Origin of the sequence: Streptomyces sp. NPDC051172, from assembly GCF_040682555.1 — a bacterium.
Taxonomy (GTDB): domain Bacteria; phylum Actinomycetota; class Actinomycetes; order Streptomycetales; family Streptomycetaceae; genus Streptomyces.
In genome coordinates this window covers 1-56197 of the sequence record NZ_JBFBBE010000012.1, presented here as the reverse complement: position 1 = coordinate 56197, position 56197 = coordinate 1, and the positions used below count along the sequence as shown (strand labels likewise).

At 69.9% G+C, this 56197-nt stretch carries 54 protein-coding genes and 4 pseudogenes (1 of these 58 cut by a window edge); 23 read left to right on the top strand and 35 right to left on the bottom strand.

All coding sequences use genetic code 11. From position 1 onward, the window contains the following. The 5 genes from AB0N07_RS09755 to hemL all read right to left on the bottom strand — a co-directional run. On the bottom strand, positions 1–533 hold the 5' portion of the coding sequence (locus AB0N07_RS09755) for a cytochrome c biogenesis protein CcdA (protein ID WP_344403542.1). It extends 238 nt beyond the left edge of the window; the window shows 533 of its 771 coding nt (coding positions 1–533); it begins with the start codon at positions 531–533; the stop codon falls past the left edge of the window. Position 534: 1 nt separating this feature from the next. Beyond that, the gene (locus AB0N07_RS09750) at positions 535–1158 is read right to left on the bottom strand and encodes a TlpA disulfide reductase family protein (protein ID WP_365833699.1); all 624 of its coding nucleotides are present in this window, start codon (positions 1156–1158) and stop codon (positions 535–537) included. A 68-nt stretch (positions 1159–1226) separates the two neighbouring features. After that, on the bottom strand, positions 1227–2510 hold the full coding sequence (locus tag AB0N07_RS09745; protein ID WP_365833698.1) for a hypothetical protein: 1284 nt from the start codon (positions 2508–2510) through the stop codon (positions 1227–1229). 172 nt (positions 2511–2682) lie between these two features. After that, positions 2683–3330 carry a histidine phosphatase family protein gene (locus AB0N07_RS09740; protein WP_365833781.1) on the bottom strand — a complete coding sequence of 216 codons (648 nt, stop codon included), beginning with the start codon at positions 3328–3330 and terminating at the stop codon, positions 2683–2685. Positions 3331–3368: 38 nt separating this feature from the next. Next, on the bottom strand, positions 3369–4697 hold the full coding sequence (gene hemL / locus AB0N07_RS09735) for a glutamate-1-semialdehyde 2,1-aminomutase (protein WP_365833697.1): 1329 nt from the start codon (positions 4695–4697) through the stop codon (positions 3369–3371). A 383-nt stretch (positions 4698–5080) separates the two neighbouring features. Between hemL and AB0N07_RS09730 the strand changes: the two genes are divergently transcribed. Beyond that, entirely contained in the window at positions 5081–5719 is a 639-nt protein-coding gene (locus tag AB0N07_RS09730; RefSeq protein WP_365833696.1) for a hypothetical protein, read from the top strand. Positions 5720–5828: 109 nt separating this feature from the next. Here AB0N07_RS09730 and AB0N07_RS09725 read toward each other — a convergent pair. From AB0N07_RS09725 to AB0N07_RS09705, 5 genes and pseudogenes are all read right to left on the bottom strand, one after another. Continuing rightward, positions 5829–6328: pseudogene (locus AB0N07_RS09725) on the bottom strand (flavoprotein); the annotation flags it as partial. Positions 6329–6335: 7 nt separating this feature from the next. Then, positions 6336–7775, bottom strand: coding sequence for an ATP-binding protein (locus AB0N07_RS09720; protein WP_365833695.1), 1440 nt, complete (start codon positions 7773–7775; stop codon positions 6336–6338). Then, entirely contained in the window at positions 7775–8482 is a 708-nt protein-coding gene (locus tag AB0N07_RS09715; RefSeq protein ID WP_099930649.1) for a response regulator transcription factor, read from the bottom strand. Before AB0N07_RS09715 ends, AB0N07_RS09720 begins: the two co-directional genes overlap by 1 nt. A gap of 118 nt (positions 8483–8600) precedes the next feature. Next, positions 8601–9208: pseudogene (locus AB0N07_RS09710) on the bottom strand (FMN reductase). Further along, positions 9205–10296 carry an LLM class flavin-dependent oxidoreductase gene (locus AB0N07_RS09705; RefSeq protein WP_365833694.1) on the bottom strand — a complete coding sequence of 364 codons (1092 nt, stop codon included), beginning with the start codon at positions 10294–10296 and terminating at the stop codon, positions 9205–9207. Before AB0N07_RS09705 ends, AB0N07_RS09710 begins: the two are co-directional and overlap by 4 nt. Before the next feature lie 105 nt (positions 10297–10401). On the opposite strand from AB0N07_RS09705, the pseudogene AB0N07_RS09700 reads away from it, so the two are divergent. Next, positions 10402–11207: pseudogene (locus AB0N07_RS09700) on the top strand (helix-turn-helix domain-containing protein). 134 nt (positions 11208–11341) lie between these two features. Further along, complete coding sequence (locus AB0N07_RS09695; protein ID WP_365833693.1) at positions 11342–11734, top strand: hypothetical protein; 393 nt, start codon at positions 11342–11344, stop codon at positions 11732–11734. 367 nt (positions 11735–12101) lie between these two features. On the opposite strand, the gene AB0N07_RS09690 is transcribed toward AB0N07_RS09695, so the two are convergent. After that, positions 12102–12992: an NADP-dependent oxidoreductase gene (locus tag AB0N07_RS09690; RefSeq protein WP_365833692.1), complete on the bottom strand. Its 891-nt coding sequence runs from the start codon at positions 12990–12992 to the stop codon at positions 12102–12104. Positions 12993–13115: 123 nt separating this feature from the next. Between AB0N07_RS09690 and AB0N07_RS09685 the strand changes: the two genes are divergently transcribed. Beyond that, positions 13116–13517, top strand: a complete 402-nt coding sequence (locus tag AB0N07_RS09685; protein ID WP_365833691.1) for a helix-turn-helix domain-containing protein — start codon at positions 13116–13118, stop codon at positions 13515–13517. Here the strand turns inward: AB0N07_RS09685 and AB0N07_RS09680 are convergent. Together AB0N07_RS09680 and AB0N07_RS09675 are read right to left on the bottom strand one after the other, a co-directional pair. Then, complete coding sequence (locus tag AB0N07_RS09680; protein ID WP_365833690.1) at positions 13514–13987, bottom strand: MarR family winged helix-turn-helix transcriptional regulator; 474 nt, start codon at positions 13985–13987, stop codon at positions 13514–13516. The two genes, AB0N07_RS09685 and AB0N07_RS09680, sit on opposite strands and share 4 nt — an antisense overlap. Positions 13988–14065: 78 nt before the next feature. Next, positions 14066–14530 carry a hypothetical protein gene (locus AB0N07_RS09675; protein ID WP_365833689.1) on the bottom strand — a complete coding sequence of 155 codons (465 nt, stop codon included), beginning with the start codon at positions 14528–14530 and terminating at the stop codon, positions 14066–14068. A 119-nt stretch (positions 14531–14649) separates the two neighbouring features. Here AB0N07_RS09675 and AB0N07_RS09670 point away from each other — a divergent pair, with 119 nt between their 5' ends. From AB0N07_RS09670 to AB0N07_RS09645, 6 genes are all read left to right on the top strand, one after another. Then, entirely contained in the window at positions 14650–14988 is a 339-nt protein-coding gene (locus tag AB0N07_RS09670) for a YnfA family protein (protein WP_365833688.1), read from the top strand. A 53-nt stretch (positions 14989–15041) separates the two neighbouring features. After that, positions 15042–15815: an SDR family NAD(P)-dependent oxidoreductase gene (locus tag AB0N07_RS09665; protein WP_365833687.1), complete on the top strand. Its 774-nt coding sequence runs from the start codon at positions 15042–15044 to the stop codon at positions 15813–15815. Then, the gene (locus AB0N07_RS09660) at positions 15815–15967 is read left to right on the top strand and encodes a hypothetical protein (protein ID WP_365833686.1); all 153 of its coding nucleotides are present in this window, start codon (positions 15815–15817) and stop codon (positions 15965–15967) included. The genes AB0N07_RS09665 and AB0N07_RS09660 overlap by 1 nt, the downstream gene beginning before the upstream one ends. Positions 15968–15984: 17 nt before the next feature. After that, positions 15985–17253, top strand: coding sequence for a GNAT family N-acetyltransferase (locus tag AB0N07_RS09655; protein ID WP_365833685.1), 1269 nt, complete (start codon positions 15985–15987; stop codon positions 17251–17253). 178 nt (positions 17254–17431) lie between these two features. Continuing rightward, positions 17432–17632: a hypothetical protein gene (locus AB0N07_RS09650; protein ID WP_365833684.1), complete on the top strand. Its 201-nt coding sequence runs from the start codon at positions 17432–17434 to the stop codon at positions 17630–17632. A 261-nt stretch (positions 17633–17893) separates the two neighbouring features. Continuing rightward, positions 17894–18232, top strand: a complete 339-nt coding sequence (locus tag AB0N07_RS09645) for a hypothetical protein (RefSeq protein WP_365833683.1) — start codon at positions 17894–17896, stop codon at positions 18230–18232. 40 nt (positions 18233–18272) lie between these two features. On the opposite strand, the gene AB0N07_RS09640 is transcribed toward AB0N07_RS09645, so the two are convergent. Then, the gene (locus AB0N07_RS09640) at positions 18273–19466 is read right to left on the bottom strand and encodes an RtcB family protein (RefSeq protein WP_365833682.1); all 1194 of its coding nucleotides are present in this window, start codon (positions 19464–19466) and stop codon (positions 18273–18275) included. A gap of 204 nt (positions 19467–19670) precedes the next feature. Here AB0N07_RS09640 and AB0N07_RS09635 point away from each other — a divergent pair, with 204 nt between their 5' ends. The 3 genes from AB0N07_RS09635 (at position 19671) to AB0N07_RS09625 (ending at position 22921) form a co-directional block, all read left to right on the top strand. Further along, a complete protein-coding gene (locus AB0N07_RS09635) occupies positions 19671–20516 on the top strand; it encodes a DUF3558 domain-containing protein (protein WP_365833681.1) in 846 nt (281 codons plus the stop codon). A gap of 135 nt (positions 20517–20651) precedes the next feature. Next, positions 20652–21542 (top strand): DUF3558 family protein, encoded by an 891-nt coding sequence (locus tag AB0N07_RS09630; RefSeq protein WP_365833679.1) that lies wholly within the window; start codon positions 20652–20654, stop codon positions 21540–21542. Positions 21543–21709: 167 nt separating this feature from the next. Beyond that, positions 21710–22921, top strand: coding sequence for a DUF2637 domain-containing protein (locus AB0N07_RS09625; RefSeq protein ID WP_365833678.1), 1212 nt, complete (start codon positions 21710–21712; stop codon positions 22919–22921). A 45-nt stretch (positions 22922–22966) separates the two neighbouring features. Here AB0N07_RS09625 and lysS read toward each other — a convergent pair whose 3' ends face one another. Continuing rightward, positions 22967–24712, bottom strand: coding sequence for a lysine--tRNA ligase (lysS, locus tag AB0N07_RS09620; protein ID WP_365833677.1), 1746 nt, complete (start codon positions 24710–24712; stop codon positions 22967–22969). Positions 24713–24965: 253 nt separating this feature from the next. Between lysS and argS the strand changes: the two genes are divergently transcribed. Continuing rightward, positions 24966–26726: an arginine--tRNA ligase gene (argS, locus tag AB0N07_RS09615; RefSeq protein WP_365833676.1), complete on the top strand. Its 1761-nt coding sequence runs from the start codon at positions 24966–24968 to the stop codon at positions 26724–26726. A 75-nt stretch (positions 26727–26801) separates the two neighbouring features. Here the strand turns inward: argS and AB0N07_RS09610 are convergent, their stop codons facing one another. Then, a complete protein-coding gene (locus tag AB0N07_RS09610; RefSeq protein ID WP_365833675.1) occupies positions 26802–27242 on the bottom strand; it encodes a peptidoglycan-binding protein in 441 nt (146 codons plus the stop codon). A gap of 300 nt (positions 27243–27542) precedes the next feature. Between AB0N07_RS09610 and AB0N07_RS09605 the strand changes: the two genes are divergently transcribed. Both AB0N07_RS09605 and AB0N07_RS09600 read left to right on the top strand, forming a co-directional pair. Continuing rightward, positions 27543–28331, top strand: a complete 789-nt coding sequence (locus AB0N07_RS09605) for a peptidoglycan-binding protein (protein WP_365833674.1) — start codon at positions 27543–27545, stop codon at positions 28329–28331. After that, positions 28328–29158 (top strand): DUF2690 domain-containing protein, encoded by an 831-nt coding sequence (locus AB0N07_RS09600; RefSeq protein ID WP_365833673.1) that lies wholly within the window; start codon positions 28328–28330, stop codon positions 29156–29158. The genes AB0N07_RS09605 and AB0N07_RS09600 overlap by 4 nt, the downstream gene beginning before the upstream one ends. Here AB0N07_RS09600 and AB0N07_RS09595 read toward each other — a convergent pair. Continuing rightward, positions 29139–30017 carry a class I SAM-dependent methyltransferase gene (locus AB0N07_RS09595; protein WP_365833672.1) on the bottom strand — a complete coding sequence of 293 codons (879 nt, stop codon included), beginning with the start codon at positions 30015–30017 and terminating at the stop codon, positions 29139–29141. The genes AB0N07_RS09600 and AB0N07_RS09595 overlap by 20 nt on opposite strands. A 73-nt stretch (positions 30018–30090) precedes the next feature. Between AB0N07_RS09595 and AB0N07_RS09590 the strand changes: the two genes are divergently transcribed. Then, positions 30091–30678 carry a TetR family transcriptional regulator gene (locus tag AB0N07_RS09590; RefSeq protein WP_365833671.1) on the top strand — a complete coding sequence of 196 codons (588 nt, stop codon included), beginning with the start codon at positions 30091–30093 and terminating at the stop codon, positions 30676–30678. A gap of 45 nt (positions 30679–30723) precedes the next feature. Further along, on the top strand, positions 30724–31500 hold the full coding sequence (locus AB0N07_RS09585) for a DUF4253 domain-containing protein (RefSeq protein ID WP_365833670.1): 777 nt from the start codon (positions 30724–30726) through the stop codon (positions 31498–31500). Positions 31501–31692: 192 nt separating this feature from the next. Here AB0N07_RS09585 and AB0N07_RS09580 read toward each other — a convergent pair whose 3' ends face one another. From AB0N07_RS09580 to hemB, 4 genes and pseudogenes are all read right to left on the bottom strand, one after another. After that, positions 31693–32919, bottom strand: coding sequence for a PLP-dependent aminotransferase family protein (locus AB0N07_RS09580; protein ID WP_365833669.1), 1227 nt, complete (start codon positions 32917–32919; stop codon positions 31693–31695). Positions 32920–33062: 143 nt separating this feature from the next. Then, positions 33063–33477: pseudogene (locus AB0N07_RS09575) on the bottom strand (SAM-dependent methyltransferase); the annotation flags it as partial. Positions 33478–33969: 492 nt separating this feature from the next. Next, the gene (locus AB0N07_RS09570; protein ID WP_365833667.1) at positions 33970–34338 is read right to left on the bottom strand and encodes a DUF805 domain-containing protein; all 369 of its coding nucleotides are present in this window, start codon (positions 34336–34338) and stop codon (positions 33970–33972) included. Between the two features lie 300 nt (positions 34339–34638). Beyond that, a complete protein-coding gene (gene hemB, locus AB0N07_RS09565) occupies positions 34639–35631 on the bottom strand; it encodes a porphobilinogen synthase (RefSeq protein ID WP_030945597.1) in 993 nt (330 codons plus the stop codon). 44 nt (positions 35632–35675) lie between these two features. On the opposite strand from hemB, the gene AB0N07_RS09560 reads away from it, so the two are divergent. Next, complete coding sequence (locus AB0N07_RS09560; protein ID WP_365833665.1) at positions 35676–37220, top strand: FAD-binding oxidoreductase; 1545 nt, start codon at positions 35676–35678, stop codon at positions 37218–37220. 69 nt (positions 37221–37289) lie between these two features. On the opposite strand, the gene AB0N07_RS09555 is transcribed toward AB0N07_RS09560, so the two are convergent. From AB0N07_RS09555 to AB0N07_RS09535, 5 genes are all read right to left on the bottom strand, one after another. After that, positions 37290–38993, bottom strand: coding sequence for a bifunctional uroporphyrinogen-III C-methyltransferase/uroporphyrinogen-III synthase (locus AB0N07_RS09555; protein WP_351462783.1), 1704 nt, complete (start codon positions 38991–38993; stop codon positions 37290–37292). After that, positions 38990–39949: a hydroxymethylbilane synthase gene (gene hemC, locus AB0N07_RS09550; RefSeq protein WP_365833664.1), complete on the bottom strand. Its 960-nt coding sequence runs from the start codon at positions 39947–39949 to the stop codon at positions 38990–38992. The genes AB0N07_RS09555 and hemC overlap by 4 nt, the downstream gene beginning before the upstream one ends. Beyond that, a complete protein-coding gene (locus tag AB0N07_RS09545) occupies positions 39946–41703 on the bottom strand; it encodes a glutamyl-tRNA reductase (RefSeq protein WP_365833663.1) in 1758 nt (585 codons plus the stop codon). The genes hemC and AB0N07_RS09545 overlap by 4 nt, the downstream gene beginning before the upstream one ends. Further along, a complete protein-coding gene (locus AB0N07_RS09540; protein ID WP_365833662.1) occupies positions 41700–42470 on the bottom strand; it encodes a redox-sensing transcriptional repressor Rex in 771 nt (256 codons plus the stop codon). The genes AB0N07_RS09545 and AB0N07_RS09540 overlap by 4 nt, the downstream gene beginning before the upstream one ends. A 281-nt stretch (positions 42471–42751) precedes the next feature. Next, a complete protein-coding gene (locus AB0N07_RS09535) occupies positions 42752–43027 on the bottom strand; it encodes a glutaredoxin family protein (protein WP_365833661.1) in 276 nt (91 codons plus the stop codon). 162 nt (positions 43028–43189) lie between these two features. Here AB0N07_RS09535 and AB0N07_RS09530 point away from each other — a divergent pair, with 162 nt between their 5' ends. The 3 genes from AB0N07_RS09530 (at position 43190) to AB0N07_RS09520 (ending at position 47616) form a co-directional block, all read left to right on the top strand. Continuing rightward, complete coding sequence (locus tag AB0N07_RS09530) at positions 43190–44101, top strand: HAD-IB family hydrolase (protein WP_123966748.1); 912 nt, start codon at positions 43190–43192, stop codon at positions 44099–44101. 1248 nt (positions 44102–45349) lie between these two features. Then, on the top strand, positions 45350–46126 hold the full coding sequence (locus AB0N07_RS09525; protein WP_365833660.1) for an ECF subfamily RNA polymerase sigma factor, BldN family: 777 nt from the start codon (positions 45350–45352) through the stop codon (positions 46124–46126). A gap of 266 nt (positions 46127–46392) precedes the next feature. After that, on the top strand, positions 46393–47616 hold the full coding sequence (locus tag AB0N07_RS09520; protein WP_365833659.1) for a DUF5667 domain-containing protein: 1224 nt from the start codon (positions 46393–46395) through the stop codon (positions 47614–47616). Between the two features lie 79 nt (positions 47617–47695). Here the strand turns inward: AB0N07_RS09520 and AB0N07_RS09515 are convergent, their stop codons facing one another. The 5 genes from AB0N07_RS09515 to AB0N07_RS09495 form a co-directional block, all read right to left on the bottom strand. Then, entirely contained in the window at positions 47696–48748 is a 1053-nt protein-coding gene (locus AB0N07_RS09515; protein ID WP_365833658.1) for a lysophospholipid acyltransferase family protein, read from the bottom strand. Between the two features lie 14 nt (positions 48749–48762). Next, the gene (locus tag AB0N07_RS09510) at positions 48763–49824 is read right to left on the bottom strand and encodes an NAD-dependent epimerase/dehydratase family protein (RefSeq protein ID WP_115906640.1); all 1062 of its coding nucleotides are present in this window, start codon (positions 49822–49824) and stop codon (positions 48763–48765) included. Between the two features lie 280 nt (positions 49825–50104). After that, positions 50105–50203 (bottom strand): AURKAIP1/COX24 domain-containing protein, encoded by a 99-nt coding sequence (locus tag AB0N07_RS09505; protein ID WP_003948845.1) that lies wholly within the window; start codon positions 50201–50203, stop codon positions 50105–50107. 154 nt (positions 50204–50357) lie between these two features. Further along, positions 50358–50567, bottom strand: a complete 210-nt coding sequence (locus AB0N07_RS09500; protein ID WP_016437488.1) for a helix-turn-helix domain-containing protein — start codon at positions 50565–50567, stop codon at positions 50358–50360. Between the two features lie 140 nt (positions 50568–50707). Beyond that, positions 50708–51523 (bottom strand): phosphatase, encoded by an 816-nt coding sequence (locus AB0N07_RS09495; protein ID WP_365833657.1) that lies wholly within the window; start codon positions 51521–51523, stop codon positions 50708–50710. A 207-nt stretch (positions 51524–51730) separates the two neighbouring features. Here AB0N07_RS09495 and AB0N07_RS09490 point away from each other — a divergent pair, with 207 nt between their 5' ends. Further along, positions 51731–52159, top strand: coding sequence for a spore-associated protein A (locus AB0N07_RS09490; protein WP_365833656.1), 429 nt, complete (start codon positions 51731–51733; stop codon positions 52157–52159). Positions 52160–52200: 41 nt separating this feature from the next. Here AB0N07_RS09490 and AB0N07_RS09485 read toward each other — a convergent pair whose 3' ends face one another. The 4 genes from AB0N07_RS09485 to AB0N07_RS09470 form a co-directional block, all read right to left on the bottom strand. Then, positions 52201–53373 (bottom strand): acetoin utilization protein AcuC, encoded by a 1173-nt coding sequence (locus AB0N07_RS09485; RefSeq protein WP_365833655.1) that lies wholly within the window; start codon positions 53371–53373, stop codon positions 52201–52203. Beyond that, a complete protein-coding gene (locus AB0N07_RS09480; RefSeq protein ID WP_365833654.1) occupies positions 53324–54547 on the bottom strand; it encodes an MFS transporter in 1224 nt (407 codons plus the stop codon). Before AB0N07_RS09480 ends, AB0N07_RS09485 begins: the two co-directional genes overlap by 50 nt. A gap of 78 nt (positions 54548–54625) precedes the next feature. After that, positions 54626–55354 carry a VC0807 family protein gene (locus tag AB0N07_RS09475; protein ID WP_365833653.1) on the bottom strand — a complete coding sequence of 243 codons (729 nt, stop codon included), beginning with the start codon at positions 55352–55354 and terminating at the stop codon, positions 54626–54628. Positions 55355–55446: 92 nt separating this feature from the next. Further along, positions 55447–56091: an HAD family hydrolase gene (locus AB0N07_RS09470; protein WP_365833652.1), complete on the bottom strand. Its 645-nt coding sequence runs from the start codon at positions 56089–56091 to the stop codon at positions 55447–55449. Between the last annotated feature and the right edge of the window lie 106 nt (positions 56092–56197).

Sequence of the window (56197 nt, the reverse complement as noted above, 5' to 3'; positions counted from 1 at the left end):
CGGCCCGCGCTCGACTGCTGCGCGGACAGGGTCAGCACGGAGCCGAGGGTCGGGCCGATGCACGGGGTCCAGCCGATGCCGAACAGCGCACCCAGCAGCGGGGCACCGGCGAGACCTGCCACCGGCCGCTTGTGGAAGCGGAACTCCCGCTGGGTCATCCAGGGCATCAGCCCCATGAAGAAGACACCCATGAGGATCATGAGCGCGCCCAGCACCTTGGACAGGATGCCCTTGTTGTCCTGGAGCGTGTCGCCGAAGTAGCCGAACAGGGCGCCGCTGGAGACGAACACGGCGGTGAAGCCGAGGACGAAGAGGGAGGCGCCCGCGACCATCCGCCCGCGCCGGGCCTCGGCCAGGTCGGTGCCGGCGACCCCGGTGACGTAGGACAGATAGCCGGGGACGAGCGGCAGGACGCACGGGGAGAAGAAGGAGACCAGTCCGCCGAGGAGCGCGATGGGCAACGCGAGCAGCAGGGCGCCGTTGAGCACCGTGTCGTTGTAGCCCGTCGCGGCGAGCGTGGTGACTGAGGTCACGTCACTTCTCCGCGAGGACCGGGGCGATCATCTTGCGCAGCTTGTCCTCGCTGAGCGCGGCCAGCGAGCGGGCGGCGATCCTGCCCTCCCGGTCGAGGACGAGCGTGGAGGGGACCGCCTGCGGGTTGAGCGTGCCCCTCTTGAAGCGGAGCATCAGCTTGCCCGTGGGGTCGTAGAGGCTCTGGTAGGTGATGCCCTGCTGCTTCTCGAAGGCGACCGCGTTCTGGGTGCTGGTGTCGCGGGTGTTGATACCGACGAACTGGACGCCCTTGGTCTTGAGGTCCTGGTAGACCTTCTCGAAGTTGGGCGCCTCGGCACGGCAGGGGGCACACCAGGAACCCCACACGTTCAGGACGACGACCTTGCCCTTGAAGGAGGCGACGTCGAGCTGTCCCCCGTTGACGGTCCTGCCGGAGAGGTCGGGCGCCGCGGCCCGCTCCCCCTTCTTCGCGGTGGAGATGCCGTCCTTGCCCATGACGAAGTTGGTGTCACCGCCCCCGCCGGAGGTCCCTCCGGACGAGCAGGCGGACATCAGCAGCGCGGCGACCGCGGCACCGGCGGTGGTCAGGGCGGCTCGGCGACGTGCGCGGTTCGGGCGCACGGGGGCGCGGCTGGCGGCACTCATGTGAAAAGTTTCGCATGCCCGTTCCCGGGGTCGTGCGCACCCCCCTTGCGGGGGGGGAGAACCGCATTTCAGGCAGCCTGTCCGTTGGTCGAGGACGAGGAGGAGGCGGTCCCCTTGAGGAAGGTCTTCCAGCCGCCCACCGGCTGCTGACCGACGCCGAGGGTGCGCAGCTTGGCGAGGACCTCCGGCTTCTGTACGTCGATCCAGTCGGTGAACTGCCGGAAGGAGACGAGCCGGACGTCGGCGCCCTTCTCCTTCGCCAGCGCGATGTGCTTGAACGCCTGCTCCACGGCGTCCATGTATATGCCGCCGTTCCAGTGCTCGAAGTGGTTGCCTATGAAGAAGGGCGCGCGGTTGGTGAAGTACGCCCGCCTGAAGCCGGCGATGTAGGCCCCGGCCGCCTGCTCGCGCCAGGCCGGGTAGTTGTAGGCCGGCGCCTTGGTCGAGTTCTGCGACTGGTTGAACATCATGTTGTAGTCCATCGAGAGGACCTGGAACCTCTTGCCGGGGAACGGGATCGACTGCAGCGGGAAGTCCCACAGCCCGTGCTTCTTCGACGGCCACACCTGCAGGCCGCCGGGCGAGGAGGCGTCGTAGCGCCAGCCCAGCTCACGGGCGGTGGGCAGCAGGTTCTCCTGGTTGAGCAGGCAGGGCGTCCGGCCGCCGACGAGCTCCTTGTCGTAGTCGAAGGGCAGGGCCGGCAGGTCGGTGAAGCCGGTGTTGGTCTTCCAGTTCTTCACGAAGGACTTGGCCTGGTCGATCTCGCTGCGCCACTGCTGGGGCGTCCACCACTTGACGGAGGTGTGGGTCTCGCCACAGAAGTGACCGTTGAAGTGCGTGCCTATCTCGTGGCCTTCGAGCCAGGCCCGGCGCACACTGGTCAGCGTCGCCTTGACGTGCTCGTCGTTGAGGTAGCCGATGTCGGAGGCGCCGATCCTGTTGTTCGGCGGGTTGTACAGACGCTTCTTCGACTCGGGCAGCAGATACAGCCCGGAGAGGAAGAAGGTCATGGACGCCTGGTGCTGCTTGGCGAGGTCGAGGAAGCGCGGGAAGAGCCCGTTGCCGACCTCGCCGGCGCCGTCCCAGGAGAAGACCACGAACTGCGGCGGGGCCTGCCCCGGCTGCAACGGCTCGGGCTTGGCCGGCTGGTAGGGCTGCTTGCCCGTGAAGGAGGTCGAGCCGTCTCCGATGGGGCGGCCGGAAGGAGAAGGCTTGCCGGATCCGCCGCTGTTGGAACCCGAACCATGGGTCGACCCATCTGACTGCGTGAGGGTGCCGCAGCCGGAGAGTCCGACGGCGGCCGCAGCGCCCGCGCCGAGCCCGAGCATTCCCCTTCGAGTGAGAGCACTCATTCCAACCCCGATCGTCATGTCCTGTGGTGGTCACCCATTCAGAGGACATGACGAAGGGAGTGGTTCCTGACGATCACGTTGATCTGGCAACAAATGTCACGAACGTGTCATGGGATCCCAAAGGGGATTTCTCATCTCCCAACGGGGTCCCATGACTTCCCCAAAGGAGACCTCAGGCGCCGAAGGCCTTGCTCTTTCCCTTCACCGGCTTGGCGCCCGCGAGGAGATGGGCCGGGACGAGATCGCGGGCCGGCTCGCTGTAGCCGACGGACACGAGCTTGTCGCCCTGGTAGGTGAAGGACGTCAGCGAGGCCAGCGTGCACTGCCGCTTGCGCGGGTCGTGCCACAGCCGCCGCTTCTCGACGTACGACCGCACGATCCAGATCGGCAGCTGATGGCTGACGAGGACGGCCTCGTGCCCCCGCGCCCGGTCCTTGGCCGAGTCCAGCGCCTGCATCATCCGGACGACGATGTCGACGTACGGCTCGCCCCACGACGGCCTGAACGGGTTGACGAGGTGCTTCCAGTTGCCCGGCTTGCGCAGCGCGCCGTCCCCGACCCCGAAGGTCTTGCCCTGGAAGACGTTGTCGGCCTCGATGAGCCGCTCGTCGGCGGCCAGGTCCAGCCCGTGCGCCTTGGCGATCGGGGCGGCCGTCTCCTGGGCCCGCTCCAGCGGGGAGGAGCAGACGTAGGTGATGTCCCGGGGCGCCAGGTGCTCGGCGACCCGCTCGGCCATCTGCCGGCCCAGCTCGGAGAGGTGGTAGCCGGGCAGCCGCCCGTACAGGACCCCGTCCGGGTTGGCGACCTCGCCGTGCCGCATGACATGGACGACGGTGATGTCGCCGCTGGTGTTCTCGCTCACGCGGTTGCCTCCGCCGCCGCTCGGGCCGCCGCCGGAAGGGCGTCGGCGATGCGCTGCACGGCCTGATCGTCGTGGGCCGTGGACACGAACCAGGACTCGAAGGACGAGGGCGGGAGATAGACGCCCTGCGACAGCATCGAGTGGAAGAAGGCGGTGAAGCGGAAGGACTCCTGCTTCTTGGCGTCCTCGTAGTCGCGGACCTCCCGGTCCGTGAAGAAGACGGAGAACATGTTGGAGGCGTTCTGCAGCCGGTGCCCGACGCCTTCCTTGCTCAGGGCCTCGGTGACGAGCGACCGGATGGTCGCCGACACGGCGTCGACCTTGTCGTACGCCGCATCGTCGAGCAGGCGCAGCTGGGCGAGTCCGGCCGCGGTGGCGACCGGGTTCCCGGAGAGGGTGCCGGCCTGGTAGACGGGCCCGGCGGGCGCGAGATGCGCCATCACATCGGCCCGCCCGCCGAAGGCGGCGGCGGGGAACCCGCCGCCCATGACCTTCCCGAAGGTCATCAGATCGGGCTTGACCCCGTCGATCCCGAACCAGCCCGCCCGACTGGTGCGGAACCCGGTCATGACCTCGTCGGAGATGAAAAGGGCACCGTTCTTCGAGCAGGCGTCCTTGAGGCCCTGGTTGAACCCGGGCCGCGGCGGCACGACACCCATGTTCCCGGGCGAGGCCTCGGTGATCACGCAGGCGATCTCACCGGGGTGCCGGTGGAAGGCCTCGTGCACGGCCTCGAGGTCGTTGTACGGCAGCACGATGGTGTCGCCGGCCTGGGCACCGGTGACGCCGGGGGTGTCCGGCAGGGCGAAGGTGGCCACGCCGCTGCCCGCGGCGGCGAGCAGCGAGTCGACGTGACCGTGGTAACACCCGGCGAACTTGATCACCTTGGTGCGCCGGGTGAACCCGCGGGCGAGCCGGATGGCGCTCATGGTGGCCTCGGTCCCGCTGGACACCAGCCGCACCTGGTCCACGGGCTCGACGCGCGCGACGATCTCCTCCGCGAGCGCGACCTCGCCCTCACCGGGCGTACCGAAGGAAGTACCGCGCGAGACGGCGTCCTGGACGGCGGCGATGACCTCCGGGCGGGAGTGCCCGAGGATCATGGGCCCCCAGGAACACACCAGGTCGACGTAGTCCCGCCCGTCCGCATCCGTCAGATACGGACCGGTACCGGACACCATGAACCGGGGCGTACCGCCCACGGCACGGAATGCGCGCACCGGGGAGTTCACCCCACCGGGAGTGACGGCCGCGGCCCGGTCGAACAGTGCCTGCGAGGCAGGCGCTTCGTATGAATAAGGCAGTGAATCAGGCAGTTCGCTCATGACCTGCGACTTCTCCGACCTTCTCCGACTTCTCGGGCTCCGGTTGCAAGGGACCTCCTCAGGGTAGGCCAGGGTGCACGGGCGGCAGCGGGTGCTGCTGACCGGAGAGACAGCCGCCGCCCTGGACGATCTGCGAAACTGGGACCTGATACACACAGCTCATACGGTCCTGGCGTACGTATAGGTGTACGGATGGATGTACGACCGGGTGCGCGGCCAGGTGTACGACGAGGTGTACGGAGGCTTGTTCAGAGGCTGCGAAGATCCTGCGGACAGGTGTTTCAGCGCACGTTTCGGCGGGCGGCCGTGGGGGAGGTCACTGACACGATGATCGGGTTGCGCGGCGGGGGCCACGCGTCCTAGAAAAGCAGTCGGGTGGAGATATGCATCGCGGTGGCGGACTGGGCGAGGGGACTGATGACCTGGGTCCTCGACGTGCCCATCGAGGAAGGCACCGACGCGAGGCGGAGGAAGCTACCGAGACACGTCGGGGACAGGGTGCACCGAGCGAGCCCGAGCAGATCGACCGGCGGATCGACCGCCGGGGCGACGCGCTCCGGGCGGGGAGCAGGAATGGTGGTCGGGTGGGGGTGACGTACAAGTACTTCGGCGCGCCGGACGGCGCGACCGCGGCCCGTGTCCCGATCTCGATGCGCCCCGAGGAACTCGGCGGCGACGAGCTCGGCATGAACGGCATGTTCACCAAGATCAAGCCGGAGACGATGGCGGCGATGGTGCTGACGGGCATCGAAGGCGTCCCCCTCCACAAGGTCCCGCCCCTCGAACTGGTCGTCCTGCACCCCGACTACGCGGTGGTCAAGCTCCCGATGACGGTCGTCGACCCGCTGCGGGGCATAGGCGAGGAGGCGGTCGGCGCGGCTGCATTCATCTGGTCGACGGTGCCGGACCGCGGGGGCCCGCGGGATGCGTTCAACGTGTACCAACTGCTGCACGAGTGGCAGGACTTCAGCCACAGGTTGCATGAGGCGGGGCATCAGCCGTACTGCCTTGTGTGGCCCTGAGCTGGGGCTTCTGGCGGATCGGGCGGGGTCTTCGGGCCTCGCCCTTTTTGGTGCCGGAGGGGCGGTCAGGCGGCAGGGCACATTGGCCTTGCTGGGGGTGCTGATGTGCGAGGAGCTCCAACGCCTCCTCCCAGCGGTATCGGTCGGCTCCGCCGCCGGCCTTGGGTCGGTGGGGCTCGTACGAGCCGATCAGTACGTCCATCTCGCGCAGGTGCTCCAGGCTCCGGCGGTACGCGGGGTCGGCGGCCTGGGCCGAGTTCGGGTACGGCAGGACAGCGGTCGGGATGCCCATCCCGTATGCCTCGCACAGGATGCCCAAGGCGAGGGTGTCGAAGATGCCGGCAGCCCACGTGTTGACCGTGTTGAAGGTGGCCGGCGCAACCGCGATCGCGTCCGCGGGCGGCAACGGTCGTGGCTCACCGGGTGTGCGCGCCAGGCCGAGCGGATCGGGTAGCCGGTCCGGGCCTCGATCGCCTCGGTGTCGAGGAAGCCCAGCCCCTGCGGGGTGGCGACGAGCCCGACGTCCCAGTTCCGTTCCTGCCCGGCGGTGATCAGCTTGCCGGCGTCACCGGCGATGCCGGAGGCGCAGACGACGACACACACCCTCAAGGCAGCGTCACCCCGCCGCGCCCGTCCCGCTCCCCGGCACCCCGCCGACGGTGAACCCGATCACCGACCCGCCTCCCGCCCGCTGCGCGGCGAACGGCGCTCCGCCATGCGCCATGGCGACCTCCCGCACGATCGACAGGCCGAGCCCGGAACCGGGCAGGGACCGCGCGTCGGCTGCGCGGTAGAAGCGGTCGAAGATACGGATCAGGTCGCCGTCGGCGATTCCGGGGCCGCGGTCGAGGATCTCCACACGGACCGTGCCCGCACGGGCGGGCCCGGAGACGGCGATCTCGATGGGCCCGGTGCCGTCGCGGTCGAACTTGGCGGCGTTCTCGACAAGGTTGGAGATCGCGCGCTGCAGCATCCCGGGACGCCCGTCGATCGTCGTGTCACCGCTCACCCGGACCGTGATCTGGCGCCCGCTGCGCCGCCGCGCGAGCCCCGCCACGTCCTCCGCGAGGTCCGCGAGGTCGACCCGCTGCAGCGGCTCACTGTCGGACTGCCCGGCCGCCAGGTCCACCAGCTCGTTGACCAGGTCGGTCAGTTCACGCGCCTCCTGGCCCAGGTCCGCGACCAGCTCGTCACGGGTGGCCGGGGGAAGTTCGTCGATCCGCCGCAGCAGGGAGATGTTCGTACGGAGCGAGGTGAGCGGCGTGCGCAGTTCGTGGCCCGCGTCCTGGACCAGGCGCCGCTGGTCCTCCTCCGACTGGGCGAGACGGCCCAGCATGCGGTCGAAGGCACGGCCGAGTCGGCCCACCTCGTCGTAGCCGGTGACGGGCACCTCGATGCCGAGCCGCCGGGTGCGGGCGACGTCCTCCGCGGCCGAGGTCAGCAGGATCAGACGGCGGGTGATGCGCCGCGCCAGCCACCAGCCGAACAGACCCGCCCCGATCACCACCGCGCACATCAGGATCAGGGTGCGCTGCTGCAGCGCCCGCAGCAGATCCTCGGTGTCGCTGAACTCCTGCGCGACCTGCACCGCACCCCGCCCGGCGCCGAGCGAGACGGTCGCGATGCGGTAGACGTCCGTGTCGACGTCGACGTCCTTGTGCACGGCCAGCTTCCCGGCCTTCCGGGCGGCCGCGACGGACCGGTCGGCGGCCACCACCGGCAGCCCGGGGCTGCCCGGGTCGACGACCTTGCCGTCCGGCCCCAGCACCTGCACATCCGTACGGGCGGGCCGCACGATGTCATGGCCCGGCGCCGAGGAGGAGAAGTCGTCCGTCGTCATCCGGTGGTGCCGCACCTCGTCCCGCAGGTCCTGCACGACCTGGTTGAACACGGACTCCTGGTCGACGCGGACCAGCCGGGCCGCGGCGCTGTACGACAGCACTCCGACCAGCACCGTGACGGCGGCGGTGACCGCCGCGAACGAGACCGCGAACGTGGTGCGCAGGGAGACCAGCCCCGGCCGCCTTCTCGCCAGCAGCCGCCTGATCCTGCCCACTAGTCTTCCCGCAGCACGTAACCCACACCGCGCACCGTGTGGATCAGCGCCGGTGCGCCGGGCTCGTCGAGCTTGCGGCGCAGATAGCCGACGTACACGGCGAGGTTCTTGGAACCCGGTCCGAAGTCGTAGCCCCAGATGCGGTCGTAGATCGTGGAGTGGTCGAGGACGATTCCGGCGTTGCGCACGAGCAGCTCCAGCAGCTCGAACTCGGTCCGCGTCAGCTCCAGCTCGCGCTCACCGCGCCAGGCCCGCCGCGCCTGTACGTCCATGCGCAGCCCGGCGGCCTCGATCTGCCGGTCGGAGGCCGCGGGCAGCTCCTTCGGCACGTCGGCCACGGCCCCGTTGTCCGGGCTGGTGCGGCGCAGCAGCGCGCGCAGCCGCGCGAAGACCTCCTCGACGTCGAACGGCTTGACCACGTAGTCGTCGGCGCCCGCGTCCAGGCCCGCGATGCGGTCGGCGGTCTCGACGAGCGCGGTGAGCATGAGGATCGGCGTGCGGTCGCCCTCGGCGCGCAGCACCCGGCAGACCTGCAGCCCGTCGATGCCCGGCATCATGACGTCGAGCAGGAGCACGTCCGGCGGGGTCTTGTGGGCCTGCGCCAGCGCCTCGACACCGTCGGCGACCGCGGTGACCTGATAGCCCTCCAGGCTCAGGGCGCGTTCCAGGGCATGACGGATGGCACGGTCGTCTTCGGCGAGCAGCACAGTTTGGGGCACGTACCCATACTGCCAATTCATGTGGCGGTTCAGTGGAGGACGGCCGCCGTACGATCTTCCTTTTTACCGGCCTCTCACCGTCACACGGGCAACCCGATGATCCCTCCTACCGTCCTCTCACTGAAGCGGCGGTGGACAGCGCGGCCAGCTGCTCCGCGAACGGCACCACCTCGAAACCGCCCGTCCTGGCCGGGGCCTTCGCCGACAGGCCGCTCATCAGACCCGCCAGCTCCCCCGCCGCCCGTTCGATACGCCCGTCCAGGCCCTCCGCGCCCCAGTCCTCCGACGCGGCGTACACACCGGTGGGGACGACCACCGCGCGCAGATGGGGAAGAGCGGCCGCAGCGCGTGCTCCAGCACCAGGGAGTGCCGGGCCGAACCGCCGGTCGCCGCGACCAGCACCGGCTTGCCCACCAGCGCGTCCTTGTCGAGCACGTCGAAGAAGGACTTGAACAGCCCGCTGTACGAAGCCGAGAACACGGGGGTGACGACGATCAGCCCGTCCGCCTGCGTCACGGCGTCCAGCGCGGCGGAGAGCTTCCGCCCCGGGAACCCGTTGGTGAAGTTGTGCGCGATCTCCACGGCGAGGTCGCGCAGCTCGACGACCCGGATGTCGACCGGGGTCTGCCGGCCCACGGCGGCGGCCAGCCGGTCGCCCAGCAGCCGGGTGGACGAGGGGACGCTCAGCCCCGCCGAGACGACGACCAGCTTCATACGGCAGCCTCCTCCTTCTCCGCGGCGGCCAGCAGCGAGGCGTGCGTCGGCGCCTCGGGCACGTTCGCCGGACGCGCGGCCGCGAACTCCTTGCGCAGCACCGGCACGACCTCCTCGCCCAGCAGGTCGATCTGCTCCAGCACGCTCTTCAGCGGCAGCCCGGCGTGGTCCACCAGGAACAGCTGGCGCTGGTAGTCACCGGCGTACTCCCGGAAGGACAGGGTCTTCTCGATCACCTGCTGCGGCGAGCCGACGGTGAGTGGGGTCTGGTCCGTGAAGTCCTCCAGGGAGGGCCCGTGACCGTAGACCGGCGCGTTGTCGAAGTACGGCCGGAACTCCCGCACCGCGTCCTGCGAGTTGTGCCGCATGAACACCTGTCCGCCCAGGCCCACGATCGCCTGCTCGGGCGTGCCGTGCCCGTAGTGCGCGTACCGGGCCCGGTACAGCTCGACCATCCGCTTGGTGTGGTCGGCCGGCCAGAAGATGTTGTTGTGGAAGAAGCCGTCGCCGTAGTACGCGGCCTGCTCCGCGATCTCCGGCGAGCGGATCGAGCCGTGCCAGACGAACGGCGGGACGCCGTCCAGCGGCCGCGGCGTCGAGGTGAAGCCCTGCAGCGGAGTGCGGAACCTGCCCTCCCAGTTCACGACGTCCTCGCGCCACAGCCGGCGCAGCAGGGCGTAGTTCTCGATGGCGAGATTGATGCCCTCGCGGATGTCCTGGCCGAACCACGGATACACCGGTCCGGTGTTGCCGCGGCCCATCATCAGGTCCACCCGGCCGTCGGCCAGGTGCTGGAGCATCGCGAAGTCCTCGGCGATCTTCACCGGGTCGTTGGTCGTGATGAGGGTCGTGGAGGTGGAGAGGATCAGCTTCTCGGTCTGCGCGGCGACATAGCCGAGCATCGTGGTCGGTGACGAGGGCACGAACGGCGGGTTGTGGTGCTCACCGGTCGCGAAGACGTCGAGGCCGACCTCCTCGGCCTTCAGCGCGATGGCGACCATGGCCTTGATGCGCTCGCGCTCGGTCGGCGTACGCCCGGTGGTCGGGTCCGGCGTGACGTCGCCGACGCTGAAGATCCCGAACTGCATGGTCGCTCAACCTCCAAGTTGTTGACCATTCAACTATAGCCGCTCAACAGTCGCCCCCGCCCCCTTATTCCGGCGATTGTCAGTGCCCCGTCCTACGATCCCGACATGGCCGCCCCACGCCGTGACACCCGAGGCATCGTCGGCGCCGCGGACTTCCTCGCGCGCGTGGACTTCCGCCGCCCGGACCCCGCCGAGCCGCTGCGCCGCCATGTCGAGCACTACTGGCTGATCGACTGGGACCTGGAGGAGCCGTACGTCTCGCACGTGGTGCCGCACCCCGCGGTCCACCTCGTCTTCCAGCAGTTCGCGGACCAGGAGCCGTTCGTCGAGGTCGCCGGCGTCCAGCAGGGCCTCTTCGCGCAGAAGCTGGAGGGGCGCGGCCGGGTCTGCGGCATCAAGTTCCGGCCGGCGGCTTCCGCCCCTTCGCACCCGGGCAGGCGGTGAGCGAGTGGACCGGACGGCGGGTCCGCTCGCCCGAGACCTTCCCGACGGCGGACCTCGCGGCCGTCCTCACCCCGCCCGACGAAAAGGCCCGGATCGCCGCCCTCGACACCTTCCTGCTCTCCCTCTCCCCCCGCCCCGACCCCCAGGCCGACCTCGCGATGGCGCTGGTCGAGCGCATCCGCACCGACCGCACGATCCGCCGCGTCGCCGACTTCGCCCGCGCCGAAGGGATGTCCGTACGGCTGCTGCAGCGGCTGTTCGCCGGGTATGTCGGCGTGGGCCCGAAGTGGGTCATCCTGCGCTACCGCATCCATGAGGCCCTGGAGCACGCGGAGACGGACCGCGAGGTGGACTGGGCAGCCCTGGCGGCCGACCTCGGCTATGCCGACCAGGCCCATCTGGTACGGGACTTCACGGCCACGGTCGGGGTGCCACCCACCGCCTACGCCGCCAGGACCTCCGGCTGACGAAATCCCCTTGACGCCAGGCGACCCCTTCCGGATATTTATCTGCGCGACACAGATTCTTCATACCGCAGCAGAAAGACCTCCGCTCTCCGCCCGCGCCCGTCCCCCGCGACACCGGCGACCCGACCGTCTCCGTGGACGTCCCGGGTGCGGCCCTGCTCGGCGGCGCGATGCTCGGCCTGCTCGGCGGACTCATCGACGGCTCGGCGTCCGGCTGGACCTCCCGCCCGCTCGCCCTGCTGCTCCTCGGCCTCGCCCTGTTCGCCGCCTTCTGCCACCGTCAGCGCACCGCCGCCGAACCCCTGATCCGCCCGACCCTCCTCCGCGACCGCGGCTTCACCTCGGGCCTGATCCTCGGCGTCCTCGCCTTCGCCGCGGTCGCCGGCCTCCTCCACGTGGTCTCCCTCCACCTCCAGCAAGGCCTCGGCCGCTCCCCCGCCGGCACCGCACTCGGCCTGATCCCGCTCTCCGCGGGCATCGTCCTCGCGTCCATCACCTCCGGACGCTCGTCGTCGCCGGACTGCTGATGATCCTGGGCAGCTGCGGCTGCCTCGCCCTCCTCCCCCACGGCTCCGGCTGGACCCTCGTCCCGCCCCTCCTGCTGACCGGCCTCGGTATGGGCACCTGCTTCGGCACGGTCTACGACGTCACCATCGGCGACATCGCCCCCGAGGAGGCCGGCAGCGCGAGCGGCTCCCCCCAACGCGGTGCAGCAGTTCGCCAACGCGACCGGCGCGGCAGCCGTGACCACCGTGTACTTCACGGCGGTCGGCAGCGGCGAGACCCACGCCCTGCTGGTGAGCCTCGCCGTGGTCGTCGCGGCCGTCGCCCTGTGCCTGCCCCTCGTACGGCTGCTGCCGCGCAAGGCACCCCAAGGGGACCACTGGGCAGGACCTAGGGAACGAGAACCAACCGGCCGCGCACCCCGCCCTCCGCCAGGCGGGCGTGCGCCTTCGCCGCGTCCTCCAGGGCGTACCTCTCGGCCACCCGCAGCGTCAGCACCCCCTCGTCCACAAGCCCCGCCAGCTCGGCCAGCCGCGCCCCGTCGGCGCTCACCTCCACCGCACCGGTCCGCACACCGCGCACGGACGCCGGGGCCGCCTGCGGGATGACGCCGACGTACCCGCCCCCGTCCCGCACCCACTCCAGAGCCGTCTCGCCGAGGACCGCCGCGTCCAGCACGGCGTCGACGCTCCCCGCCGCGACGGCACCGGACGTGAAGTGCGCGGCCCCCAGGGACCGTACGAGCTCCTCGTCGTCCTCCCTGGCCAGCGCGGTCACGGCCACGCCCCGACGGGCGGCGAGCTGGACGGCGAACCCGCCGACCGCGCCCGCGGCCCCCGTCACCAGCAGCGACTGACCCGGCGCCAACTCCAGCAGATCCAGGGCCTGTACGGCGGTCAGGGCGTTCAGCGGCAGCGTCGCCGCGTGCACGGCGTCCACCGTGGCCGGCGCCTTGGCGACCGCGTCCGTGTCGACGACGACGTACTCGGCGTGCGTGCCCAGCGGCTGCACCACGCCGTGGTCCAGGGCCACCACCTCGTCGCCGACGCTCCACGCAGTGTCCACTCCCGTCGCGTCCACGGTCCCGGCGACGTCCCAGCCCAACCCGATCTGCTTGCCCGCACCCCCGAAGACACCGGCCCGCACCCCCGCGTCCACCGGGTTCAGCGCGGCCGCCGCGACCCTGATCCGCACCTGCCCGGCCGCCGGTTCGGGCACCTCCACGTCCACGACCTCCACGGCCTCGGGCCCGCCGAACGTCCTCACCACTGCAGCACGCATGGTCATTTCTCCCGTGATCCGACTCTTCGAGTGGTTTCTCTCTGCGTGCAACAACTCTAGGAAGAGTTACTATCCAGGAGGAAGTAGTTACCTGAAGGTGCCTACCTCACCGGGAGGAGAGCCATGGCGACCAGGACCGCGGCCCAGAAGCGCGAACAGGCCCGCGTGGAGTACGACGCGTTCCTCCGCGCCTGCCCCACCAACCAGCTCCTCGACCGCCTCAGCGACAAATGGGTCAGCCTCGTCCTCGCGGCCCTCACCTCCGGGCCCATGCGCTACAGCGACCTCAGCCGCAAGATCGCGGGCGTGAGCCCCAAGATGCTGACGCAGACACTGCGTTCACTGGAACGCGACGGCATCCTCACCCGCACGGTCACCCCGTCCGTACCGGTCCGCGTCGACTACGAACTCACCGAACTCGGCGGCAGCCTCGCCCAGTTGCTGACCGCGGTGAAGACCTGGGCCGAAACCCACTTCGACGAGGTCCACGAGGCCCGCGGACGCTACGACGCCACCGACGCCTAGACCTCGCCCGCCCGCAGCCGCGCGACCTGCCGGGCGCTGAACTCCACCGTGCGCCGCATGTGCCCGATGACCACGGCGAGTTCGGCGTCGTCCAGTTCCTCGAAGAGGGCGGACCAGCCGCCGCCCAGCCGGTCCCACATCCGCCCGAACTCGGCGATCCGCTCCGGCACGGTCACCACCAGCACCCGCCGCCGGTCCTGCGCGTCCCGCTCCCGTACGACGTAGCCCGCCTTCTCCAGCCGGTCCACCAGCCGTGTCGCAGAGCCGGTCGTCAGCCCCGTCATCTCGGCGATCCGGCCGCTGGTCACCGGCCCGCCCTCCAGCGTCAGCAGGTTCAGACACTGCAGATCGGTCGGATGCAGCCCCAGATGGTCGGCCACGGCCTGATTGAAGAGGGCGTACGAGGCCATGTAGCGGCGCGAGACACCGGCCAGCTCGTCGAGCAGCCGCTCCCGCACGTTCCCGGCCATGCCCCGCTCCTCTTCGCCCACTTCGTCTGCGCCGTGCAGGGATCGTACGACGCGGCCTTCCTGGAAGACGCAGCCTCCCTAGAAGGAGTACTCGTCCCCGGTGGCGAGCACCAGCACCCGCTGCCGGTCGTTGTGCCGGTGGCGGTCGACGGCGCCACCGTTCCACGCCGTGTCGATCTCCACCCGCACCTCGGACGGCGCACCCCGCAGCCGTACCCGCAACCGCATCGGCCGGGCAACCGCGTTCGCGGCCAGCGCCCCCACCCGGCACAGCATCACCCGCGCCCCCGACCGCACACACCCGGCCGGCAGCGCCTGCTTGTTCACCGGCGCCACCGACCAGCGCAGCCGCACCGTCGCGTCCGGCACCGCCGACGGCCCGTAATTGCGCGGCGTGAGCCGCAGATCCACCCGGCCGCCCACCATCGACACGACACCGTGATACGCCAGATCGGCCTCCGGAGCACCGACGGCGCCACCCGGCAGAGCGGCCGCCATCACCAGCGCGGCAGCCCCGGCCACAGGAACCCACAACCTCCGCATCCCACCACTCCTCACTCCACGCAGTCGTACGGATGTATCCCACGCGGAGCACGGCCCAGGCGCCGTCCAACAGGTGACAGCACACCCGCCGACGGCGGCAGACATGCCAAGCTGCAGACATGCTCGTCGCCCGCTCCGCCGCCCTCTTCGTCGTCGCCGCCCTCTTCGAGATCGGCGGCGCCTGGCTGATCTGGCAGGGCCTGCGAGAACACCGCGGCTGGCTGTGGATCACCGGCGGCATCCTCGCCCTCGGCGCCTACGGCTTCGTCGCCACCTTCCAGCCCGACGCCCACTTCGGCCGCATCCTCGCCGCGTACGGCGGCATCTTCGTGGCCGGCTCGATCCTGTGGGGCATGGTCGCCGACGGCTACCACCCCGACCGCTGGGACATCACAGGCGCCCTGGTCTGCCTGGCCGGCATGGCTCTCATCATGTGGGCGCCGCGGAACGGCGGCTGAGCCTCACCTACGCTGGACGGAGCCGACCGCCGACCCAACACCAGGAGCACCGCATGGCACCCGCACCGTCCGCCGCCTCCCGCATCGCCGTCGTCACGGGTGCGAGCAGCGGAATCGGCGCCGCCACCGCCCGGCAGCTCGCCGCAGCCGGCTACCGGGTCGTCCTCACCGCCCGCCGCAAGGACCGCATCGAGGCCCTGGCGGAGGAGATCAACGCGGCGGGCCACCAGGCCACGGCGTACCAGCTCGACGTCACCGACCGTACGGCCGTGGACGAGTTCGCCACCGCCTTCAAGACGATCGGCGTGCTGGTCAACAACGCGGGCGGCGCACTCGGCGCCGATCCGGTCGCCACCGGCGACCCGGCCGACTGGCGCGCGATGTACGAGACGAACGTCATCGGCACCCTGAACGTCACCCAGGCCCTCCTGCCCAAGCTGGTGGCGAGCGGCGACGGCACGGTCGTGATCCTCTCCTCCACCGCGGGCCTCGGCACCTACGAGGGCGGCGCGGGCTATGTCGCCGCCAAGCACGGCGAGCACGTCCTCGCCGAGACCCTCCGCCTGGAGATCGTCGGGCAGCCGGTCCGCGTCATCGAGATCGCCCCCGGCATGGTCAAGACCGACGAGTTCGCCCTCACCCGCTTCGGCGGCGACCAGGACAAGGCGTCGAAGGTCTACGAGGGCGTGGCCGACCCCCTCACGGCCGACGACGTCGCGGACACCATCACCTGGGCCGTCACCCGCCCCCACCACGTCAACGTCGACCTCCTGGTCCTGCGCCCGCGCGCCCAGGCGTCGAACACGAAGGTCCACAGGGAACTGTGATGACCAAGGACGCCGAGCGGGAGGCCGAGCAGCAGCGCCTGCGGCTGGAGAAGAAACGCGAACGCTACGTCTGGTACTACCTCGCGTACTTCCTCTTCGGCATCCACATCGTGGCCTTCGTGATGATCTACGCGGTGCTGCACGCGAAGTAGGCATAGGGTCACGGTCTGTGGACCGACACATGGCTTTCGACGCGCTGCACAACTTCCGCGACCTGGGCGGCTACCCGACCCCGGACGGCCACCGCATCCGGCCCGGCCGCCTGTACCGCGCGGACTCCCTGGGCAAGCTGGCCGAGGGCACACAGGACTGGGACCGCTTCCTCTCCCTCGGCATCCGCACGGTCATCGACCTGCGCCACCCCTGGGAGGCGGAGGCGCGCGGGCGCATCCTGCCCCACCCCTCCTTCACGTACCACAACCTCAGCATCGAGCACCGCGCCTACGAGCAGGCGGTCCAGGCCCCCGACGTCGACCCCGGCCCGTACCTGGCGGAGCGCTACATGGAGGTGGCCGAGGACGGCGTGAAGGAGATCCGCCGGGCCCTGGAACTGGTGGCGGAGGCAGCGGAGTCGGCAGAGCCTCTGGTCTTCCACTGCGCCTCCGGCAAGGACCGCACGGGCCAGCTGGCCGCCCTGGTCCTGACGTTGCTGGGCATCCCGGAAACGACGATCATCGAGGACTACAGCCTCACCGAGCTGGCCACACCCGGCATCCTGGCCAGCTGGAAGTCGAGAAACGACGGCCGCGAACCGACCTGGCCGGGCTTCGGCCGGGCCCCGCAGCAGGTGATGCGCACCTTCCTGGGCGCCATGAAGGCACGCTACGGCTCGATCGAGGGGTACGTGGCACGGGAACTCTCCCTGGACGCAGGCGCCTTGGCGACAACCCTCCGCACGGCCCTCCTGGAACCCCGGCCCACCGACTGGCCGACCCTGACCTACCGCAAGGCGACCCCGCCCGACGCCCGCACCCTCGTCCGCCTCCGCGACTCGGCCGCCCTGTGGCAACTGGCCCGCGGAATCGACCAGTGGAAGCCGGGCGAAAAGGACGAGACCCACTTCCGTACGCGCATACAGGAAGGCGAGGTCTGGCTGGCCCACGCAGGCCCGCACCTCGCCGGCGCCTGGGAACTCTGGTGGGAGGACGAGGCCGCCTGGGGCCCCCGCCCCGCAGACGCGGGCTACATCCACCGCCTGATGACGACCCCGCACACGGCCCCACCGGGAACGGGCCGCCGGATGCTGGCGGAAGCAGAGTCCCGCATCGCCGCCACAGGCCGCCCGTACGCCCGCCTGGACTGCCTGGCCTCCAACCCGCGCCTGCGCGCGTACTACGAGTCGGCGGGCTACAAGGTCGTAGGCGAACAGCTGGCAAAGGACGGCGGCGGGTTGGGCAGCCCGTATGCGGTGACGTTGCTGGAGAAACGGCTCGCGTAACTCACAGGAGTGAACATCGTCGATCACCCGAACGGCCGCCGAACTGGCGACCTAGGCTCGCAGCACAACATCAAAAGAGACGGCCCTCGGCAGGGATGGCAGTCCCGGCCGAGAGCCTGACCAGCAAGGAAGGAAGAGCTTCCTCATGGCTGAATGCGAGCCTAGCGCCCTCCGGTTCATGGACCTGACGGTGCCCGAGTACGCGTACATGTTCGGCTTCTTGCAGGCTGATGGGCACATGCACCAAGGCATCGGCCAGAAAGGTCGCCTGACTGTCGAGCTGAACATCAAGGACATCGATCTGCTGTACCGGTTCAAGTACTTGACGCCTTTCAACAGCAGCGTCACCGAGCGCACGCGATCCACGAACTTCGCCTAGAACCACCATTCGGCCACCTGGAGCCTGTGCTCTCTTGTCGCCAGGACGAAGCTCAATGAACTCGGCCTGCCCTACGGCCGGAAGTCGAGGAGCATCACCCCACCTCGTGTCGCGTTCTCCAGCCGCGACTACCTTCGCGGCCTCATCGATGCAGACGGATCGGTCGGCTACACCGGGCCAGGCTGGCCGTTCATCTCACTGACCACGTCAAGCACCGCCATCGGCTCGTACCTGTGCTTCTACGCACGAAAGGTCACGGGTGTGGAGCGCGTCATCAACCGGAACGCTCGTGACGAGGTCTACAACATCTCGTACGAGAAGGAAGCAGCCCAGGCGCTGGTAGCCGACTTGTACTACCCCGGCTGCCTGTCCCTCGGGCGCAAGCAGGTAAAGGCAGACCGCGTTGCCTCATGGGCCCGCCCTGTTGATATGCGGATCGTGCACTCCCGACGCAATTGGACAGCCCAGGAGGACCTCATGCTCCGTCAGTCGGACGACATCATGACTATCGCCAAGGAAATCGGTCGCACCGAAAGAGCCTGCCGCCTGCGCCTGTGGCGACTCCGAAACAGCCGCGTATTGACACCGACCGATCAATAACCTATTGAGCGCGGCCCCCGAATTCGGGGGCCGCGCTCAATCAGCCCTTGACGCACACAACCTGCTTCAGCTTCGCCACGACCTCCACGAGGTCCCGCTGCTGATCGATGACCTGCTCGATCGGCTTGTACGCACCCGGAATCTCGTCCACGACACCCGAGTCCTTACGGCACTCCACGCCCCGCGTCTGCTCCTCCAGGTCCTTCGTCGAGAAGCGCCGCTTGGCCGCGTTGCGGCTCATACGCCGACCCGCACCATGCGAGGCCGAGTTGAAGGACTTTTCATTGCCGAGGCCCCTCACGATGAACGAACCCGTGCCCATGGAGCCGGGGATGATCCCGTACTCGCCGGAACCCGCGCGGATCGCGCCCTTGCGAGTGACGAGCAGGTCCACGCCCTCGTAGCGCTCGCGGCTCACATAGTTGTGATGGCAACTCACCTCGGGTTCGAAGGTCACCTTGGCCTTCTTGAACTCCCTACAGATTACGTCCTTCAGAAGCGCCATCATGATCGACCTGTTGTACTTCGCGTACTGCTGGGCCCAGTAGAGATCGTGTTCGTACGCCGCCATTTGCGGTGTGTCCGCGACGAACACGGCGAGATCGCGGTCGACCAGACCCTGGTTGTGCGGAAGCTTCTGGGCCACGCCTATGTGGTGCTCGGCCAGCTCCTTGCCGATATTCCGGGAGCCCGAGTGGAGCATAAGCCACACAGAACCGGACATATCTACGCAAACCTCACAGAAGTGGTTGCCGGCTCCGAGGGTCCCCATCTGCTTGTGGGCCCGCTCCTCACGGAACTTCACCGCCTCAGCAACCCCGTCGAACCGCCCCCAAAAGTCATCCCACCCGGCCGTCGCCAGCCCATGGAACCGCCCCGGCTCCACGGCACTGTCATGCATCCCCCGCCCCACCGGAATGGCCTGCTCGATCTTCGACCGCAGCCGCGAAAGATCCCCCGGCAGATCATTGGCGGTCAACGACGTCTTGACGGCCGACATGCCGCACCCAATATCGACCCCCACCGCCGCAGGACATACAGCCCCCTGCATGGCGATGACGGACCCGACCGTCGCACCCTTGCCGTAGTGCACGTCCGGCATGACCGCCAGGCCCTTGATCCACGGCAATGTCGCGACATTGCGCAGCTGCTGCAGGGCCACGTCCTCGACCGTCGCCGGGTCGGTCCACATGCGGATCGGGACCTTTGCGCCCGGCATCTCCACGTACGACATATCGTCCTCATTCCCCCGAAAACATGACAGAAGTCTTAGATCGCAAAACCGGCGCCAAGATCAGTGAAATGGGACAGCGGACCGGCGTCCACGGCAGTGCGTGCGATACACATTGTCTCCAGGGGACGCCCCCGCGTGGCAAGCGGTTAACCAGCGGGGACACTGGAACAACGGCACAGTGCCACCGTCGAGAGGAGCCCGACCGTGCAGCGGAAGGCGTACGTATCCGGCGTCGCCGCGCTCCTCGTGGCGCTGCTGGCAGGCTGCACAGGCGGTTCGGGCGGTGGCGGCGCGACGGATGACGCTAATCCCGGTGGCGTCGGTTCGGCGAGTGCCGTGGCGCAGCCGGGCAAGTACCGCACGCTGCCGGGGCCGTGCACTGCGGTGAGCCATGACACGCTGGACTCGCTGCTGCCGGGTATCAAGCAGATCGCGGACGCGGACCAGCGGGAGAAGGCGTACGCGGGCGACGCCACGCTCGCGTTCGACAACGACCGCAAGGCGGGTTGCCGCTGGAAGGTCGACTCGACGACCGCGACCGACCGGCTGCTGGTGGATTTCGAGCGTGTCGTCTCCTATGACAACTCGGTGAGTGACGACACCCAGGCGCAGGAGTTGTTCGCGGAGAAGGAGACGGCGGCCGACCTGCCCGAGCCGACGAGTTCGGACAGCGGTTCCAGCTCGGCCTCCGCTGCGAGTGCCAGTTCCAGTGCCAGTGCCAGTGCCAGTGCCGACGCCAGTTCTTCGGCGTCGGCCTCCCCTTCGGGCTCCGGCTCCGAGTCCGCCTCTTCGTCGGCGACCCCGTCGAGTCTTCAGCCCCGCACTCTCGACGATCTCGGTGACGAGGCGTTCCTGGACGACGCTCTCAGTGGCTCGGGTTCGACGGCCCGGCAGCGCACGGTGACTGTGGTGTTTCGCACGTCCAACGTCATTGTGACCATCGAGTACGAGGAGCAGCCGGCCATTGTCGGCGCTGTGCCCGACAGCAAGGAAATGCAGGACAGGGCCCGAAAACTGGCCGCGCAGCTGGCTGACACGCTGGGTGGTTAGGGGTCGTTCGGGTGCCTCGGGCGCCCCTTCGTAAAGCTGAAGAAGCGGAAGCACACAGTTACCTCACCGCGTACGGTGGCTCCTCGGACCCGATCCGCCGACCTCAGGAACCACAGCGTCATGAGTGAAGGAACCATGCAGCGACCAGCAGAGCGAGACCAGCGCAACCGGCGAGAGAAGCGGGCGAGGCGGTCAGGCCGTCTGCTTGCGGGCGCGGTCGCAGTCCCCGTGATGGTGTTCGCCGCGGGCTGCTCCTCGGACTCCGGCTCCGGTGCTGGGGGAAGCAAGGGCGCGAGCGCCGGTGAGACGGCGGCGGCGACGGCGAGTACGGCGCCGACGGTGCAGGCGGCGGCGTACAAGAAGTTGCCGGATTCGTGTGGGGTGCTGTCGGACAAGACGCTGACCTCGCTGGTACCGAAGGGTGCCAAGTCCGGCAAGGCGGGCACGTCGGGTGACACGGCGACGCGGGCGAGCTGCTCGTGGAGCAGTCTGGACAACAACGGTGTGAAGGGCTCGCAGTTCCGCTGGCTCAATGTGTCGCTGTTGCGCTTCGAGTCGGATGCGACGCGTGGTGAGGGCAACCAGTTGGCGCATGCGTACTTCGAGAAGCAGGTGAAGGACGCCCAGGGCGCCCAGGGTGCGCAGAACCTGAAGTCGGAGCCGGTTGCCGGGACGGGTGCCGAGGCGACGCTGGTGCGCTACGACCTGAAGAAGAAGGAAGGCGCCTTCAAGCAGCAGACGGTGGTGACGCGTGTCGAGAACGTCGTGATCACGCTGGACTACAACGGTGCGGGCCTGGCCGGTGAGCAGACCCCGGACGCGGACGCGCTGGTGAAGGTCGCGGAGGCGGCGGCCAAGGAGGCGGTGGCCTCGGTGGCGGCGGCGAACGGCGGCGGCACCGGTACGGGCGGTGGTGCGGGCACGGCGAAGCCCTCGCCGTCCGGGTCGGCGTCGAAGTCGGCGTCCCCGTCTCCTTCGAAGTCCGCGTCGGCCTCTCCGTCCTCCTCAGCGTCGAAGAAGAGCTGACTGTCACATCTGGGCCGCGTGTGGACGCCAACTCGCAGCTCAGCACCGTTTTTTGAGGGAGCCCGGTCCCCTGCGGGGATCGGGCTCCACCCGTTCCGTTACCTCGTTCGGCGTACACATGTGCCACTCTGTTGCGCGCAACAGCACGCAATGGGAGGGGAGTACGGGTGGCCGCGCCACTGCAGCTGACACGGATGCACCGCGTTCTCATCGGTGTGGTCGTTTCCGGCGCCGTGATCATCGCCGGCATCGGCTTCGCCGGTTCGTATGCGGCGGTCCGTGAGCTGGCCATCAAGAAGGGTTTCGGGAACTTCTCGTATGTCTTCCCGATCGGCATCGACGCGGGAATCTGTGTCCTGCTGGCCCTGGATCTTCTCCTGACGTGGATCCGCATCCCCTTCCCGCTGCTGCGTCAGACGGCGTGGCTGCTGACGGCGGCGACGATCGCGTTCAACGGTGCGGCGGCCTGGCCGGACCCGTTGGGTGTGGGGATGCACGCCGTGATCCCGGTGCTGTTCGTGGTCGCGGTCGAGGCCGCCCGTCATGCGATCGGCCGTATCGCGGACATCACGGCCGACAAGCACATGGAGGGCGTGCGTCTGACGCGGTGGATGCTCTCGCCGATCCCGACGTTTCTGCTGTGGCGGCGGATGAAGCTGTGGGAGCTGCGCTCCTACGAGCAGGTGATCAAGCTGGAGCAGGAGCGGCTGGTCTACCAGGCCCGGTTGCGTTCGCGCTTCGGCCGGGCGTGGCGGCGGAAGGCTCCGGTGGAGTCCCTGATGCCGCTCAGGCTGGCGCGGTACGGCGTTCCGCTGGCACAGACGGCTCCGGAGGGCCTGGCGGCGGCGGGCATCGAGCCTGCGTTGCTGCCGCCCGCGCCCGCGCCGCGTGCCGTGGAGGTGGCTCCGGTCCCGCGGCAGGTGGCGGCGCCTGCCGAGGAGCGGTACGAGCCGGAGCCGGATCAGAGCCCCTGGTTCAACGTGCCCCAGCAGGTCGAATACCACGGCGACTACGATCCCGCGTACGACCCGGAGCAGTACGCCCAGTGGTACGCCGAGCAGCAGCACGCCGAGCAGTACGCGGAGCAGGAGTCGTACGAGGAGCCCTCTGCGGAGGAGACCGGCAGCTTCCCCATCCCGGTCGCCGGTAACCGCACCCGCGAACTGGGCGAAGGCGGCGGCCCCCCGGAGCCGGACGAGGAGGCGTTCTACCAGGTGTTCCGTCAGTCGATAGACGGGAGCTACCCGACGCCTCGTGTCCTCGGCGACAACATCCAGGCGACGTACGGTACGACGATGAATCCCGGCGAGCTGAAGTCGCTGGCGGAACGCTTCCAGAAGCGCCACTCGGCGGAGCTGGAAGAAGACCACATCGCATGAGAACGCGCCCGGTGCCCCACGGCACCGGGCGCTTTGCTCACGGCGTCACTCCCCGAGCAGGGCCCGCACCCGCTCCTGCCCGACGGCCAGCAGCAGCGTGGGCAGTCGCGGACCGGTGTCGCGGCCGACCAGCAGGTGGTACAGCAGGGCGAAGAAGGTCCGCTGGGCGGTCTTGATCTCCGGCGGGAGTTCCTTGGGCGTGGCGTCCGCGGAGAATCCGGCCTGCACCTTCGGTACGCCGTAGACGAGGTGGGTGAGGCCGTCGAGCGACCAGTGGTCGGCGAGGCCGTCGGTCAGCAGCCGCAGGGACTGTTGGGAGGCCTCGTCGAGGGACTTGAGCAGTTCGGCGTCGGGTTCGTCGCGCACGATGGTCCGCTGGTCGGCGGGTACGTGCGTGTTGATCCAGGCCTCGGCCTTGTCGTAGCGCGGGCGGGCCTCGTCGAGGGAGCCGAGCGGGTTGGCGGGGTCCAGTTCGCTCAGGATCCGCAGGGCCTGGTCCTCGTGTCCCGCGGTGATGTCGGCGACGGAGGCCAGGGTGCGGTACGGCAGCGGGCGCGGGGTCTTCGGGAGTTCGCCGCCGGCGGTGCGCACGGCGCGCGAGTGGGCCGCGACGTCCGCCGGGAGGGCGGAGCCGTCGGCGACCTTCGCGTCGAGCTTGTCCCACTCGTCGTAGAGGCGCTGGATCTCCTGGTCGAAGGCGATCTTGAAGGACTGGTTGGGCCGGCGGCGGGCGTACAGCCAGCGCAGCAGCTGGGGTTCCATGATCTTCAGGGCGTCGCCGGGGGTGGGCACACCGCCGCGGGAGGAGGACATCTTGGCCATGCCGCTGATGCCCACGAAGGCGTACATCGGCCCGATGGGCTGCTTGCCGCCGAAGATCCCGACGATCTGTCCGCCGACCTGGAAGCTCGATCCCGGGGAGGAGTGGTCGACGCCGCTCGGCTCGAAGATCACGCCCTCGTAGGCCCAGCGCATGGGCCAGTCGACCTTCCAGACCAGCTTGCCGCGGTTGAACTCGTTCAGCCGGACGGTCTCGGAGAAGCCGCAGGCGGTGCAGGCGTAGGTCAGCTCGGTCGTCTCGTCGTCGTAGGAGGTGACCGTCGTCAGGTCCTTCTCGCAGTTGCCGCAGTAGGGCTTGTACGGGAAGTAGCCGGCGGAGCCGGACGAGCCGTCGTCCTCGCTCGCGGCACCGGAGCCCTCCTCGGCCTCCAGCTCGGCCTCGTCGACGGGCTTCTGCTGCTGCTTCTGCTTCGCCGGGGTCTTCTTGGTGCGGTACTGGTCGAGGATCGCGTCGATGTCGGCGCGGTGCGCGATCGCGTGCAGGATCTGCTCGCGGTACACGCCGGAGGTGTACTGCGCGGTCTGGCTGATCCCGTCGAACTCGACGCCCAGTTCGGCGAGCGAGGCGACCATGGCGGCCTTGAAGTGCTCGGCCCAGTTGGGGTGCGCGGACCCCTTGGGGGCGGGCACGGAGGTCAGCGGCTTGCCGATGTGCTCGGCCCAGGTCTCGTCGACTCCGGCGACACCGGCCGGCACCTTGCGGTAGCGGTCGTAGTCGTCCCAGGAGATGAGGTGGCGGACCTGGTGTCCACGGCGCCGGATCTCGTCGGCGACGAGGTGCGGGGTCATGACCTCGCGCAGGTTGCCGAGGTGGATCGGGCCCGAGGGGGACAGGCCGGACGCGACGACGACAGGTTTGCCGGGGGCGCGGCGCTCCGACTCCTCGATGACGTCATCCGCGAAACGGGAGACCCAGTCGGCGGTCTCGGTGCTCTGAGCCACGATCGGCACGTCCTTCTTTCTCCGGGGCAGCCAGTACGGTCAATCGACTGCGCCCCCAGTTTAGGCGGCGCAGCCGCCTTCCAGGGGCGCGGGACTGCGCCCCGTATGCGGCTCCGCCGCGATGGGGGTCCCCCCGCTCGAGCGAAGCCGAGAGTGGGGGGAGCGACAAGCCCCCACCGGCCCGCGGCCAAAAAACCGCTTCACCCCCCATGGGATACTGACCGTGTCTATCTGATCCCACGAGGAGAACGGCACCCACCCCATGGCCCCGGTCAAGTCCCTCAGCGACTCCGTCCAGCAGCATCTCGCGTCCGCGCTCTCGGCCACCCTGCCGGAGGCCGCCGGAGCGGACCCGCTGCTTCGACGCAGCGACAGGGCCGACTTCCAGGCCAACGGCATCCTCGCGCTGGCCAAGAAGGCCAAGGCGAACCCGCGGGAGCTGGCGACGCAGGTCGTCTCCCACATCGTCACGGGTGACAGCCTGATCAAGGACGTCGAGGTCTCCGGTCCCGGCTTCCTCAACATCACGATCTCGGACCGGGCGATCACCGAGACGCTCGCGGCGCGTGCCGCCGACGGCGACCGGCTCGGTGTGCCGCTGAAGGAGAACCCGGGCATCACGGTCGTCGACTACGCACAGCCGAACGTGGCGAAGGAGATGCACGTCGGCCATCTGCGCTCGGCGGTCATCGGTGACGCGCTGCGCAGCATGCTCGACTTCACCGGCGAGCAGACGATCGGCCGGCACCACATCGGCGACTGGGGCACCCAGTTCGGCATGCTGATCCAGTACCTGTTCGAGCACCCCGGCGAGCTGGCTCCGGCCGAGGACGTCGACGGTGAGCAGGCCATGTCGAACCTGAACCGGGTGTACAAGGCCTCGCGCGCGGTCTTCGACGCGGACGAGGAGTTCAAGGAGCGCGCGCGGAAGCGGGTCGTGGCCCTGCAGTCCGGCGACAAGGAGACCCTGGAGCTCTGGCAGCAGTTCGTGGACGAGTCGAAGGTCTACTTCTACTCGGTCTTCGAGAAGCTGGACATGGAGATCCGCGACGAGGAGATCGTCGGCGAGTCCGCTTACAACGAGGGCATGCCCGAGACCGCCCGCCTCCTGGAGGAGATGGGCGTCGCGGTGCGTTCCGAGGGCGCGCTCGTGGTCTTCTTCGACGAGATCCGGGGCAAGGACGACAAGCCGGTCCCGCTGATCGTGCAGAAGGCCGACGGCGGCTTCGGCTACGCGGCCTCCGATCTGACGGCGATCCGCAACCGGGTCACCGACCTGCACGCCACCTCGCTGCTGTACGTCGTGGACGTGCGCCAGTCGCTGCACTTCAAGATGGTCTTCGAGACGGCCCGGCGGGCAGGCTGGCTGAGCGACGGCGTCGCCGCGCACAACATGGGCTACGGCACGGTGCTGGGCGCGGACGGCAAGCCGTTCAAGACGCGTGAGGGCGAGACCGTACGGCTGGAGGACCTGCTGGACGAGGCGGTGCAGCGGGCCGCCGAGGTGGTCCGGGAGAAGGCGCAGGACCTCACCGAGGACGAGATCCAGGAGCGGGCCGCGCAGGTGGGCATCGGCGCGGTGAAGTACGCCGACCTGTCCACTTCCCCCAACCGGGACTACAAGTTCGACCTGGACCAGATGGTGTCGCTGAACGGCGACACGTCGGTGTACCTGCAGTACGCGTATGCCCGTATCCAGTCGATCCTGCGCAAGGCCGGGGAGACGAAGCCGGCCGCGCACCCGGAGCTGGAACTCGCCCCGGCGGAGCGGGCGCTCGGCCTGCACCTGGACGCGTTCGGGGACACGGTCTTCGAGGCGGCCGCGGAGTACGCGCCGCACAAGCTGGCCGCGTACCTGTACCAGCTGGCCTCGCTGTACACGTCGTTCTACGACAAGTGCCCGGTGCTGAAGGCCGAGACGCCGCGGCACGTGGAGAACCGTCTGTTCCTGTGCGACGTGACGGCCCGCACCCTGCACCAGGGCATGACGCTGCTCGGGATCAGGACGCCCGAGCGGCTCTGAGGCCCGTACCGGCCGACGTACCGCGGCCCGCCCTCTCCACCGGGAGGGCGGGCCGCGGTCTTTCAGGCAAGGAGATCAGATGCCGTCGGCGAACCGCTTGAACGCGGCCCTGGTGCCCGATCCGGCGTCGCCGTCGATCGCGCCGGTGTAGCCCCAGGAGTCCTTCAGCAGGCGCTGCAGTGCCTTGATGGTGTTGGGGCCCGGGTCTCCGTCGATCGTGTCGTTGTAGCCCCAGTAGGTCTGCAGGCAGCGCTGGAACGCCTTCCAGCTGTTGGTGCCGAGCTGTCCGTCGATGCCGTCGTTGTAGCCCCAGTACGTGTGCAGCCAGTTCTGGACGTTCTTGGCCTCCGTGGAGGTCAGGCCGAAGTTGTTCGTCGCCCGGATGGTGACGGTGTGGGCGCTCGTGGCCGACGCCGGCGCGGCGAAGCTGGTGCCGGCGGTGGCCAGGCCGCCGGCGGCGAGTCCGACCACGGCGGCGGCGCTGACGAGTGTCCTGGCCAAGGCGTTCGATCGCATGCTTGTCCCTCTCGGGTCGTGGTGTGTGGTGCCGGGACGAGACTGCGGGGCGGGCGGCGAGGGCCGCCATGGTTGCCGCGGAAGTGACGCCGTGGCGGGACATCCCGCCCTCTGACCTGCGGAGACACGGGGTGGGGCGACGTTGGCGAGGGACGGCTGTCGGCGGGTGGTGGCCGATTGCGTATGGGTGCAGGGCGCAGGTTCCGGTGCGGTCCCGGGGATGCTGGTGCAGAATGCGGCTCGGGGTACAGGGGCCACTGACCACGGCCGCTGTTCATGAACGCGTGGGGGGACCACACCATGTCGCGTTGGAAAGCGCTGCCCGCAGAACTCGATCCGCGCGTACGGCAGTTACTGGTGCGCCTGCGTCGGCTGAAGGACCACAGCGGGCTGAGCGTGCGTCAGCTGGCGGCGCGTACGGGGTACAGCCCGAAGTCGTGGGAGCGGTATCTGGGCGGCCGTTCGCTGCCGCCGCGGGAGGCCGTTGAGGCGCTGGCCCGGATCGGCGGCGACGACCCGACCCGGCTGCTCGCGCTGCACGAGGTCGCCGCCGAGGCCTGGGCGAACCCGCGCGGCGGAACTGCCGTACCGGAGCCGTCAGTCGGCGGAACCGCCGTACCGGAGCCGGAGATCCTGTCGGCGGGGCCCGACGACGGGGGCACGCGGTCGTTGCGCGTCGCGCTGGTCGCGGGGGCGGTGGCCCTGGTGCTGGCGGTGTCGTCGGCGGTGCTGGTGACGATGCGGCTCATGGACCACGACGGCGGCAAGGGGACGGAGGAGACGACGACCACGGTCACCTTGTCCGCGGGGACATCGGCACCGTCGTACACCTGCCGTGTGAAGCAGGTCGACGGCCTTTGGTATGCGGGCAACAGCCTTACGCGGAGCGCCACGGTGGGGTACGGCGACTCCGGGCCGGCGGTGGCCGAGGTGCAGTGTCTGCTGCGCCGGGCGGGTATCTCGCCGGGCGGTATCGACGGCATGTTCGGTCCGCTGACGCAGGGCGCGGTCAAGGCCTTCCAGAGGCAGGCGCGGCTCGACGTGGACGGTGTCGTCGGCCCGCACACCTGGAAGGCCCTGCGGGGATGACCCCGGAACGGGCCCGACTGGCTTCCGCACTACGGGAGTTGAGAACGCGCACCGGTCTGAGCCTGGCGGCTCTCGCGGCGAAGACGGCGTTCAGCAAGTCGTCCTGGGAGCGCTACCTCAACGGCAGGACACTGCCGCCGCGTACGGCGGTGCAGGAACTGTGCCGGCTCGCGGGCGAACCGGACGGCCGGTGTCTGGCGCTGTGGGAGATCGCGGAGTCGGAGTGGAGCGGGCGGGCGACGCAGGCGGATCGGGCGGACACGCCGGCACAGGCGTTGTCCCCGGTCGCGGATCCCCTGCCGCCTCCGGATCCGGTGGAGGTCGGGAAGGGCGGTGGTCACCGGAGAGCGGCAACCGTGGCGGTACTGGCGTCGGTGTGTGCCGTGGCCGTCGGCGGAGTGGCCGTCGCGCTGCTCCTGCTGCCACGCCACGGCGGCGAACCCCGGCCGGCCGCCGCGGCCACGTCCACTCCCGGGCCGCGCTGCCGGGCCTCGTCCTGCGAGGGCAGGAACCCGATCGACATGTACTGCGCCGCGAGACCGGACACCCTCGCCACGCGTCACACGGCCACCGGGGCCTGGCTGGAAGTGCGCTCCAGCAAGGAGTGCGGGACGAGTTGGGCCCGGATGTGGGGCACCCGGGTCGGCGACCGGCTGGAGCTGACGGCGGGCGGCCGGGTCCGCGGCGCCGAGGTCGAGAACACCGTCGACGCGGACAGCTTTGTCTACACGCCGATGACGGTGACCGGGCCCGGAACCGTCCTGCGCACGTGTTTCCGTCCGGCGAAGGGCACGGGGGAGGAGTGCTTCACTTCCGTTTCGCGGTGATGGCCATCGTGGCGTACGGCATGGTGATGCTGCCGCCGCGCGCGTCGATGGCGCTCCCGGCGGCCTCCAGGACCTCGGCGAGCTCCTCTGCCGGGAGCCGCGTGAAGGCCCCCTGGGTGGGCATGACGTCCAGCCAGGCGGCACGGGTGTAGGTGAACTCCCAGTCGTACCGCCACTGTTCGGTTCCACCGAAGCCGTCGGCCGTGCGGATCCCGTCGGCGGTCTTGTCGAGGATGGCCCGGTACGGGACCGCGGCGGGCCGGGTGAGGGCCGCGCGGAAGTCGAACGGCGAGTCGGGCATGACGCGTTCGCAGGCGTCGGCGACGGCTCCGGTCAGGTCGGCCGGGAGCAGGGCCACGTTCCAGAAGACGGACAGCAGTCCGCGGGGCCGCAGGACGCCCGCCGCCTTCGCGGCCCCCGCCACGGGGTCGATCCAGTGCCAGGCGGTCCCGGAGACGACGGCGTCGAACTGCCGCTCCCCCGGCTCCCATTCCTCGAACCTCGCCACGTCCACGGCCACGCCGGTGTCCAGGCGCCGGGCCAGCTCGGCCATACGTGCGTCGGGCTCGACCCCGAGCACTCTGCACCCGGCGGCGGTGAGCTGCCGGGCGGCGATTCCGGTGCCGCAGCCGACGTCGAGGACCTCGGGACCGGGGCTCGCGGCGACGATCCGCGCCATCAGGGCGTCGGGGTAGCGGGGCCGGGCCCGGTCGTAACGCTCGGCGTCGCCGCCGAACGACTCCGCGATGTCCCGCCGCTGATGGGGCTGGTTGTCGGCGGCAGAGGCCGGGGAGGTCGGCAAAGAGGAGGCCGCCGAGGGTGGCGAAGACGGGGACGCCGGGGACGGTAAAGTGGGCATGCGCCCACTATGAGTGGACGCGCGCCCACTCGTCAATGGGCAGGTGCCCACTCTCGCCGGGACAGGAGGCGGTATGCCGACAGGTGTGGCCATCCGCGACCCACGCCAGCAGCTCTTCGACGCCGCCGAGCGCATCCTGCTGCGCGCCGGACCGAACGCCCTGACCAGCAGGGCGGTGACGGCGGAGGCGGGCTGCGCGAAGGGGGTTCTGCACCGGCACTTCGCGGATTTCGACGCGTTCCTGGCCGAGCTGGTGCTGGACCGCATCCGCCGGCTGGCGGGTCTGGGCGCGGCCCTCGGGGAGGCCGCCGGAACAGGCACGGTGGCCGGCAACCTGACCCGGGCGCTGACGGACCTGTTCGACGCGGTGGCGATCGCCGTCGTGGGCCTGGTCATCACCCGGGACGAACTCCGCGCCCGACTGCGCGCGGCCGGTTCCATAGGCATCCCGCTCATGACGGAGGCGTCGGCGATGCTCACGGGCTATCTCGCCGCCGAGCGCGACCTGGGCCGTGTCGCGGCGGACGCGGACGTGGCCCTCCTCGCCGCCACCCTGCTGGGCGCCGCACACCTCCTGTTCGCCGACCGGGAGGCGGGACCGCCGGACGCGGCGGCGGTGTGCAGAACGGTGGCGACGGTCCTCGCGGGCGCGGTGCGGTGACGGCCGCCCGGGGGATTGTCAGTGGGTCCGCCTACAGTCACTGACATGGCGACTCTTCCCAACCCCCTGCCACGTCTCGCGTCCCTCGGCCTCGAACTCCCGCCGGGCGCACTGGTCGACGCCACGGACGACGGGCCGTGGCACGAGCCGTTGCTGTGGCTGGCCGACGGCCGGGCGGCGCCCGGTGCGCGGGCCGCGCTCCAGCAGTCGGCACCGGCCGCGGGGCTGCTCCCGGTGGTCCTCGATGTCGGTGCCGGTCACGGCGGGCCGGAGGAATGGGAGTTGACACCGGGCGAGACGTCGTACCCGGGGGACCACGACGCCGAGGAGGTACTGGAGGATCTCTGGGACGAGTGCGCGGAGGACGGCGCCGACTGGCCCGGTCCGGCCGCCGGCCGGCCCATGGCCGCCGACGCGGACCCCGAGTCCGTCGCCTCCGCCGTCGTGGACTCGCTCCTCGACGGTGGCGGCCCCCTCAAGGACCCCCGCCTGGCCCTCGTCCCCGCCCGCCGCAGCGCCGACATCCCCGCGGCGATCGGCTGGACGGGCCCGGCGAACCACGAGAACGACGTGGCCCGGCTCTGCGCGGTACTCCGCTCCTGGGAGGACCGCTTCGGCATACGGGTCGTGGCGCTCGGGTTCGATCAGCTGACGGTGTCCGTCGCCGCGCCGCCCGCCGCCCTCGCCGAGGCGGAGGCCGTCGCCGCCGAGCACTTCGCGTTCTGCCCGGACAACCTGCTGCAGGGCGCGGACACCACTCTGGCCGCCTATGCCGAACACCAGCTGCTGAACCAGCCGGTGTGGCACTTCTGGTGGGACTGAAGGTCCGCCGCGGCCGGTCCGGTGGTGGGCGCACCGGCCTCGACCGCGGCGTAGTGGCTGACTTCAGAGGCCGAGAGCGTGGTGCAGGAGGAGAGCCACACCGGTGAGCAGAGCAGCGAGAACCATTTGAGACCTCCGTGTACGAAATGTGACGTTTCTGCCGTTCTCAATAACGTCACATTCCCACCCGCGTTACGGGCGTGATCCAAACGGGAGGCCCTGGCCCCTCAGCGCCTCCCCCAGCCTCCTGAGTCCCTCCCCGATTTCCTCCGGCGTCTGCGTCACGAAGCACAGCCGCAGGGTGGAGCGGTCGGGGTCGCCGGCGTAGAAGGGTGCGCCGGGGACGTACGCCACGTCGTGCCGCACCACCTGCGGCAGCAGCGCGGTGGTGTCGTACGGCTCCGGGAGGCGGGCCCAGAGGAACATGCCGCCCTCGGGCCGGGCCCAGGACGAGCCCTCGGGGAGCGCCTCGGCGAGTCCGGCGAGCATGGCGTCCCGGCGCTCGCGGTAGACGCCCGCGACCCGCGCCACATGGGCGTCCAGGTCGCGGTCCGCCAGGTACCGTGCCGCCGCCAGCTGGTTGAGGGTCGGGGTGTGCAGGTCGGCGGCCTGCTTGGCGACGACACAGGCGCGCCGCAGCTCCCTGGGCGCCCGCAGCCAGCCGAGCCTGAGGCCCGGCGCCATGACCTTGGAGAAGGAGCCGAGCAGCACGGTCCGGTCCGCCGCCTCCTCGTACGAGGCGATCCACGGCACCCGCTCGCCCTCGAAGCGGAGTTCGCCGTAGGGGTCGTCCTCGACGATCCAAAGCCCCTGGCGGGCGGCCACGGCCACGACGGCGGCCCGGCGGTCGGCCGGCGTGGTGCGGCCGGTCGGGTTCTGGAACGTCGGCACGGTGTACAGCAGCTTGGGCCGCTCCCGCACCACCAGTTCCTCCAGGGCGTCGGGGTCGACGCCGTCGCCGTCTCCGGGCACGGCCACCACCCGCGCGCCCGCGAACGCGAAGACCTGAAGTGCCGCCAGATAACAGGGGCTTTCGACGAGGACGGCGTCCCCGGGCTCCAGCAGCGCCGTGGCCAGCAGGGACAGCGCCTGCTGCGAGCCGGTGGTGACGAGGATGTCGTCGGCGTCCGTGGGCAGCCCGCGGGCCGCCGTCCGAGCGGCGAGGGCGCCCCGCAGCGTCGGCTCGCCCTCCGTCGTGGAGTACTGCAGGGCCTGCGCTGATGCCTGCGCGAGCACCGACCCGAAGGCCTCCGCGACCCCCTGCGCGTCGAACAGCTCCGGCGCCGGCAGCCCGCCCGCGAAGTTGATCACCTCGGGGCGGGCGGTGACGGCGAGGATGTCCCGTACCGGCGAACCGCCGATCGACCGGGCCCGCGCGGCGAGCGGCGGGACGGGGGCAAAGGCGGGTGCGACGGTCATGGCGCGGCTCCTTCGGCTGCGGTGACGGCGGCTCGTGACCGCAGCCTAGGGATGTACGTGCTGTCTACAAGCAGGTTTCCGCGATACGGACGGACCGCCCCTCGGGCCTTGTTGCCGATCGCCGCGTACACGTTGATGTCGGCGTACCGGACCTTCTCGATGTCGTCGAGCGCCGCCAGGTAGGAGACGCCGGCTCCAGCGCGCTCCGCGTGCTGCCGGACGGGCAGTGCGTCGACGAGTTCGCGCACGATCGGGTACGCCTCCTCGCCCTCGACGAAGTGCAGAAGCGCGACGAGGCAGAGCGCGACCGGCCGGTCGAAGTCGAGGGTCTTCGCAGCCTGTTCGAGGATCTGCGCCGGGTTTCTGAAGTCGGCGCCGATGTAGTCGGTACGGCCCTCGGGCCCGCCGGTGAGCAGGGCACGGCGCAGGAAGTCGCGGTTGTGCCGTACGTCGAGGTAGCCGCGCGGGTTGGCGGCGAGCGCGGCGGCGGGCGCCGCCCGGTGGTGTCGATCCTCTTCTCAGCTCGGCGGGATCCTGGCTGAGGGCGTCACCGGGCATGGGCGTCTCCCGGGAGACGAGGCGGCCGTTCAAGAGACAAGGACCGAACGCCGACAACCTGGCCGTCGGTGGCACTTGCCGTGACCCGCGCCGTGATCTCACAGGTCCCGGCCCCCGGACGCGTCCCGTACCGAGCCCTTGGGACGCGTCATCCCTGCAGGTCAGAGGCCATTCCCTGGCTTCGGCGTCCCGAATCGTCCGCAGACTGTGGCGCGCGGAGCCGATCACCGCTCAGGCTGGAATCCCCAGCCCACCGCCCATGGAAGGCGCCTACCGCCATGCCCGCCCGAGCCCGTCGCACCCGCCTTTTCGCCGCCACCGCCCTGGTACTCGCCGCGTTCGCGCTGACGGGGTGCAGGGACGGGAAGGGCCTCGAGGACGAGGGCCCGGCAACGACCCACTCCCTGCACGCTCCCGCCGGGCACGCTCCCGCCGTACGGGACGCGAAGAGGCCGCCCGGTCGTGAACCGGGCGGCCTCCATGCTCAGAGGATCAGGCGTGGGCCAGAACCGCTTCCTTCGGGTTCGGGCCGTACTTGTTCTCGCCGGGCTGGCTGTCGGAGCACTGGAAGACCAGCAGCGTGATACCGCCGACGAGCGGGACGAGCCCGAAGAGGATCCACCAGCCGGAGCGGCCGGTGTCGTGCAGACGGCGAATGCTGACGGCCAGGCTGGGCAGCAGGATGCCGAGGTAGAACACGCCGATCAGGGCGAAGACGGCCGTGCTCTTGGACGCGACGGCCAGGACCAGCAGAACCACGTAGATGATTCCGATGAACAGCGCGAAGTTCCAGTACTCCTTGCGGCGCGCGCGCCCGCTGAACACCGCGTACTTCTTCAGCGCCTCGATGAACCAGCTCATGTGTGTCCCCCAGGGATCGGCGTTCGGACCATCCGGAACGGATCAGGCCAGGCGAGAAGGTAAGGACACTGACGAGAACTCGTCAATTCGGCGTGTACAGCACAAGGGTTGAGCGCTTTTCGGACAGATCCACCGCGAATCGGCCCCGGACCCGCCGCTGATCACGGGGAATGGCGGGCAACCGCAGGGCGGGAGGCTCCAGTTCACGGATCCGAGTCGCTTCCGTTGCCGAACCGAGTGCATTCCGAGGCCGGCCAGTGGCCGATTCGAGGCCTGACGTATCCCCATCCGTAGCGCGAATCAGCGCAACTTTTCCGCCACTTCGGTCGCCCAGTACGTGAGGATGTTCTGCGCGCCCGCCCGCTTGATGCCGGTCAGCGTCTCCAGGATCGCCCGGTCGCGGTCGATCCAGCCCTTCTCGGCGGCGGCCTCGATCATCGAGTACTCGCCGGAGATCTGGTAGGCGGCGACCGGCACGTCCACCGCGTCCGCGACCCGCGCGAGGATGTCGAGGAACGGTCCGGCCGGCTTCACCATCACCATGTCGGCGCCCTCTTCGAGGTCGAGCGCCAACTCCCGCAGCGACTCACGCACATTGGCGGGATCCTGCTGATACGTCTTCCGGTCCCCCTTCAGGGAGGAGCCGACGGCCTCCCGGAACGGCCCGTAGAACGCGGACGCGTACTTCACCGTGTAGGCGAGGATCGCGACGTCCTCCCGCCCGATCTGGTCGAGCGCGTCACGGATGACCCCGATCTGGCCGTCCATCATCCCGCTGGGCCCCACCACATGGGCGCCCGCGTCGGCCTGGACCTGCGCCATCTCGGCGTACCGCTCGAGCGTGGCGTCGTTGTCGACGCGCCCCTCCGCGTCCAGCACCCCGCAGTGACCGTGATCGGTCGTCTCGTCGAGACAGAGATCGGACATGACCAGGAGATCGTCCCCGACCTCGGCCCGCACATCACGGATCGCGACCTGCAGAATCCCGTCCGGGTCGGTCCCCGGCGTCCCGAGGGCGTCCTTCTTCTCCTCCTCCGGCACGCCGAACAGCATGATCCCGGAGACCCCGGCGGCCACCGCCTCGGCGGCCGCCTTCTTCAGGCTGTCGCGCGTGTGCTGGACGACACCGGGCATGGCGGAGATCGGCACGGGCTCGGAGACGCCCTCGCGCACGAAGGCGGGGAGGATGAAGTCCGCCGGGTGCAGCCGGGTCTCAGCGACCATGCGCCGCATGACGGGGGTGGTCCGCAGCCGCCGCGGCCGCGTGCCGGGGAAGGATCCGTACTTCGTCATGCCACCTACGCTACGCCCGGCTCACAGGCACCTTTGCCGACGGTATGTCGGGCCTGCGCGGCCGCTCGCACCTCGCGATGCGCCCCGCATCCACCGGGTCCATCCTGAAGAACAGCAAGGAGAAGGACCGGGTCCCCGTCCCCTCGCCGCGCACGGCTGCTGCCTGCGCGAAGGAGGAGGACGAGATGACCGCCACCCACCACACCCCGCGTCAGGCCCCGGACCTGTTCGCCCTGCCCGAGATCCACGGCCCGGTCCTGCGCCCCGGCGACGACGCCTATGTGGCCGAGGTCACCGGCTTCAACCTGTCGGCCTTCCACAATCCTGACACCGTGGTCGGAGCGGCAGGCGTCGACGACATCGTGGCGGCGATGCGCTGGGCCGCGGCCACCGAGACGCCGGTGGCGGTCCAGGCCACCGGCCACGGCGCGAACTTCCCGATCGACGGCGGCCTGCTCATCAGCACCACCCGCATGACCGACGTGACGATCGACCGGGCCGAACGCACGGCAACGGTCGCTGCCGGCGCGAGATGGCGCGACGTCCTGGAGGCGGCCGCCCCGTACGGCCTCGCCCCGCTCAACGGGTCGTCCTCGGACGCGGGCGTCGTCGGCTACACCCTGGGCGGCGGTCTGCCCGTCCTCGGCCGGGCCTACGGCTACGCGGCCGACCGGGTCCGCTCCTTCCAGGTCGTCACGCCGGACGCAATCCTGCGCACGGTGACCGCCGACACCGAACCGGACCTCTTCTGGGCCCTGCGCGGCGGCAAGGGAAACGTGGGCGTGGTCACCGAGCTGACCTTCGAACTGCTCCCGCTGCCCTCGGTCCTCGGCGGCGGCATCTACTTCCCCGGCGAACACGCGGAGGCGGTCCTGCGCACCTGGACCGACTGGACGACCACCCTGCCCACCGAGATGTGCAGCGCGTACACGATCCTGCGCCTGCCACCGCTCCCGCAGATCCCCGAGCCCCTGCGCGGCGGCTTCTGGGCCCGCGTCGCCCTCGCCTGGACCGGCGACGCGAAGGAGGGCGAGAGCCTCTTGGCCCCCATCCGCGCCGCCGCGCCCGTCGTCATCGACACGGTGGAGGACATGCCGTACGCCGCCATGGACCGCATCTACCTGGACCCGCACGACCCGCTCCCCGCCCGCGAGGCCTGCACCCTGCTCAGGGCGCTGCCCCCGGACGCGCAGACGGCGTTCCTGGACCAGGCGGGCCCGGCCGTCCCGGACCTCCCGCTGCAGCTGATCGAACTCCGCCACATGGGCGGCGAACTCTCCCGCCCGGCCCCCGTCGAGGACGCCATCTGCGCCCGCGACGCCGGCTACCTCCTGGAAACGGTCGGCGTCCTGCCCGACCCCGACACCGCAGCAGCCGTGGAATCAGCCACCATGGCCCTCCACAACGCCATGTCCCCGTGGAGCACCGGCCACACCATGATCAACCTCCATGGCCGCCCGGGCGATGAAAAGGACCGGGCGCGCGCCTGGACGGACGAGGTGTACACCCGCCTGAGCAGAACGAAGGAGCACTACGACCCGGCCAACCTGCTGCGCTTCGGGCACACGGCGACCTCACAACCTGCGTGACGAGGCCCCTTCAGGGCCGAGGTGGAGGTCTGGGAGTGCGCGCCCCAGGGACGCTCACCCCCACATCGCTCAGGTCGTACGACGACGCCGAGCCCCCGGCCTCCGCTCACTCGGCCGGGTAACCGCATCCCCGGCCTCCAGCGCGGCAGCGCGCCGCCGCAGCCCGAAATCGGCAAGCGCCTCAGCCAACTTGTGCACAGAAGGCTCCGGAGCCATCACATCCACCCGCAGCCCATGCTCCTCAGCGGTCTTGGCGGTGGCCGGCCCGATACACGCGATCACGGTCACGTTGTGCGGCTTCCCGGCGATCCCCACCAGGTTCCGCACGGTGGACGACGAAGTGAACAGCACCGCGTCGAAGCCACCTCCCTTGATCGCTTCCCGCGTCTCCGCCGGCGGCGGCGAGGCCCGCACGGTCCGGTAGGCCGTGACGTCGTCGACCTCCCAGCCGAGCTCGATCAGCCCCGCGACCAGGGTCTCCGTGGCGATGTCCGCCCGCGGCAGGAACACCCGGTCGATCGGGTCGAAAACAGGGTCGTACGGCGGCCAGTCCTCAAGAAGCCCCGCAGCCGACTGCTCCCCACTCGGCACCAGATCCGGCTTCACGCCGAAGGCAACCAGCGCCTTCGCGGTCTGCTCCCCCACCGCGGCGACCTTGATCCCCGCGAACGCCCGGGCATCGAGCCCGTACTCCTCGAACTTCTCCCGGACCGCCTTCACCGCGTTGACGGAGGTGAACGCGATCCACTCGTACCGCCCGGTGACGAGCCCCTTCACGGCCCGCTCCATCTGCTGGGGCGTGCGCGGCGGCTCGACGGCGATGGTCGGCACCTCGTGCGGTACGGCCCCGTAGGACCGCAGTTGGTCGGAGAGCGAAGCCGCCTGCTCCTTCGTACGCGGCACGAGGACCTTCCAGCCGAACAGCGGCTTGGACTCGAACCACGACAACCGGTCGCGCTGGGCGGCGGCGGAACGCTCGCCGACCACGGCTATCACCGGCCGCCCGCCCTCGGGCGAGGGCAGCACCTTGGCCTGCTTCAGCGTCTGGGCGATGGTCCCCAGCGTGGCCGTCCAGGTCCGCTGACGCGTGGTCGTACCGGCCACCGTCACGGTGATCGGCGTGTCCGGCTTACGGCCGGCCGACACCAGCTCGCCCGCGGCCGCGCCCACGGAGTCGAGGGTCGTCGACACGACCACCGTCCCGTCGGAGACGCCCACCTCCGTCCAGCAGCGGTCCGAGGCGGTACGGGCGTCCACGAACCGCACGTCCGCACCCTGGGCGTCGCGCAGCGGAACACCGGCGTACGCGGGCACGCCGACGGCCGCGGCGACACCGGGCACGACCTCGAAGGGCACGCCCGCGGCGGCGCAGGCGAGCATCTCCTCGGCGGCGTACGCGTCGAGTCCGGGGTCACCGGACACCGCACGGACGACCCGCCTGCCGCCCCGCGTGGCCTCCATGACAAGATGTGCGGCATCCCGTACCGCGGGGACCCCAGCGGTTGTTGACGAACTGTCAACAACCGCGAGCTGAGGTGTGCCCGTGCCCGGAAGCGGGTCCGAGGAAGGACCCCCGTCCGTGTGCACCTCGGCGACGCCTTGTCTGGCGTGCTGACGCACCACGTCGAGCACGTCGTGCTCGGCGACGAGGACGTCCGCGTTCGCCAGCGCCTCCACGGCGCGCAGAGTCAGCAGTCCCGGATCCCCGGGTCCGGCACCGAGGAAGGTGACGTGCCCGTGTTCAAGGCCGGCGGGAAGGGTGGTGGGGCTCAATGTGCTCGCTCCCCCATCAGACCGGCCGCGCCCTGGGCAAGCATCTCGGCAGCGAGTTCACGGCCGAGCGCCATTGCTTGGTCGTACGTCTCGGGCACGGGACCGGTGGTGGACAGCTGCACCGTGCGGGAGCCGTCGGTGGTACCGACGACGCCCCGCAGGCGCATTTCCTTGACAATCTGCCCGTCGGCCAGCAGGTCGGCCAGCGCGCCCACAGGGGCGCTGCAGCCGGCCTCCAGGGCGGCGAGCAGTGACCGCTCGGCGGTCACGGCGGCCCGGGTGAACGGGTCGTCGAGCTCTCCGAGCGCGGCGATCAGGTCCGCGTGGTCCGCGGCACACTCGATCGCCAGTGCCCCCTGGCCGGGGGCGGGCAGAACGGTGTCGACCGACAGGAAGTCGGTCACTTCATCGCTACGGCCTATTCGGTTGAGGCCGGCGGCGGCGAGGACCACGGCGTCCAGCTCACCGTCCCGCACGTACCCGATCCGGGTATCCACGTTCCCCCGTATCGGGACCGTCTCGATGTCCAGCCCGTGGCTGCGCGCGTACGCGTTCAGCTGCGCCATGCGACGCGGCGAACCCGTACCGATGCGCGCCCCGCGCGGCAGGTCGGTGAACTTCAGCGTGTCCCGGGCGACGATCACGTCACGCGGGTCCTCGCGCACCGGGACGGCGGCGAGCGCCAGCTCCTCGGGCTGCGCGGTGGGCAGGTCCTTGAGCGAATGAACCGCGAAGTCGACCTCACCCCGCAGCAGTGCGTCGCGCAGCGCCGTGACGAACACACCCGTGCCGCCGATCTGCGCGAGGTGCTCGCGGGAGGTGTCGCCGTAGGTGGTGATCTCGACGAGCTCGACGGGCCGTCCGGTCACCTGGCTCACGGCGTCCGCCACCTGCCCGGACTGGGCCATGGCGAGTCTGCTTCGCCTCGTCCCCAGTCTCAATGCCTTGCTACTCATGCCGGCCCTCGGTTCTTGCTGTTCTCAGATTCATCGTCGGCGCCCTCGGCCCGGGAGACGGCGGCCACCGCTTCCTGGTCGAGGTCGAACAGGGTCCTCAGGGCATCTGCGTACCCTGCTCCGCCCGGTTCGGCCGCGAGCTGCTTGACTCGTACGGTCGGCGCGTGCAGCAGCTTGTCGACGACGCGCTTGACGGTCTGGGTGATCTCACTGCGGTGCTTGTCGTCGAGCCCGGGCAGCCGCCCCTCCAGCCGCGCGATCTCATTGGCGACGACATCGGCGGCCATGGTGCGCAGGGCCACCACGGTGGGGGTGATGTGCGCGGCCCTGAGCGCCGCCCCGAACGTCGCGACCTCGTCCGCGACGATACGGCGGACCTGGTCGACGTCGGCCGCCATCGGAGCGTCCGCGGAGGCCTCGGCGAGCGACTCGATGTCGACGAGCCGCACTCCGGCCAGCCGGTGCACTGCCGCGTCGATGTCGCGGGGCATCGCCAGGTCGAGGAGGAACAGCACGGGCGCGGGCCGCGGAGCCTCGACGACCGGCTCGGCCTTGCGGCGCTCCGGAATCCGCCCGACCGTGGCCACGGTGGCGGCAAGCGCAGTGATCAGCTCGGCATCGGCCTCGGGCGCCCGCCGGGCCGCCTCACGCCGGTCGACGTCGCCGTTGTCCACCCAGACGGCATGCTGCTCCAGGGTGGCCGCATCCATCCCGGCGACGGCAGCCTCCCCCATGACGGAGAAGCCTTGCTGCACGGCGGGGAGGTCGAGCGGACAGCTCTCTTCATCCACGGAGCCTGCGGGCAGTCGTGCCGCATGGGCGGCACCCGACCCAAAGGCAGGCGGCACCCCGTCACCGCCGGGCTGCGCGACCGCCCCCGCGTCGGCACCAGCGTCCGGCAACCCGTCAGCCACACGGCCCTGCACCGCCGTAGCAACCGCGCCGGCGGACAGCACCAACCCAGTCGCCCCGGTACAAGACACCACAACATCGGCACGTGTCAGCTCACCCGACACCGCACCCATCGGCACCGCACGGGCCAGCAATCCCTGCTCAGCACCGTCGTTCAAGATCTCGGCGAGCCGCTCGGCCCGCTCGCCCGTCCGGTTGGCGATCACGATCTCGCCGACCCCGGCCCTCGCGAGCGTCGCAGCAGCCAGCGAGGACATCGACCCCGCCCCGATGACCAGCGCCTTCTTCCCCCGGGCCCACCCCTGCACATCCGCCCCGGACGCCAGCTGCTCCAGCCCGAAGGTGACCAGCGACTGCCCGGCCCGGTCGATCCCGGTCTCGGAGTGGGCGCGCTTGCCGACCCGCAGGGCCTGCTGGAACAGATCGTTCAGCAGCCGTCCGGCGCTGTGCAGGTCCTGAGCCTTGGCCAGCGAGTCCTTGATCTGCCCGAGGATCTGCCCTTCCCCCACGACCATGGAGTCGAGCCCGCAGGCCACCGAGAACAGATGGTGAACGGCCCGGTCCTCGTAGTGGACGTACAGATAGGGCGTGAGCTCGTCCAGCCCCACCCCGCTGTGCTGGGCGAGCAGAGTGGACAGCTCGGCGACACCGGCGTGGAACTTGTCGACGTCGGCGTAGAGCTCGATGCGGTTGCAGGTCGCGAGCACCGCGGCCTCGGTGGCGGGCTCCGCGGCGATCGTGTCCTGCACCAGCTTGACCTGGGCGTCCGCGCTCAGCGCGGCCCGCTCCAGGACGCTGACAGGGGCGCTGCGGTGACTCAGCCCGACGACGAGGAGACTCATGCCGGCATCACGGCGGGTACGTCCCCGTCGGGCCCCTGCTCGGCGGACTCCTGGCGGGCTGCGGCGACGGGCCCCGAGCCGTCGGGGCCCGCTGCCTCGGCCTCCTCGCCGGCCTTGCGCTGCTCGTGGAAGGCGAGGATCTGCAGCTCGATCGACAGATCCACCTTCCGCACGTCCACGCCGTCCGGGACGGTCAGCACGGTCGGCGCGAAGTTCAGAATGGAGGTGACCCCGGCGGCCACGAGCCGGTCGCAGACCTGCTGGGCGGCACCGGCGGGAGTGGCGATGACGCCGATGGACACCCCGTTGTCCTCGATGATCTTTTCCAGGTCATCGGTGTGCTGCACGGGAATCCCCGCGACAGGCTTGCCCGCCATGGCCGGATCGGCGTCTATGAGGGCCGCGACCCGGAAACCACGGGAGGCGAACCCGCCGTAGTTGGCCAGGGCGGCGCCGAGGTTGCCGATACCGACGATCACAACCGGCCAGTCCTGGGTGAGCCCCAGCTCACGCGAGATCTGGTAGACGAGATACTCGACGTCGTAGCCGACACCGCGCGTTCCGTACGAGCCCAGGTAGGAGAAGTCCTTGCGCAGCTTGGCGGAGTTGACCCCCGCCGCGGCCGCGAGCTCCTCGGAGGAGACCGTGGGTACCGAGCGCTCCGACAGTGCGGTCAGGGCGCGGAGGTACAGCGGAAGCCTGGCGACGGTGGCCTCGGGAATCCCTCGGCTACGGGTCGCCGGTCGGTGAGTTCGGCCAGTTGCCACGGTGCTCCTGCGGGTAGAGCGGGGCTGCAGGCGGTCACACGTACCCAGACCGCCCCGTCGACAGCAGGCTATGTCTTTGTGAACGCGTGCACAAAGATGGTGTCCGATTTGCCCGGCCAACGTGACCGGGGTCACGCGCCCCCGGCGCGCGGGTGCGGAACCGGCGCACAAGCACCACCGCTTCTCATCTCGTGGGGGCAAAACCGCACACTCTCCTCTTACGATCCCCGCCCCCGAGACCAGTCGCCGTCGATCCTAAGCGAGGTTCCGGACGACTTGGACTACTCAGTCAGTGCCTTGCGCAACCGCTGCTCGTCGACACGCCAGAAGGTGTGCTGCCGACCGTCGACGAGAACCACGGGAATCTGCTCCCAATACTGGTCGTGAAGCTGCTGGTCCAGGGAGATGTCCTTCGCCTCCCACGCCACCCCCACCTCCGCGCACACCTTCTCCACCACGAGCTGTGCGTCATCACACAGATGACACCCGGGCTTACGGATGAGAGTGACGCTCCGGCTCGGGGCGTCCTGGGCCTTACGACGGAAGAGGGGACTCATGTCAGCCATTCTCGCGCGAGCGCACGGCGGCGGCACACCCGCGAAAACGCCCAAGGCGCGGGTGGATCGGATCAGTTCTTTAACGACACGGTCGCGGAGAGTTCACAACGTTCAAACCTCTGACGTCTGGAGGCACCGAACAAACTGGCTATGCTCACGGACATGGCCGCTCTAGGATGGCTCACTCCCCGTAGGCGCTCCGCCACGGCGCGGAGCGTGTTGGCAGGCGAGGCCTCGGCAGAGGCAGCGCGCAAGTCCTCGCAGGACGTCCCCCCGGAGGAACCGGAGTTCCCGGTGCTCGGCGACGACAAGGCCGCGGCCTTCTTCGACCTCGACAACACCGTGATGCAAGGTGCAGCCCTCTTCCACTTCGGGCGGGGCCTGTACAAGCGCAAGTTCTTCGAGACCCGCGACCTCGCCAAGTTCGCCTGGCAGCAGGCGTGGTTCCGGCTGGCCGGCGTCGAGGACCCGGAACACATGCAGGAGGCCCGCGACTCGGCCCTCTCCATCGTGAAGGGCCATCGCGTCGCGGAACTCCAGTCCATCGGGGAGGAGATCTACGACGAGTACATGGCCGAGCGGATCTGGCCGGGCACACGCGCACTCGCGCAGGCCCACCTGGACGCGGGCCAGAAGGTGTGGCTGGTCACGGCGGCCCCGGTCGAGATCGCCACGGTGATCGCCCGCCGCCTCGGCCTCACCGGCGCCCTGGGCACGGTGGCCGAGTCCGTCGACGGCGTCTACACCGGAAAACTGGTCGGCGAACCCCTGCACGGCCCCGCGAAGGCGGAAGCGGTACGGGCCCTCGCCTCCGCCGAAGGCCTCGACCTCTCCCGCTGCGCCGCGTACAGCGACTCCCACAACGACATCCCCATGCTGTCGCTGGTCGGCCACCCCTACGCGATCAATCCCGACACCAAACTCCGCAAACACGCCCGCAAGCTCGACTGGCGCCTGCGCGACTACCGCACCGGCCGCAAGGCAGCCAAGGTGGGCATCCCCGCAGCAGCAGGCGTAGGCGCAGTAGCAGGCGGCACAGCAGCAGCAATCGCCCTCCACAAACGCCGCCGCTGACCCGCCCCACCCGTTCCCGGGCGAGAAACCCCCATCAGGCAACACAACCGCCCCGAGGTCGATTCACCTCTGCCCGGCAGGCCGCCCCGAGCGCGAGCGGCGGCTGCACTGCAACCCGGCCCGAGCCCGAACCCCGGCCCACGCACACCGCCCAGACGGCGGAACACCGACACACCCTGTTTCGGGGCTCCGCCCGGACCCCGGTCGGACCGAACGGCCTCGTCCTCAAACGCCGGACGGGCTGAAAGGGTGCGGGGCGAGGCCCCGCGGGTGGGGACGCACGGCCTCGTCGGCCCGATCGCCGGACGGGCTGGGGGGATGCGTACCGGAGCCCAGAGGGTGGGCAACCGCGGATGGTTGCGGCCTTGAAGGCCGGACGGGCTGGAACACGAAGGGCCGGCGCTCAGAGGCTGTGTCCCCGCGGGTGGTTGGGAATCAATGGGGCCTTGGGCCCTACTCGCTTGGGGGCAGGGTTATTTGCCGACCGGCCGACGTGCGGAGTTGGTTCGCGGGTTGGCACGGCGTTCACCGTGTTGGCCCGCGACTGGCCTGCGGTTCACCGGCGTTGGCGCGTGGGCCGGCTTGTGGCGTTCCGGTATTCGCCTACTACCTCGACTGACTTGCGCGCAGGGTGTTTGCTGCCGGGCTGGCTCGCGACGCGCGGGCAGTAGTCCTCGGGACGACTTGCACTGCAGCTCACTCGCCGGTGGGTCGGCCTGCAGGGGCGGAGCGCTGCGAAAGAGGCAGGGCAGAGTGTCGCGGAGCCCGTCCCCGGCCCCCGAAGTGGGGTACAGGGACGTAGCCCTCTGCCCGGGTCCAGGGGCGGAGCCCCCGGTGGGTCGGGGCGGAGCCCCTGGGGATGGGACGGGTAGGGGCGGCGGGGGCGAGGAAGACATCAACGCCCGCACCACTCCTGATCACAACGCGACCAGCCCCGACCCGAACACGCCAATCCCCACGACCTACCCCCACACCCCCTGTCCAGTCCCATTGGCTGCACACGGCCACAACACGCCCCGTTCCCACTCGAAACCCGACCCATATCGATCAACAATCAGTCACGCTACGGCACTTGATAGGCCGCCAATCGGTTACAGAAGCGACGTAATCGATGATTTGAGCAACTGGGTGTAGCAGCGCCTGTACGAAGCGTTATTCTCCTCAGACGCAAACCGGTACCCCTCCGTCGCTACGACGGGTGAAAGGTCCCGCACTGCACGTGATGGAAGCTCTGCCTCTGGGAGTCCCGTGTACCCACACGTCGGGGTTGACGCCTCGGGCCTGGCTACGCTGCGCGCAACGGTCCAAAGCCTGTTGCGCGGCTTCGTCCCCACCGCGTACGCCGTCCCCGCCCTAGCCGTTGCCAGCACCCCCGTCGGCCCGTGCTACGCCCTCGCCGACGGCAGCACCGCCGCCGTCGGCAGACGCAGCCGCGCCGCCGGCGCCACCACCACCCGCCGCCCGGCCGCGGACAGCGACAGCGCCCGGATGATGGACCTGGTCGAACGCGCCCAGGCCGGCGAGGCCGACGCCTTCGGCCGCCTCTACGACCAGTACAGCGACACCGTGTACCGGTACATCTATTACCGCGTCGGCGGCAAAGCCACCGCCGAGGACCTCACCAGCGAGACGTTCCTGCGCGCCCTGCGCCGCATCGGCACCTTCACCTGGCAGGGCCGAGACTTCGGCGCCTGGCTGGTCACCATCGCCCGCAACCTCGTGGCCGACCACTTCAAGTCGAGCCGCTTCCGCCTCGAGGTGACCACCGGCGAGATGCTCGACGCCAACGAGGTCGAGCGCTCCCCCGAGGACTCCGTCCTGGAGTCCCTCTCCAACGCCGCCCTGCTCGACGCCGTACGACGCCTCAACCCCCAGCAGCAGGAGTGCGTGACGCTCCGCTTCCTCCAGGGCCTCTCCGTCGCCGAGACCGCCCGCGTGATGGGCAAGAACGAGGGCGCCATCAAGACCCTCCAGTACCGAGCCGTACGCACCCTGGCCCGCCTCCTCCCGGACGACGCCCGCTGACGGACATCCCACGCCGGGCCTGACAGAACACAGCGGTACACGCTCAGTGACGCCCAACTCGCTGTCAGTGAAAGTCCGTTGACTTCCCGATCCGATCATCCGTCGTCCGTAACCCAAGTGCCGAGACGCTCGTTGTGCGGGATGCAGGCTCCCTGTGGTCACTCCCTGACCCTCTCCGATCACTCGATCGTGTGGATGTGGTCAGAGCGTGCAACCCTCAGGACCCCCTGGGGAGTCGACCGTCATCACGAGAGGAGGTGCCGCCAGTGATCGCGAACGTATCGGCACACCGGCGGGCGAACGCCTTCGCCCAAGCCCTGGAGGAGCAGCCGGACCAGGGCACGGCGGCCGAGCAGTCCGAAGGACCGGCCCCGGCCCCGGCTGCTGCGGATCAGACCGAGCAGGGCCGTCTGTTGGCCCTCACGGAGTGTCTCGGCGAGCTGCCCAGACCGGAGCTCGACCCCGAGGTCAAGGTCGTCCAACGAGCACAACTGGTGGCCGCGTTCGAGGCCATGGTGCAGGAGGGCGCCGGCGGCGAGGCGGCGGACACTGCGGTACCCGAACAGCGCTCCCGCGGCGCGCACGCGCACCGGGCGAGCCCACTGGGCAAGCTGCGACCGCGGTCGCGGCTGACCAAGGGCCTGGCCGCGGGCGGGCTCAGCGTCGGAGTCGCGGCGGGCGCCTTCGGCGGAGTCGCCGCCGCCAGCTCGGACGCCCTGCCCGGCGACTCGCTCTACGGACTCAAACGCGGCATCGAGGACTTCAAGCTCAACTACCTGTCCGACGGGGACGACGAGCGCGGAGTGGCCTACCTCGATCAGGCCTCCACCCGGCTGGCCGAGGCCCGCCGCCTGATGGAGCGCGGCCGCGGCGGCGGCCACCTCGATCACGAGTCCGTCGGCGAGATCCGCCGCACCTTGTCGGGCATGACGCAGGACGCGTCCGAGGGCCACCGGCTGCTGCACGAGGCGTATGAGCGGGATCCCGGGTCCCTCGGCCCCATCCAGGCCCTGTCCGCCTTCTCCCGCTCGCACCGCGAGGTCTGGGGCGCCCTGCGCCAGAAGCTCCCGGTCCAGCTGGGCGACGTCAGCAACCAGGTGTCGTCGGTGTTCGCCGCCATAGACGAAGAGGTCGCCCCGCTGCAGTCCATGCTGCCCCCGTCCGCGAACCACGGCGGCGGCCACGGCAAGCACCACGGCTCGGGTCCGGCGTCCAAGGGCACACCCGGCTCCGGCAGGGCATCGACGGCATCCGGCAGCGGCGCCTCCAAGCACAGCCACTCCAGCAGCCCCAGCCAGTCGGCCGGCTCCACGGGCGAGGGCCTGCTCGGAGGCAGCACCGGTGGCCTGCTCGAGCCCCCCAAGGACACCGGCAGCGCCTCCCCGTCGTCCACCAAGTCCCCGTCCACCGAACCGGACGTGACGATCCCACCCCTGCTCCCGGGCCTGCTCCCCGGCCTCGGCATCGAAGGCAACGAAACGAACCAGTAGCCCGTACGGCAGCGGGGGCGCCCCTCTCCAGGGGGGCGCCCCCGTCGTCGTACGAAAAACCCTCAGCCCGGACGTCGCCTCAGAAGAACACCGACCGCCGCTGCACCAACAACTTGTACAGCGTGTGCTGGATCTGCTCCCTCACCTGGTCCGTCAGGTTGAACATCAGCATCGGGTCCTCCGCGGCCTCCGGCGGATAGCCGTCCGTCGGGATCGGCTCACCGAACTGGATCGTCCACTTGGTCGGGAGCGGCACCGCACCGAGCGGGCCGAGCCACGGGAACGTCGGCGTCAGCGGGAAGTACGGGAAGCCGAGCAGGCGGGCCAGGGTCTTCGCGTTGCCGATCATCGGGTAGATCTCCTCCGCCCCGACGATCGAGCAGGGGATGATCGGCGTGCCGTGGCGCAGGGCGGTGGAGACGAAGCCGCCGCGGCCGAAGCGCTGGAGCTTGTAGCGCTCGCTGAAGGGCTTGCCGATGCCCTTGAAGCCCTCCGGCATGACCCCGACCAGCTCGCCCTGCCCCAGCAGCCGCTCGGCGTCCTCCGCACAGGCCAGGGTGTGGCCGAGCTTGCGGGCCAGTTCGTTGACCACCGGCAGCATGAAGACGAGATCCGCCGCGAGCAGGCGCAGATGACGGTCTGCGGGATGGTTGTCGTGGACGGCGACCTGCATCATCAGGCCGTCCAGCGGGAGCGTCCCGGAGTGGTTGGCGACGATCAGCGCGCCGCCCTCCGAGGGGATGTTGTCGATGCCCTTCACCTCGACCCGGAAGTACTTCTCGTACACCGGCCGCAGCAGGGACATCAGGACCTGGTCGGTCAACTCCTCGTCGTAGCCGAAGTCGTCGACCTCGTAGTCGCCGGTGAGGCGGCGGCGCAGGAAGCTCAGGCCGCTCGCGACGCGCCGTTCCAGGCCGCCGTAGTTCTGCGGCCGCTGGGGCGGCTGTTCCTCATGCGTCACAGGAACATCATCCTGCGTGCGCGCCCTGCTGGGCAGGGGCTGGACGTCGCCGACCAGCGCGGGTTCCGTGGTCTTGCGTCGGCTCCCCGCGCCCCGACGCCGCGGCGCCCGCGGTACGGCACTCCCACGGGACCGGTCGTCGTCGAACGGAATGACCTTGGCATCCGCCATCGTTGATGCGCTCCTCAGTTGGCGCTCTGCGTCGGGGGGTGGCCGCTGCCCGGCAGGGGCAGCGCGGCGATCCGGTCGACGGCCCCCGCAAGGGCCTCCGGCGGCAGGAGCCCGGGTCCGTGACTGCGCGCGAAGTCCGCGAACGTCTCCGCGGTCGTGTACTTCGGCTTGAATCCGAGCGTCTCACGCATCTGGTCCGTCGCCACGACCCGGCCGTGGGTCAGCAGCCGGATCTGTTCGGGCGAGAAGTCCGTCATGCCCAGCGTACGCACCAGGGAGCCCGCCCAGGTGACCGCAGGCAGCAGCAGCGGCACCGTGGGCCGGCCGAGCCGCCTGGAGCACTGGGAGAGCAGCAGGACGCCGTCGCCGGCGATGTTGAAGGTGCCGCTGTTGAGGGTGCCCCGCTCCGGCTCGTGCGAGGCGATCCGCAGCACCTCGATCACGTCGTCCTCGTGCACGAACTGCAGCCGCGGGTCGTACCCGAACACGGTCGGCAGGACCGGCAGCGCGAAGTAGGAGGCGAGCGGCGTGTCGGCCGTGGGCCCCAGGATGTTCGCGAACCGCAGCACACACACGGCGACATCCGGCCGCCGCCGCGCAAAGCCCCGTACGTACCCCTCGACCTCGACGGTGTCCTTGGCGAAGCCGCCGCTCGGCAGGGACTTGGGCGGGGTCGTCTCGGTGAACACCGCGGGATCACGGGGCGCGGACCCGTACACGTTCGTACTGGACTTCACGACGAGCCGCTTCACGGTCGGCGACTTCTGGCAGGCGCCGAGCAGCTGCATCGTGCCGATGACGTTGGTTTCCTTGATCGCGGTCCGGCTGCCGCTGCCGAGCCCGGTCGCGCTCACATCCATGTGGACGACCGTGTCGGCGCCCGTCTCGGCCAGCACGCGCGCGATGGTGGGCTGCCGGATGTCGGCCTGGATGAAATCGGCACCGCCCAGGTGGTGCTCGGGGGGGACAGCGTCCACGGCGACGACCCGGTCCACCTGCGGGTCACGCTGGATCCGTCGTACGAACCGGCCCCCAAGCCTGCGGGCCACTCCGGTCACGAGCACGACCTTGCCCAAGATCTGCGCCTTCCTTCCAGCCCATCCGGTACTCGTAGCCTGCCGTGTTCCCCGTGTGCGGCCAACTTAGCGGGTCGATGTTGCGCTGTGATGACCACCCAATGCACGAAGTGACGACATCCACAGACATACGAACAGACCAAGCCATGTGAAACACGTGCGTACGCACAGGCCTTGTGCGAGGTCCCGTGCACTTCTGGAAGCTTCTGTGAACTCCAAACGCGTGTGGCCCCCCACCGGTTGCGGTGGGGGGCCACAGAACACGCTCCTGGAGCGTCGCCTACTTCTTGTTGCGACGCTGAACGCGCGTGCGCTTGAGCAGCTTGCGGTGCTTCTTCTTGGCCATCCGCTTGCGCCGCTTCTTGATAACAGAGCCCACGACTACCCTCGCTCACTTCTCATCACTCGGTGCTGGGCGCCATGGGCCCATACGACCTACGAGGGGTCAGCCTACCCGCCCGAGCGCTGAGGTCGTAATCGAGGATGCCGGGGGAGATCCAGAAGAGCCCTGAGGATCCCCCCGGGGATCGCCGTCAGGCGGTTTCCACCCCCACGTAGCTCTCGCGGAGGTACTCGTGAACCGCGTTCTCGGGGACGCGGAAGGACCGCCCCACCCTGATCGCGGGCAGATGACCGCTGTGCACCAAGCGGTACACGGTCATCTTCGACACTCGCATCACCGAGGCGACCTCCGCCACGGTAAGGAACTGAACCTCGCTCAGAGGCCTCTGCTCAGCAGCCATGACACACCTGAACCTTCCGCACTCGACGGCCACCGGCTTCCCCTTCCGGTGACTCTTCGTCGCTGCGTGCTCACTCCCCAATGTAGGGGCGGGTGATGCGAGTGGGGAAGAGGTGCACCCATCGCATGCCTATCGCTGGCCTACTGTGACAGACACGCTCGATTGAGTACGTAGCGGGTAAGCGGCCGGTAGTAATCAGACCGCACAGCGTCATCAAGTGGAACGACGACGGACACGGACCCCTCGGCCTCCCCCACGAAGAGCGCGGGGTCGTCCGTGTCGGCCAGCCCAATGGCCTCGAACCCCAGCTGACCTGCTCCGCAGACCCAGCCGTGGTCCCCGACGACCAGCTCGGGAAGCGGCCCGCCGGCCTCGGCCGCAACGGCCAGCGCGGTACGAACCGGCAGCGGTGAATGCGTGTGTGCGCCGGTCGCACAACCGGGGCGAGTCGCGCCGGGTTCCCGCACCAGCGCGACTCCTTGTACGTAGTCAAGGTTGTACGTGCGTAGACCGAACCGGGTCGTTATGTCGACACAGTGACCATGCGCCGGTGTGAGGACGGTACATCCCGCCGCCGACAGCGCGTCCGCCAAGGCGGCGTAGAAGCCGAGCAGCCGGTGCGGGTGTCCGGTGCCGAGGAGTACAGGGGCGCTGCGCTGGGCGGCTGCGGCCAGACGGTCCGCGAAGGCATCCAGAGCGGTCAGGGTCCGCTCCGGATCGATAACGTCATGGCCGGAAACATGCCGTGGATCGGCCGAAACCCCGCACTTGTCCGCCATCAACTCGATCAGATCCCGCTGGGCCCATGTCCATTCGGGATCGAGCCCGATCAGCATGCGGGGGTCGCCGGCAGCGAACAGCCGATAGCTGCGCAGGCTCTCCTCCCGGGAGGTGGCCACGGGCCCGGCGAGACGGGCGGCCAGGAGATGGGCCCGCAGGGCTCCGGTGCTCAACACACATCGATGGTGGCGGACGGGCCCGGCCAGGGGCATGCGAACGCGTAAACACCGCACAGTTGGCGTAACGGCTCTCGTGACACTGGTGACAGAACAGGGACACAACAGCCCACAACCGTGGAAGCGGCTCCCTGGTCTCACTCTGCGTGGACGGCAACGACCAACCGTCCGCACCTCATTGGCCAACACGTCACCAGGGGGAACACCATGAACCTGTCCCGTCGCGCCACGACCGCCGCCGCACTCACCGTGCTGGCGCTCGGCGGCACGGTCGCCGCCACCGCTCCGGCCTCGGCGGCCACCACCAAGGCGGCAGCCGCCTCGTACAACGGTGCCTGCGGCACCGGCTACAAGGTCATCGACTCCACCCCGGTCGGCAACTCCGGCAAGGTGTTCCTGACCTGGAACGAGTCGACCGGCAAGAACTGCGCCGTGACCATCCGCAACACCACGGGCGCCAAGATCCACATGGAGGTGACCCTCAGGGCCATCAACAGCGGCGAGCGGGCCACCGTGGACTCCGGCCAGTACACGAGCTACGCCGGCCCCGTCTACATCAACGGCCGTGGCTACTGCGTCGCATGGGGCGGGGCCATCGGCACCGCCTCGGCCGGCGACTCGGGCCACTGCAGCTGACACGACACCGGGGGCGGGCCTCTGAGCCCGCCCCCTAACCCCTACGCCAGCAACCCCCGCAGCGGAAACGCAGCCCGCCGGGTAGCCAGCACAGCCTGATCCAACCGGTCCGCAGGGTCGTACCCCGCCTCCCAGGAGGGGTACGACACCGGCCACCGCCCATCCGTCATCCGCGCCGGCGCCAACTGCCGCGTCCGCGCGAACACTTCCTGCCGCCACCCCTCCGGGATCACGGCCTCCGGCGCGATCTCCCGCCCCGCCGCGATCCCCACGAGATGCGTCCACGACCGCGGCACGACCTCGACCACCGCGTAACCACCACCACCCAGCGCGACCCACTTCCCGCCGGCGTACTCGTGCGCCAGCTCATGGCAGGCGACCTGCACGGCCCGCTGCGCATCCAGCGACACCGCCAGATGCGCCAGCGGATCCTCGAAGTGCGTGTCGGCCCCGTGCTGCGTCACCAGCACCTGCGGCCGGAAATCGGCGATCAGTTCCGGTACGACGGCGTGGAAGGCCCGCAGCCACCCGGCATCCCCGGTCCCGGCCGGCAGCGCCACATTGACGGCCGAGCCCTCAGCCGAGTCGGCCCCCGTCTCCTCCGGCCACCCGGTCTGCGGAAACAACGTCCGGGGATGCTCGTGCAGCGAGATCGTCAGCACCCGCGGGTCCTCCCAGAAGGCCGCCTGCACACCGTCCCCGTGATGCACGTCCACATCGACGTAAGCGACCCGCTCGGCGCCCAGCTCCAGCAGCCGGGCGATCGCCAGCGCCGCGTCGTTGTAGATGCAGAACCCCGAGGCACTCCCCGGCATCGCATGATGCAGCCCGCCCGCGAAGTTCACCGCGTGCAGCGCATCGCCGCGCCACACCGCCTCGGCGGCCCCCACCGACTGCCCCGCGATCAGCGCCGACACCTCGTGCATCCCGGCGAAGGCGGGATCGTCCATCGTGCCCAGCCCGTACGCCCCGTCCGCCGCCTCCGGATCCGCCGAAGCCGCCTTCACCGCCTCGACGTAGTCCTCGCGGTGGACGAGCCGCAGCGTCGACTCCCCGGCGGGCTTCGCCGCCACCACCCCGACCTCCTTGTCGAGCCCGAAGGCATCGACAAGACGCCTGGTCAGGGCGAGCCGGACCGGATCCATCGGGTGGTCCGGACCGAAGTCATAGCCCGTTACTGCCTCGTCCCACATCAGCTGTGCGCGGCCGCTCATGCCCGCCACCGTATCGGTCCGGTTGAGGAGCGAACGACCTGGCGTAGACCACGGTCACCAGCACCAACACCATCGGGACGGCCATGGCCTCCCGGTAGCTCCACGCATCCCCCAGCGCGCCGACCAGCGGCGAGCCGATCAGAAAGCCGACGTAGTTGAACACATTCAGCCGCGCGACGGCCGCATCGGACGCATGCGGGAACAACCGCCCGGCCGCCGCAAAGGTCTGCGGCACCAGCACACACAGCCCCAGCCCCAGCAGCGTGAACCCGAGCATCCCCACCCACGCCCCCTGCGCGAGGGCCACCACCGCGAACCCCAGCGCCGCCACCAGCGCCCCCAGCCGTACGACCGCCACCGCCCCGAACCGCCGTACGCCCAGGTCCCCGAGCGACCGCCCCAGCAACGTGGTCACCATGTACACGTTGTACGGCACGGTCGACAGCTGCTCCGAACTCCCGAGCACGTCCTTGAGGTACTTGGCACTCCAGTTGGAGACGGTCGAGTCCCCGATGTACGCGAAGGTCATCACCAGACACAGCGGCAGCAGCAGCTTGAAGACGACGGACTGCCCCTGGGCCTGGCCCTCCCCGTCCTCCGATACGTCGACGGAGGCACCCGAGTCGACATACCACCGGCTCCCGACCAGCGTGGCCGGCAACAGCACCGCGACGACCGGCAGATACGACACCCACAGCGCCAGATGCCAGTGCGCCCCCACCCAGGCCAGCGAGGCCCCCACGATCCCGCCCAGGCTGAACGCCGCATGGAAGCTGAGCATGATGCTGCGCCCGTACGCCCGCTGCAGGCTCACCCCGAGCATGTTCATCGAGGCGTCGAGCCCGCCCACCGCCAGCCCGAAGGCCCCCAGCGCGATCCCCAGCTCGGCAAGGTGCTCCCCGGACCCGACGCCGAGGAGCGCCAGGAGCACCACGGGCTGCAGGCACCGCAGCAGCAGGCCGGGCCGTATCCGCTTCACCAACTGCTCGGTCGTCACACTTCCGACGCCGGCCAGGATCGGCACGGCGGCCAGGAAGGCGGGCAGCAGCGCGTCGGAGACCCCGTACCGGTCCTGAATGGCCGGGATACGCGTCACCAGAAGGGCGAAGGTGGCGCCCTGGGCAAGGAAGCTGAACGCCAAGGAGGCCCTACCGCGCCGCAGCACATCTGTCATGGCGGCGAGCGTAGGGCCCCGGGCTACCTGTGGGTAGATCAAGCCAAAGATGAATTTCCCTCAGCTTTACTTTCTCTGTCAGGCGGCGACAGCGACGGCCTTGCGTGCAGCCGCTTCTTCGGCCTCCGCCTCGGTGCGGAGCATCTCCTCCATCGGCCCGGCGGCCAGCCCACCGCTGACGAGGAAGGTCAGCACCATCACACCGGCCAGCACGACGCCTCCGAGCCAGACCATGGTCTCCACGGGCACGGTGTACGCCCCCACGACCCGCGCCACGCACTCGGTGAGCAGGGCCACGCCCCAGATCACGGAGAACGTCCGCTCCTTGCGCAGGAAGTCGGCCGAGGCGGCCGCCCGCCCCGAGGCCAGTCGCTGCCACGCGGCCTCCTTCTTGGGGTCGCCCTTCACCAGGAAGGGCTTCATCCCGGCAGTCATCATCGGCCTGCCGAGAGCCACCGAGACCAGGATGCCGATACCCACGGTGCTGCTGACCGCACTGTCCTTGGCGAGCATCAGCCGCGGGTCGCCGGAGACGAAGCTCAGCAGCAGGGAGACCACGTTGACTACGAGGATCAGCCCCGCCAGCCCGTTCGTCCTGCGCTCCTTCACCACGCTCCAGACGGTCCGTACCGCGGGGACGACGCTGCTCCAGGCGAGCGCCGCGAAGGTGCTCATCCCGAAGGCGTCCTTGAACAGGTAGTACGAACCGAGCGGGACCGCCACATCCACGATCAGCGGGCGGAGGTTGTCGAGCGCGCTGGGAGTCTGGTTGCTGCTCTGGCCCTGGGACACCGTGTTCGTCGTCATGCCCTCAGCTTCCCGTCCGGCACCCGGTCGCCAGTAGAAACGATCGTCCGGAGCTCGGCATGACAAATGTCAGCCGCCCACCGGTGCCGACGTCATACGAGCAGGTCAGCCAACTCGCCGAGATCACTGAAGAGTTGCGTGGCCCCGACGAGCCGATCGGCCGGCGTCATGGCGGTGAACCCGTACACGTCCATCCCGGCCGCGACGGCCGCCTGCACCCCCAGCGGACTGTCCTCGACGACCACACAACGCTCCGGCGCGACCCCCATCCGCTCGGCGGCGTGGAGGAACAGGTCCGGCGCCGGCTTCCCCCGCCCCACATCCTGGGAACTGAAGATCCGCCCGTCATCGAACCACTGGTCCAGCCCGGTCTTCCGATGCCCCACCCGAATCCGCTCATGGCTCCCGGAGGACGCGACACAGTACGGCACCCCGCCGGCGGCCAGCTTCTCCACGACCCCGACGGCCCTGGCAACCGGCTCCAACTCCCGTTCGAACGCCTCAAACACCCGCGCATGGAAGATGTCGTCGAAGTCCTCCGGAAGCCGCTGCCCGGTCCGCTCCTCGATCAGGTCATGGATCCGGTGCATGGCAGAGCCCATGTAGTCGCGAAGGGAGTCCTCGTAGGAGGTCGGGTGCCCCAGCTCGGTGAGGTAGGCGGCCAGAAGCCGGTTGGAGATGGGTTCGCTGTCGACGAGAACACCGTCGTTGTCGAAGATCACAAGGTCATAGCGCATAACTTGAGCCTAAACGCAGAAAACCCCCGTACCGAATAAACGGTACGGGGGTTTCCTCAACAATTGTTCGGCGGCGTCCTACTCTCCCACAGGGTCCCCCCTGCAG

Coding starts and splice junctions, on each gene's coding strand:
- AB0N07_RS09750 (WP_365833699.1), bottom strand. CDS start 1,158: ATGAGTGCCGCCAGCCGCGCCCCCGTGCGCCCGAACCGCGCACGTCGC.
- AB0N07_RS09745 (WP_365833698.1), bottom strand. CDS start 2,510: ATGAGTGCTCTCACTCGAAGGGGAATGCTCGGGCTCGGCGCGGGCGCT.
- AB0N07_RS09740 (WP_365833781.1), bottom strand. CDS start 3,330: ATGCGGCACGGCGAGGTCGCCAACCCGGACGGGGTCCTGTACGGGCGG.
- hemL (WP_365833697.1), bottom strand. CDS start 4,697: ATGAGCGAACTGCCTGATTCACTGCCTTATTCATACGAAGCGCCTGCC.
- AB0N07_RS09730 (WP_365833696.1), top strand. CDS start 5,081: ATGCATCGCGGTGGCGGACTGGGCGAGGGGACTGATGACCTGGGTCCT.
- AB0N07_RS09705 (WP_365833694.1), bottom strand. CDS start 10,296: ATGCAGTTCGGGATCTTCAGCGTCGGCGACGTCACGCCGGACCCGACC.
- AB0N07_RS09690 (WP_365833692.1), bottom strand. CDS start 12,992: ATGCGTGCTGCAGTGGTGAGGACGTTCGGCGGGCCCGAGGCCGTGGAG.
- AB0N07_RS09685 (WP_365833691.1), top strand. CDS start 13,116: ATGGCGACCAGGACCGCGGCCCAGAAGCGCGAACAGGCCCGCGTGGAG.
- AB0N07_RS09680 (WP_365833690.1), bottom strand. CDS start 13,987: ATGGCCGGGAACGTGCGGGAGCGGCTGCTCGACGAGCTGGCCGGTGTC.
- AB0N07_RS09675 (WP_365833689.1), bottom strand. CDS start 14,530: ATGCGGAGGTTGTGGGTTCCTGTGGCCGGGGCTGCCGCGCTGGTGATG.
- AB0N07_RS09670 (WP_365833688.1), top strand. CDS start 14,650: ATGCTCGTCGCCCGCTCCGCCGCCCTCTTCGTCGTCGCCGCCCTCTTC.
- AB0N07_RS09665 (WP_365833687.1), top strand. CDS start 15,042: ATGGCACCCGCACCGTCCGCCGCCTCCCGCATCGCCGTCGTCACGGGT.
- AB0N07_RS09660 (WP_365833686.1), top strand. CDS start 15,815: ATGACCAAGGACGCCGAGCGGGAGGCCGAGCAGCAGCGCCTGCGGCTG.
- AB0N07_RS09650 (WP_365833684.1), top strand. CDS start 17,432: ATGGACCTGACGGTGCCCGAGTACGCGTACATGTTCGGCTTCTTGCAG.
- AB0N07_RS09640 (WP_365833682.1), bottom strand. CDS start 19,466: ATGTCGTACGTGGAGATGCCGGGCGCAAAGGTCCCGATCCGCATGTGG.
- AB0N07_RS09630 (WP_365833679.1), top strand. CDS start 20,652: ATGCAGCGACCAGCAGAGCGAGACCAGCGCAACCGGCGAGAGAAGCGG.
- argS (WP_365833676.1), top strand. CDS start 24,966: ATGGCCCCGGTCAAGTCCCTCAGCGACTCCGTCCAGCAGCATCTCGCG.
- AB0N07_RS09610 (WP_365833675.1), bottom strand. CDS start 27,242: ATGCGATCGAACGCCTTGGCCAGGACACTCGTCAGCGCCGCCGCCGTG.
- AB0N07_RS09605 (WP_365833674.1), top strand. CDS start 27,543: ATGTCGCGTTGGAAAGCGCTGCCCGCAGAACTCGATCCGCGCGTACGG.
- AB0N07_RS09600 (WP_365833673.1), top strand. CDS start 28,328: ATGACCCCGGAACGGGCCCGACTGGCTTCCGCACTACGGGAGTTGAGA.
- AB0N07_RS09595 (WP_365833672.1), bottom strand. CDS start 30,017: ATGCCCACTTTACCGTCCCCGGCGTCCCCGTCTTCGCCACCCTCGGCG.
- AB0N07_RS09590 (WP_365833671.1), top strand. CDS start 30,091: ATGCCGACAGGTGTGGCCATCCGCGACCCACGCCAGCAGCTCTTCGAC.
- AB0N07_RS09585 (WP_365833670.1), top strand. CDS start 30,724: ATGGCGACTCTTCCCAACCCCCTGCCACGTCTCGCGTCCCTCGGCCTC.
- AB0N07_RS09580 (WP_365833669.1), bottom strand. CDS start 32,919: ATGACCGTCGCACCCGCCTTTGCCCCCGTCCCGCCGCTCGCCGCGCGG.
- AB0N07_RS09570 (WP_365833667.1), bottom strand. CDS start 34,338: ATGAGCTGGTTCATCGAGGCGCTGAAGAAGTACGCGGTGTTCAGCGGG.
- hemB (WP_030945597.1), bottom strand. CDS start 35,631: ATGACGAAGTACGGATCCTTCCCCGGCACGCGGCCGCGGCGGCTGCGG.
- AB0N07_RS09560 (WP_365833665.1), top strand. CDS start 35,676: ATGTCGGGCCTGCGCGGCCGCTCGCACCTCGCGATGCGCCCCGCATCC.
- hemC (WP_365833664.1), bottom strand. CDS start 39,949: ATGAGTAGCAAGGCATTGAGACTGGGGACGAGGCGAAGCAGACTCGCC.
- AB0N07_RS09545 (WP_365833663.1), bottom strand. CDS start 41,703: ATGAGTCTCCTCGTCGTCGGGCTGAGTCACCGCAGCGCCCCTGTCAGC.
- AB0N07_RS09535 (WP_365833661.1), bottom strand. CDS start 43,027: ATGAGTCCCCTCTTCCGTCGTAAGGCCCAGGACGCCCCGAGCCGGAGC.
- AB0N07_RS09530 (WP_123966748.1), top strand. CDS start 43,190: ATGGCCGCTCTAGGATGGCTCACTCCCCGTAGGCGCTCCGCCACGGCG.
- AB0N07_RS09515 (WP_365833658.1), bottom strand. CDS start 48,748: ATGGCGGATGCCAAGGTCATTCCGTTCGACGACGACCGGTCCCGTGGG.
- AB0N07_RS09500 (WP_016437488.1), bottom strand. CDS start 50,567: ATGGCTGCTGAGCAGAGGCCTCTGAGCGAGGTTCAGTTCCTTACCGTG.
- AB0N07_RS09490 (WP_365833656.1), top strand. CDS start 51,731: ATGAACCTGTCCCGTCGCGCCACGACCGCCGCCGCACTCACCGTGCTG.
- AB0N07_RS09485 (WP_365833655.1), bottom strand. CDS start 53,373: ATGAGCGGCCGCGCACAGCTGATGTGGGACGAGGCAGTAACGGGCTAT.
- AB0N07_RS09480 (WP_365833654.1), bottom strand. CDS start 54,547: ATGACAGATGTGCTGCGGCGCGGTAGGGCCTCCTTGGCGTTCAGCTTC.
- AB0N07_RS09475 (WP_365833653.1), bottom strand. CDS start 55,354: ATGACGACGAACACGGTGTCCCAGGGCCAGAGCAGCAACCAGACTCCC.
- AB0N07_RS09470 (WP_365833652.1), bottom strand. CDS start 56,091: ATGCGCTATGACCTTGTGATCTTCGACAACGACGGTGTTCTCGTCGAC.